General features: G+C 70.2%; 39 protein-coding genes and 1 pseudogene (2 of these 40 only partly in view). 23 read left to right on the forward strand and 17 right to left on the reverse strand.

Translation table 11 applies throughout. The features are described from left to right. The 4 genes from OHA88_RS38045 to OHA88_RS38060 all read right to left on the reverse strand — a co-directional run. Positions 1 to 1,712, reverse strand: the 5' portion of a protein-coding gene (locus OHA88_RS38045; protein WP_328628849.1) for an NHLP bacteriocin export ABC transporter permease/ATPase subunit. 1,159 nt of this gene lie to the left of the window's left edge; only the first 1,712 of its 2,871 coding nucleotides appear in the window; the start codon lies at positions 1,710 to 1,712; its stop codon lies off the left edge, out of view. A gap of 1 nt (position 1,713) precedes the next feature. After that, a complete protein-coding gene (locus tag OHA88_RS38050; RefSeq protein WP_328628850.1) occupies positions 1,714 to 3,993 on the reverse strand; it encodes an NHLP family bacteriocin export ABC transporter peptidase/permease/ATPase subunit in 2,280 nt (759 codons plus the stop codon). Beyond that, positions 3,990 to 4,796 (reverse strand): HlyD family efflux transporter periplasmic adaptor subunit, encoded by an 807-nt coding sequence (locus OHA88_RS38055; protein WP_267006545.1) that lies wholly within the window; start codon positions 4,794 to 4,796, stop codon positions 3,990 to 3,992. Before OHA88_RS38055 ends, OHA88_RS38050 begins: the two co-directional genes overlap by 4 nt. Positions 4,797 to 4,869: 73 nt before the next feature. Beyond that, a complete protein-coding gene (locus OHA88_RS38060) occupies positions 4,870 to 5,097 on the reverse strand; it encodes a type A2 lantipeptide (RefSeq protein WP_267006546.1) in 228 nt (75 codons plus the stop codon). Positions 5,098 to 5,635: 538 nt separating this feature from the next. Here OHA88_RS38060 and OHA88_RS38065 point away from each other — a divergent pair. Then, the gene (locus tag OHA88_RS38065; RefSeq protein ID WP_328628851.1) at positions 5,636 to 6,139 is read left to right on the forward strand and encodes a hypothetical protein; all 504 of its coding nucleotides are present in this window, start codon (positions 5,636 to 5,638) and stop codon (positions 6,137 to 6,139) included. Positions 6,140 to 6,303: 164 nt separating this feature from the next. Here the strand turns inward: OHA88_RS38065 and OHA88_RS38070 are convergent, their stop codons facing one another. Further along, positions 6,304 to 6,789 (reverse strand): Lrp/AsnC family transcriptional regulator, encoded by a 486-nt coding sequence (locus tag OHA88_RS38070; protein WP_326602137.1) that lies wholly within the window; start codon positions 6,787 to 6,789, stop codon positions 6,304 to 6,306. 87 nt (positions 6,790 to 6,876) lie between these two features. Further along, entirely contained in the window at positions 6,877 to 8,310 is a 1,434-nt protein-coding gene (locus OHA88_RS38075) for an APC family permease (RefSeq protein WP_328628852.1), read from the reverse strand. A gap of 760 nt (positions 8,311 to 9,070) precedes the next feature. On the opposite strand from OHA88_RS38075, the gene OHA88_RS38080 reads away from it, so the two are divergent. Then, positions 9,071 to 10,585 carry an FUSC family protein gene (locus tag OHA88_RS38080; RefSeq protein WP_328628853.1) on the forward strand — a complete coding sequence of 505 codons (1,515 nt, stop codon included), beginning with the start codon at positions 9,071 to 9,073 and terminating at the stop codon, positions 10,583 to 10,585. Positions 10,586 to 10,719: 134 nt separating this feature from the next. After that, a complete protein-coding gene (locus OHA88_RS38085) occupies positions 10,720 to 11,787 on the forward strand; it encodes a lactonase family protein (protein WP_328628854.1) in 1,068 nt (355 codons plus the stop codon). Positions 11,788 to 11,914: 127 nt separating this feature from the next. Here OHA88_RS38085 and OHA88_RS38090 read toward each other — a convergent pair whose 3' ends face one another. From OHA88_RS38090 to OHA88_RS38105, 4 genes are all read right to left on the reverse strand, one after another. Further along, entirely contained in the window at positions 11,915 to 12,838 is a 924-nt protein-coding gene (locus OHA88_RS38090) for a sirohydrochlorin chelatase (RefSeq protein WP_328628855.1), read from the reverse strand. A 119-nt stretch (positions 12,839 to 12,957) separates the two neighbouring features. Further along, complete coding sequence (locus OHA88_RS38095) at positions 12,958 to 13,989, reverse strand: N-acetylglucosamine kinase (protein ID WP_328628856.1); 1,032 nt, start codon at positions 13,987 to 13,989, stop codon at positions 12,958 to 12,960. After that, entirely contained in the window at positions 13,986 to 14,663 is a 678-nt protein-coding gene (locus OHA88_RS38100; protein ID WP_328628857.1) for a uracil-DNA glycosylase, read from the reverse strand. The genes OHA88_RS38095 and OHA88_RS38100 overlap by 4 nt, the downstream gene beginning before the upstream one ends. Before the next feature lie 34 nt (positions 14,664 to 14,697). Beyond that, positions 14,698 to 15,786, reverse strand: a complete 1,089-nt coding sequence (locus tag OHA88_RS38105; protein ID WP_328628858.1) for a WD40/YVTN/BNR-like repeat-containing protein — start codon at positions 15,784 to 15,786, stop codon at positions 14,698 to 14,700. Between the two features lie 240 nt (positions 15,787 to 16,026). Here OHA88_RS38105 and OHA88_RS38110 point away from each other — a divergent pair, with 240 nt between their 5' ends. After that, positions 16,027 to 16,743 carry a cupin domain-containing protein gene (locus OHA88_RS38110; RefSeq protein WP_328628859.1) on the forward strand — a complete coding sequence of 239 codons (717 nt, stop codon included), beginning with the start codon at positions 16,027 to 16,029 and terminating at the stop codon, positions 16,741 to 16,743. 102 nt (positions 16,744 to 16,845) lie between these two features. On the opposite strand, the gene OHA88_RS38115 is transcribed toward OHA88_RS38110, so the two are convergent. Continuing rightward, positions 16,846 to 19,500, reverse strand: coding sequence for a SpoIIE family protein phosphatase (locus OHA88_RS38115; protein WP_443044391.1), 2,655 nt, complete (start codon positions 19,498 to 19,500; stop codon positions 16,846 to 16,848). Positions 19,501 to 19,891: 391 nt separating this feature from the next. Continuing rightward, complete coding sequence (locus tag OHA88_RS38120) at positions 19,892 to 20,950, reverse strand: LacI family DNA-binding transcriptional regulator (protein WP_326602125.1); 1,059 nt, start codon at positions 20,948 to 20,950, stop codon at positions 19,892 to 19,894. A gap of 213 nt (positions 20,951 to 21,163) precedes the next feature. On the opposite strand from OHA88_RS38120, the gene OHA88_RS38125 reads away from it, so the two are divergent. The 10 genes from OHA88_RS38125 (at position 21,164) to OHA88_RS38170 (ending at position 35,723) form a co-directional block, all read left to right on the forward strand. Beyond that, on the forward strand, positions 21,164 to 22,411 hold the full coding sequence (locus OHA88_RS38125; RefSeq protein WP_328629892.1) for an extracellular solute-binding protein: 1,248 nt from the start codon (positions 21,164 to 21,166) through the stop codon (positions 22,409 to 22,411). A gap of 2 nt (positions 22,412 to 22,413) precedes the next feature. Then, positions 22,414 to 23,343, forward strand: a complete 930-nt coding sequence (locus OHA88_RS38130) for a carbohydrate ABC transporter permease (protein WP_326632403.1) — start codon at positions 22,414 to 22,416, stop codon at positions 23,341 to 23,343. A gap of 4 nt (positions 23,344 to 23,347) precedes the next feature. Next, on the forward strand, positions 23,348 to 24,241 hold the full coding sequence (locus OHA88_RS38135; RefSeq protein WP_328628861.1) for a carbohydrate ABC transporter permease: 894 nt from the start codon (positions 23,348 to 23,350) through the stop codon (positions 24,239 to 24,241). 52 nt (positions 24,242 to 24,293) lie between these two features. Further along, entirely contained in the window at positions 24,294 to 26,684 is a 2,391-nt protein-coding gene (locus OHA88_RS38140) for a glycoside hydrolase family 3 N-terminal domain-containing protein (protein ID WP_328628862.1), read from the forward strand. A gap of 95 nt (positions 26,685 to 26,779) precedes the next feature. Next, positions 26,780 to 27,880: an endo-1,4-beta-xylanase gene (locus OHA88_RS38145; protein ID WP_328628863.1), complete on the forward strand. Its 1,101-nt coding sequence runs from the start codon at positions 26,780 to 26,782 to the stop codon at positions 27,878 to 27,880. A gap of 37 nt (positions 27,881 to 27,917) precedes the next feature. Further along, complete coding sequence (locus OHA88_RS38150) at positions 27,918 to 29,186, forward strand: glucarate dehydratase family protein (RefSeq protein ID WP_328628864.1); 1,269 nt, start codon at positions 27,918 to 27,920, stop codon at positions 29,184 to 29,186. A gap of 61 nt (positions 29,187 to 29,247) precedes the next feature. Beyond that, positions 29,248 to 30,783 carry a sodium:solute symporter family protein gene (locus tag OHA88_RS38155; protein ID WP_328628865.1) on the forward strand — a complete coding sequence of 512 codons (1,536 nt, stop codon included), beginning with the start codon at positions 29,248 to 29,250 and terminating at the stop codon, positions 30,781 to 30,783. A gap of 94 nt (positions 30,784 to 30,877) precedes the next feature. Then, positions 30,878 to 34,060 (forward strand): glycosyl hydrolase 115 family protein, encoded by a 3,183-nt coding sequence (locus tag OHA88_RS38160; protein ID WP_328628866.1) that lies wholly within the window; start codon positions 30,878 to 30,880, stop codon positions 34,058 to 34,060. Between the two features lie 29 nt (positions 34,061 to 34,089). Next, positions 34,090 to 34,470 carry a hypothetical protein gene (locus OHA88_RS38165; protein WP_328628867.1) on the forward strand — a complete coding sequence of 127 codons (381 nt, stop codon included), beginning with the start codon at positions 34,090 to 34,092 and terminating at the stop codon, positions 34,468 to 34,470. A gap of 155 nt (positions 34,471 to 34,625) precedes the next feature. Then, positions 34,626 to 35,723, forward strand: a complete 1,098-nt coding sequence (locus OHA88_RS38170) for an NADH:flavin oxidoreductase/NADH oxidase (RefSeq protein ID WP_328628868.1) — start codon at positions 34,626 to 34,628, stop codon at positions 35,721 to 35,723. A gap of 95 nt (positions 35,724 to 35,818) precedes the next feature. On the opposite strand, the gene OHA88_RS38175 is transcribed toward OHA88_RS38170, so the two are convergent. Next, on the reverse strand, positions 35,819 to 36,439 hold the full coding sequence (locus OHA88_RS38175) for a DinB family protein (RefSeq protein ID WP_328628869.1): 621 nt from the start codon (positions 36,437 to 36,439) through the stop codon (positions 35,819 to 35,821). 482 nt (positions 36,440 to 36,921) lie between these two features. On the opposite strand from OHA88_RS38175, the gene OHA88_RS38180 reads away from it, so the two are divergent. Together OHA88_RS38180 and OHA88_RS38185 are read left to right on the forward strand one after the other, a co-directional pair. Then, entirely contained in the window at positions 36,922 to 39,363 is a 2,442-nt protein-coding gene (locus OHA88_RS38180) for a GH92 family glycosyl hydrolase (protein ID WP_328628870.1), read from the forward strand. Positions 39,364 to 39,558: 195 nt separating this feature from the next. Continuing rightward, positions 39,559 to 42,855 (forward strand): LamG-like jellyroll fold domain-containing protein, encoded by a 3,297-nt coding sequence (locus OHA88_RS38185; RefSeq protein ID WP_443044325.1) that lies wholly within the window; start codon positions 39,559 to 39,561, stop codon positions 42,853 to 42,855. A 73-nt stretch (positions 42,856 to 42,928) separates the two neighbouring features. Here the strand turns inward: OHA88_RS38185 and OHA88_RS38190 are convergent, their stop codons facing one another. Then, entirely contained in the window at positions 42,929 to 45,379 is a 2,451-nt protein-coding gene (locus OHA88_RS38190) for an RICIN domain-containing protein (protein ID WP_328628871.1), read from the reverse strand. A 522-nt stretch (positions 45,380 to 45,901) separates the two neighbouring features. Here OHA88_RS38190 and OHA88_RS38195 point away from each other — a divergent pair. The 6 genes from OHA88_RS38195 to OHA88_RS38220 all read left to right on the forward strand — a co-directional run bounded on the left by OHA88_RS38195 (position 45,902) and on the right by OHA88_RS38220 (position 53,103). Then, complete coding sequence (locus OHA88_RS38195; RefSeq protein WP_328628872.1) at positions 45,902 to 46,987, forward strand: ABC transporter substrate-binding protein; 1,086 nt, start codon at positions 45,902 to 45,904, stop codon at positions 46,985 to 46,987. A gap of 108 nt (positions 46,988 to 47,095) precedes the next feature. Then, a complete protein-coding gene (locus OHA88_RS38200) occupies positions 47,096 to 48,736 on the forward strand; it encodes a sugar ABC transporter ATP-binding protein (RefSeq protein ID WP_328628873.1) in 1,641 nt (546 codons plus the stop codon). After that, positions 48,733 to 49,707 (forward strand): ABC transporter permease, encoded by a 975-nt coding sequence (locus OHA88_RS38205; RefSeq protein WP_328628874.1) that lies wholly within the window; start codon positions 48,733 to 48,735, stop codon positions 49,705 to 49,707. The genes OHA88_RS38200 and OHA88_RS38205 overlap by 4 nt, the downstream gene beginning before the upstream one ends. Beyond that, a complete protein-coding gene (locus tag OHA88_RS38210; RefSeq protein ID WP_328628875.1) occupies positions 49,704 to 50,774 on the forward strand; it encodes an ABC transporter permease in 1,071 nt (356 codons plus the stop codon). The genes OHA88_RS38205 and OHA88_RS38210 overlap by 4 nt, the downstream gene beginning before the upstream one ends. Positions 50,775 to 50,861: 87 nt before the next feature. Continuing rightward, the gene (locus OHA88_RS38215) at positions 50,862 to 51,896 is read left to right on the forward strand and encodes a LacI family DNA-binding transcriptional regulator (RefSeq protein WP_267006677.1); all 1,035 of its coding nucleotides are present in this window, start codon (positions 50,862 to 50,864) and stop codon (positions 51,894 to 51,896) included. A gap of 124 nt (positions 51,897 to 52,020) precedes the next feature. Next, complete coding sequence (locus OHA88_RS38220) at positions 52,021 to 53,103, forward strand: aldose epimerase family protein (protein WP_328628876.1); 1,083 nt, start codon at positions 52,021 to 52,023, stop codon at positions 53,101 to 53,103. Between the two features lie 62 nt (positions 53,104 to 53,165). On the opposite strand, the pseudogene OHA88_RS38225 reads toward OHA88_RS38220, so the two are convergent. From OHA88_RS38225 to OHA88_RS38235, 3 genes and pseudogenes are all read right to left on the reverse strand, one after another. After that, a pseudogene (locus OHA88_RS38225) lies at positions 53,166 to 53,543 on the reverse strand (alpha-amylase); the annotation flags it as partial. 425 nt (positions 53,544 to 53,968) lie between these two features. Next, positions 53,969 to 55,501 carry a glycoside hydrolase family 3 protein gene (locus OHA88_RS38230; protein WP_328628877.1) on the reverse strand — a complete coding sequence of 511 codons (1,533 nt, stop codon included), beginning with the start codon at positions 55,499 to 55,501 and terminating at the stop codon, positions 53,969 to 53,971. A 67-nt stretch (positions 55,502 to 55,568) separates the two neighbouring features. After that, positions 55,569 to 56,489: a GNAT family N-acetyltransferase gene (locus OHA88_RS38235; RefSeq protein ID WP_328628878.1), complete on the reverse strand. Its 921-nt coding sequence runs from the start codon at positions 56,487 to 56,489 to the stop codon at positions 55,569 to 55,571. Positions 56,490 to 56,625: 136 nt separating this feature from the next. Here OHA88_RS38235 and OHA88_RS38240 point away from each other — a divergent pair, with 136 nt between their 5' ends. Next, a protein-coding gene (locus OHA88_RS38240; RefSeq protein WP_328628879.1) for a serine hydrolase domain-containing protein crosses the window boundary here: on the forward strand, positions 56,626 to 57,671 show its 5' portion. The gene runs 31 nt beyond the window's last position; only the first 1,046 of its 1,077 coding nucleotides appear in the window; the start codon lies at positions 56,626 to 56,628; its stop codon lies off the right edge, out of view.

Raw genomic sequence — 57,671 nt, forward strand, 5'->3', positions numbered from 1 at the left:
CGCAGCTCCCACAGCCCCATGGTGAGGAACACCGCGGCTATGACGATCAGCATCGCGATCGCCGTGAACGCCAGCGGGACGCTGAAACAGAACAGGAGGACGAGGTTCATCGCCCCGACCGTGCCCGCCTGCACAGCGACCGGACCGATGCCGGACAGCACCCGGCGGATGGCGCTGATGCCCATCGCCGCGCTCGCCAGCTCACCCGTGGAACGCTCGGTGAAGAACTTGGTCGGCAGACGCAACAACCGGTCCCACACCGCAGGTTGGAGAGTGCTCTCGATGCGCCCCTCCATGCGCAGGATGGTGAGGTTCTGCATCAGCATGAAGACGGCCGAGACGATGCTCGTGACGATGATGGCCAGCGAGACCTGCACGATGAGGCTGTTCTCGGCGTTGGGTACGTAGACGCCGAGGACCTGTCCCGTCGCGATCGGCACGAGCGCGCCGAGGGCGACCGTCACCACTCCCGCCAGCGCCAGGTTGCGCATGTCGGCCCGGGTACCGCGCAGACTGAACCGCAGCAGCTGCCACTTGCCCATCGGCCGCTCCGGCAGCGGACGGTAGAACATGACCGCACGCTGTTGGAACTCTTCCGCATTGGCTGCGTCGACGCGGGTGCGCCGGCCGGTCACCGGGTTCACCGCCTCGTACCCGCCGCGGCGCCACAGCAGGGCGACCGGCGCTCCGCTCGCGGCCCGGTGTCCCACCAGGGGCCCGGTGTCCTCCCGCCACCAGCGGCGGTCGAGCCGGACCGGGCGCGTACGGATCCGCGAGCCGACCGCGACACGCTCGACCGGATCGATCCGGTCGCTCACCACACCGCTCTTCGACGGCTCCGAAAGCGTGATCCCCGCCGCCTCGGCCACGAGCCGGCACGCGGCGTACGTCGCGTCGTCGCATGCGCCCGCCGCACGCGAAGAGGCTCTACGGGAGCGCCCGATGGAGGAGAGCAGCGTCCGGTCGGCCTCGTCGCGGACGTCTTCGCCCGCCTTGATGCCGGCTGCCGTGCGGTCCTCGTGCGCGAGCTCCAGCCGTTCGATCCAACGGTCCAGCGCGGACAGCAGCCGGTACTGCTGGCTCACCATGGCCTGCCACATCGCGCCGTCGATGAGCAGGTCGCCTGCCGCCTCCGCGCTGTACGCGGCGCCGTACTGCATGCTGCCGGGGGACACCGGCAGCCACAGGATGTCGTCGTCGGCCACCGTCTCGTCGACGGTGGTCCGGCCGTCCAGCGGTGCTTCGAACAGCACTCGCCGACTGCGGCCGACGCCGAGTGCCACAGCGTGCTCCAGCAGGCTCAGAGCCGTGTCCCCGGTGTCGTACCAGCTGCGGTACTGACCGTCGTACGCCGCGGCATCCGCGTACTCCGGCCGGTACAGCTCACGCAGAGGGATGCGGCGCAGCACGCACTCCTGCAGGGGCCTGCCGATCAGTGTGTGCCGCGGTCCGTCGACGGGACCCAGCAGCAGCGTCCCGGGTTCCAGCCGGCCGAGGAAGTGCCAGTGGCCCTGTTCCGCCGCGTCGACCGCGAACAGGTCCAGGGCGCCGCCCACGACGAGCCACAGCACCTGCGGCCCCTCCAGCGAAAGCCTTCGCAGACCGTGGCAGTCGACCTGTTCGCCGAGCCCTCCCAGGGCGCCGATGACCGCGTCGTGCTCTGCGGGGGACGGGTGCGAGCCCGCGCCCGCGAGATGGTGAACGGATGTCACCTCAGTGCTCCTTGACCAGCTCGGCGTACGGACCTCCGGCAGCGACCAGGTCCTCGTGCCGGCCCCGTTCCACGACGCAGCCGTGGTCGAGGACCACGATCTCGTCGCTGTCACGGACCGTGCTCAGCCGGTGCGCGATCACGACACAGGCGCAGCCGCGCCGCCGCAGATTGTCGATGATGATCTGCTCGGTCTCCGCGTCCAGGGCGCTGGTCACCTCGTCGAGAACGAGGATGCTCGGCCGGCGGACGAGCGCCCGGGCGATCTCCAGACGCTGCCGTTGCCCGCCGGAGAAGTTGCGGCCGTCCTGCTCCACCCGGCTGTGAATACCGCCGGGGCGCCGGGCGACGACCTCGTACAGGGCGGCGTCCTCCAGGGCGGCGACGACGGCGTCGTCCGGGACCGACGGGTCCCACAGCGCCACGTTGTCCCGCACGGTGCCCTCGAAGAGGAAGATGTCCTGGTCGACGAAGGAGACCGAGGCGGCCAGCGCACTGCGGGAAATGTCCTCCAGACGTTGCCCGTCCACCCGGATCGTGCCCTCCCACGGACTGTAGAGCCCCGAGATCAGCCGGGAGACCGTCGACTTGCCGCTGCCGGATCCACCGACCAGCGCCACCTGCTGTCCCGGACCGACGGACAGCGAGAAGCCGGTGAGCAGCGGTTTGTCCAGGGGGCTGTAGCCGAAGGTGATCTCTTCCAGGGTCACATGGCCCTTGAGCCTGCGCGTGCTCGCAGCCGGTTCGGGGCGCGAGTACAGCGAGTCCACCGGGAAGTTCTCGACGTCCTTGAGGCGGGCCACATCGGCGGCGAAGTCCTGCACCCGGCCCGCCACCGAGTTGAGCCGTGCGACCGGAGCCGTGAAACGGGTCACCAGCGCCTGGAACGCAACGAGCAGACCGATCGAAATGTGGCCGTCGACGGCCCGCAGCCCTCCGATCCAGAGAATCAGGGCGCTGTTGAGGGTCGCGAGCGCGGGGGCGACAACACCCAGCCAGGCGCTCGGCACACCGAGGCGCTGCTGCTCCTCCAGCGTGGTCGCGTGCTGCCCCGCCCAGCGGCGGAAGTACCCGTTCTCGCCGCCGGTGGCCTTCATCGTCTCGATCAGCTGCAGCCCGGTGTACGAGGTGTTGGTCAGCCTGGCGCTGTCGGCCCGCAACTTCTGGGCACGGGTGGCCCGCAGGCGCACGACGATGCGCATCGCCACCACATTGAGCAGCGCCAGCCCCACGCCGATGACCGTCAACTGCGGGTCGTAGATCCACAGCAGGGCCGCATAGAGCAGGACGACGACTCCGTCCACGCCGACGGCCGTGAGGTCGCGGGCCAGGGTCTCGGCCACGACATCGTTGGATTGCAGTCGCTGGACGAGATCGGCGGGGCTGCGCTGGGAGAAGAAGGTGACCGGCAACCTGAGCAGATGCCGGAAGAACCGGGCACTGCTCAGCGTGGAGGAGATGATGCGACCGCGCAGCAGGTTCGCCTGCTGCAGCCAGGTCAGCACGACGGTGAGCGCCACCATGGTGCCCATGGCCGCGAACAGGACACTCAGCAACGAGGTCTGATCGCCGATCAGGAACATGTCGATGTACGCGCGGCTCAGCGCAGGCAGCGTCGCGCCGACGGCCACCAGCAGAAGGCTCGCGAGCAGCGCGGCCAGCATCGTGCCCGAGGTGCCGCGCAGCCGCGCCGGCAGGGCGCCCATGATCCCGGGCTTCCTGCCTCCGCGGCGGAACCCCTCGCCGGGCTCGAGGACCAGGACGACGCCGGTGAAGCTGGTGTCGAAATCCTCGGCCGTCACGAAACGGCGACCCTTGTCCGGGTCGTTGATGTGCACGCCACGCCGTCCGAAGCGGCGGCCCATGCCGTCGTACACGACGTAGTGATTGAACTCCCAGAAGAGGATGGCCGGTGCCTGCACCTCGGCGAGGGCCGTCGGTTCCATCTGCATGCCCTTGGCCTGCAGCCCGTAACTGCGCGCCGCCTTCAGCACATTGCTGGCCCGCGATCCGTCGCGCGAGACGCCGCAGGCGATGCGCAGCTCCTCCAGCGGCACATGACGGCCGTAGTGACCGAGCACCATGGCCAGCGAGGCGGCACCGCACTCCAGTGCCTCCATCTGGAGAACGGTGGGACTGCGTACGGTTCTGGCCTTCTTCCCCTTCGGTGCCGGCCGCGGAGCCGAACGGCGCCTGCTGCCCGGTGTGTTGTCCGGTCGGTGCCGGCCGCGGCCGGGAGGCGGGAGCTGCGGAGCGGAGGGAGAGGTGTGCGGTGCGGTCACGGGAGCAGCCAATCGATCGGACGCTGGTCGGCCAGGTGGATTGCGCCGGTGGCCAGGGTCATGGAGTCGATCGTGTACGGAGGACCCTGGGCCGACGACCACCGGTAGCCGGACTCCGTGGCGGACGACCGGTCGAGCCGCACCAGGACCGCCACCGGCCTGCCGTGCTGCGAGAACTGCTCGCCCAGCTGGCCGTCGCCGAGAAAGCCGCTGATCTGCCGGGGTGTCTGTGAAGTCCTGCCGACCGCGGCCACACGACCGCGCAGCACACCGTACTTCTGGGCCGGCACCGACTGGGCGGTGAGATCCACGGAGGCGCCCACGGCAATGCCCGGCCCGCTCTCGCCGGGTACATAGAGCATCACCATCAGGGGATCGTCGGCGCCACGGGTCCGCTCCACACTCGCTACGTCCGCACCGGTGGTGACCACCGCTCCGATCGAGGCCGTCAGGGCGGTCACCCGTCCTGCGGCGATCGTGCGGACCAGCCGGTCGCCCTGTGCGGTACGCACCTTGAGCAGCGGTGCGTCGGCGGGCAGGGTCTCGCCTTCCTTGGCGAGTACGGCGGTGACTTGGCCGGCAACCGGGCTCTGCAGGATGTAACTGCCCTGTGCGTGCGTGAAGATGCCGGGCGCCCGGAGCGTGGAGGAGACGGATCCGGTCACCGCCCAGAAGCCCGCGGCGGCCATGACGAGCACGGTGATGCCGAGGGCGAGCCGGCCCTGCGGGCGCGCGAAACGTACCGGCAGGTCGAGTTCCTCCGGCGACTGCAGCTTGGAAAGGGCCTGTTGGCGGAACTGCACGGAACTCTTCCCTCGCTGTCAGGTGTGAGCAGTGAGCCCCGGAACCATGAGGTTCCGGGGCTCACGAGCCGTCTCAGAGACCGGCGATGAGACCGGTGGCCAGGCCGCTGACGGCACCGGTGTTCACGCCGGTGGTCGAGGTGGCGAGGCCGGTGACCGAGCCCACGACGCCGGAGACCGGGGCCACGGCGTCGACGGTGCCCGTGACGTTGCCGAGCAGGCCGCCGACGAGGCCGCCGGACACGTTGTCGAGGTCGTTGTCGGAAATCTCGAGGGTCTCGACCTGGGGGGTGTGGTTCATGATGGAGGCTGCCTTTCAGCTTGATAATTCATAGCGGTAACCCCTTGGTGTGGCTGCCGCATTGGGCAGGATCAAAGCACGTTGACGCCATGCGCAGCTAATCGGACCGGCGCTGATCAGGGCTTCTTCATGCAATGAATTAGCGCTGCGTGCAGATGTGTTCATGAGTCGGCGGCGGCTTCTTCACAAGCTTCACCGTCTGAATTCTCTTTACCTGAAAGTCCATTTACTTCAACTGGGACACTCCCGTTCAAACCCCCCTGCGGCCGGTCCGGACCAGGGAGTCCCGGTGGGCGGGGGTGACTGGTCTGGGCATGAGGTGTGCAGGTTTACGGAAGGTGAGCTGGGAGGCGAAACCAGCAGGTAGGAGCGCTGCTTCGGACACGCCCCGATCGATGCGGGGTGGTACGCCCGCATTCGGAGAGCCGTCGGCGGACTCGGGATCCGGGCTTGCCCTCGACGCGCGGGTGAGGGTTTGGGGTCACTGAGCCCTTCGGCCGTCCGGTCCGAGCGGGCCCCGATGGCGAGGAGTTCGCCCATGACTGCCGCGTCACCCACGGCGCCCTTGCCCCGCACGTCGCGAAAAGTCCAGTTGCTCGCCGTTCCGGGCGGTCTTCCGCGGCCGGAGCATTTCCGGGTCGTCCGGACACCTCTGCCGCAGCCGGCCGAGGGCGAAATGCTGGTCCGTAACCGGTATTTCCTGGTGTTTCCCGGACTCCGTACGGTCGTCGGCGGCAGGTTGGAAGGCGCCATCTTTCCCGGCGCCCAGCCCGGGGACCCGCTGTGCGGGACGGCCGTCGCCGAGGTGGTGGCGGCCGCTTCCGGCGCGGGAGGGGCCGCGGGTGGGCGAGCCGGTGTCGCACCGGCTCGGCCGACGGGAGTACGCCGTGGTGCCGGTGGGCGCGTGCACCCCGCTCGGCGATACGCCACCCGATCCGGTGGCCCCTCGTACGCGACCCGCGTCGTGAACTCGCTCTGCCCACCGAGCAAGAGCAGCTCCGCCGGCGTGAACGCAGGACCGGCGGCCGTCGACAACACGTAGGGAACCGCGATGCAGCGATACCTGCCGCATGCGCTGCCGCCGCTCCCGGCGGCACACCTTGTAGTAGTTCGGCCCGCTGTCCACAAGAGTGCCGTTGCGATCGAAGACGACCGAGGGCCGAGGTGCGCCGAGCGCTCATGGCACCCAGCCTGCGAAGCCGCCGATCAGCCCGTCGGGCCGGCCGCGGCCCGGCCCACCGATTCGACCAGTGGCAGCAGCCGGTGCGGCACCCGCTCGCGCAGGGCGACCTCGGTACGGGTCCTCACCACACCGGGCAGCTGGATCAACTGCTGGATCACATCCTCCAGGTGCCCGTTGTCACGGGCCACCACCCGGGTCAGCAGGTCCCCGCCGCCGGTGGTCGAGAAGGCCTCGACGATCTCCGGGACGGCGGCGAGGGCCTCGCCCACCTCGTCCAGATGCCCCTGGGTGACCTCCAGATGGACGAAGGCGAGCACCGGGTGGCCGAGCGCGGCGGGGGAGAGGACCGGACCCGTACCGGTGATCACGCCGTTGCGCTCCAGCCGGTCGATCCGGGCCTGGAGGGTGCCCCGGGCGATGGAGAGGATCCGCGCGTACTCACGCACGCTGGTCCGCGGTTGCTCGATGAGCAGCCGCAGGATACGGGTGTCCAGTGCGTCCACCGCCATGGTCCGATGGCCCCTTCCCGGTCGGTCGGTACGGGCTCCGACTGTACCCATGGCGCACCGTCGCACCATCCGGTCGTGCCACTCGCCTCAGAGGCGGTTGTTCTCGGGGAGTGCGTCCTCGGGGAGGGTGACCAGCCAGCGGGTGTCCTTGCGGGGGCGGAGGTAGAACGCCCAGTAGAGGGTGGCTGCCGCCGTGATGCCGCCGGTCCACAGCAGGTACTGGGCCTCCTGCTGGCTGAGGATGTAGACGAGTACGGCGATCAGCGCCACCGGCATCGCCGGCCAGAGCGGCATCCGCCACGCGGGCAGGTCCTTGTGGGACGCGCGGCGGGCTGCCAGCGCGGCGACCGCGACCAGCAGGTACATGCCGGTCACGGAGACGCCGGTCACGCCGTACAGGGTGTCGAGGTTGACGAAGCACAGCGCCGCGCCCGGGACCCCCACCACCAGAGTGGCGACCCACGGCGAACCGAAGCGGCCGAGGCGGGCGAGAGCGTTGTTGACCGGCTCGGGCCACGCCTTGTCGCGGGCCGACGCGAACAGCACCCGGGAGTTCTGGATGACCATGACGATGCCCGCGTTGATGATCGCGAGTGCGACGCACAGGCTGACGAACGTACCGACCGCCGAGTTGCTCCACGTGGTGACCATCCGGCCGATGTCGCCGGAGGTGAGCGCCGCGAGGTCGGGCGCACCCATGGTGATCGCCACCACCGGGACGAGGATGACGGCGGTCGAAATGGCGAGGGTGGCGAGGACGGTACGGGCGACGTTGCGCCGCGGGTCCTCCAGCTCCTCGGAGAGATAGACGGCGGTGGAGAAGCCCTGGGTGATGAAGAGCGCGATGGCGAGACCCGAGACCACCAGCATCGCGGTGACCGGGCGGGACGTCCCGCCGTCGCTCGCGACCACACCGTGCACCAGGCTGCCGGCGCCGCGCTCGGTGTGGGCGAAGCCGAGCACCGCCACCACGGCAGCCGCGATCACTTCGAGCACCAGGAAGACGCCGGTTATCCAGGCGTTGGCACGCAGGTCCAGCAGACCGGCCAGGGTGGCGAGCACCATCACCCCGGCGCCGGCGGCCTCCGCCGGTACATGGACCAGTGGAGCGAGGTAGTCCGCCGTACCCATGGCGATCACCGGCGGCACGATCATCACGACCAGCAGCGACAGCACGAACACCAGCCAGCCGGCGAGCCGGCCGGTCAGGGTGGTGACCATGGCGTACTCGCCGCCCGCGCTGGGAATCAGCGTGCCCAGCTCCGAGTAGCAGAACGCCACGGCGATGCAGAGCAGCGAGCCGATCGCGATGGTGAGGGCGGTGGCGGTCCCGAGGTCGCCGAACAGGTCGGGCACGACCACGAAGAGCGTGGAGGCGGGCGTCACGCAGGACAGGGTGAGCAGGGTTCCGCCGACGACGCCGATGGAACGCTTGAGGGCGCGCGGGCCGTCCTGGCCGCCGGGATCGATTGCCGCCGGTGCGGCGCCGGAGGTGACGGGCTGGCTGAGCATGTCGGTCATGGAGCGGTTCCGATCGACTGGGTGTGACGGGTGACGGCGGGAGCGCTATCGCCTCCGTGGCTTGCTGCGATGTTGGTTTCGTCTGCTCCCGGCGCGTTATCGAAACCTGTGGGATCCGTCACGTCAACCGTCATTTACCTTCGGAATTCGTTGTGTTCTGGCCAACGACTGGCGGTATTCGAAGATTGAGGTCTTCTTGACGCCGTATTGACGACTGCTGATATCGGTGCCGCTTCACGCGCATGACCTTCGAATGCGAGGTCATGTGGCGTAACTGCCTGTGATGCGTGAGCGGGGGGTGAGGTGTGGGGCCGAGATGATCAGCGGTTCGGCCGCGACGGGAATCGCAGAGTGTTACCGGTCACGTTGCGTGGTTTTTGCCTTGGGGGGCGCGCGGGTGTCAGGGCCCGGTTCGACGGCATCGCCCCGGACCGCGGGCGGCAGGTCTGCCGCCGTGACCGGTACGGCTGTCTTCGCGATCCGCTCGCCACGTCGGTCGCGGCAGGGGGCCCGGCCTGCCGGCGCCGCCCGGCTGCATCGGAGACCACGCCCGGGCGAGCCGTGAGAGACAGTCGGGTCCGGCATGGTCCATTGGTGTTCCCATGGCACAGCGAAAGGGCAGCAGACTGTGCCAATGGCCCAGAGAGCTCGGGCCGACTTGAGCCAGATGGTGTTCGGATGCTGTCATGAACCCAGTCGATGGCGCTGCGGATCCCGCGGCGCCTTTTTCATGCCAGGACATAGTGGGGAGAGCCAAGCGGTGCTGAAGCGGATGTTGGTGGCTCCGGACCCGGGACGGCTGCGGCTGCGCAACGCGTCCCGGGCCGTCGTCGGTATCGGCCTCGCCGTGACCTTCTCGGGCCTCGCCTCGCACTCGCTTCCCGCGGCCGTCGCCGGCGGCCTCGCCGCACTGCTCGCACTCTTCACCGTCACCGACGCCAGGGTCAGGGATCAGGCGCTCACCACCTCGCTGCTGCCCCTCGCCGGCTTTCCGGTGCTGGCGCTGGCGACGGGGCTGCACGACTACCCGCTCGCGCGCGATCTGGCGTTCCTCGCCGTCGTGTGCGCCGGGGTGTACGCGCGCCGCTGGGGGCCGCGCGGCCATGCCCTCGGGATCTTCGCGTTCATGGCGTTCTTCATGGCGCAGTTCCTGCACGCCGTTCCGGGCCAGCTGCCCGAGCTGTACGCCGCCGTCGCGCTCTCCCTCGTCACCTCATCGACCGTCCGCTTCGGTCTCTGGTGCTACGAACGGCGACTGCCGGTGCCTGTCGTGCCGGCGCTTCACGGCGGCAGCGGTCTGGCCCGCACGACCACGCGTCAGGCGATCCAGGCGACCGCTGCCGCTGCCTTCGCACTGGGCGTCGGACAGCTTCTCTCCGCGGACCGCTGGTACTGGGCCGTCGGCACCGTCTGGTGGATTTTCGTGAACACCGCCTCGCGGGGCGAGACGCTGGTCCGTGGCTTCCGCCGGGTCCTCGGCACGGTGGTCGGCATCGCCGTCGGGCTGCTCGTCGCCGTCCCGCTGCACGGAGACACGGCTCTCACCGCCGTCCTCGTCGCCCTCTGCGTCTTCGGGATCTTCTACACCGCCGCTGTCTCCTACAGCTGGATGGTCTTCTTCGTGACCGTGATGGCCGGACTGCTCTACGGGCTGCTCGGTGTACTGAACCCGGGACTCCTCGTCCTGCGGCTCACGGAGACCGGGGCCGGAGCTCTCGGGGCGGCGCTCGCCGTCGTCCTCGTGCTGCCCGTCAGCCTCCACGCGACCACCGATGCCTGGATCCAGCGGGCGCTGCGCTGTGTGCACGCGTGTACCGCCGAGGCCGCCGCGCGCCTCGCCGGCTCCCCGACCGCCGACCCCGCCCCGCGCGTGACCGAACTGGAGGCGCTGCTCGGCCGGGTCCGGCTCTCGCTCGCCCCGCTGGTGCACCCCCTCAACCCGCTACGGGCCCGCAAGACGCGCGCCCGGCAGGTGCTCGTACTGCTCGACCTCTGCGCACGCGAGGTGCGCGGCCTCGCCGCGGTGGCCGCCGACCCGGACGCCTCGCACGACGCCAGGCTCGACGCCGCCTGCCGTCGGGTCGAGGCCGCGGTGCTGGCTCTGGCGCAGCCCCGCCCGGTCCGTACGGAACCGCTTGCCGCGCCCGCGCAGGCACCGCACCACCACCCCGGCGCGGAGGCCGCGCTCACGCATCTGCACGCCCTGGAGGGGGCCCTCACAGAGCTGGCCGCACCCCTGCACACCTCGCCGCGGTCCCCGCTCGTCCCCGCCTGACCCGCGGCTCCGTGGAGGAGGTCGACGACGCCGCGGCCCTGGTCTAGACCGCAGAGGGTGCACTGCTACCGTCGCCCCGGAAGATCGCGACGGCCCGGACCGTGGCGATCAGTCGGCGGAGAGGGGCAGCAGCGGTGAGCAGCAACGGTGCCGGACGGGCATTCATCGGGTCGTTCACGTCGGCGGGCGGGCGGGGAGTCACCGTCGCCGCAGTGGACGGGGAGACCGGGGCGCTGACCGTCCTCGGTGCGACGGACGCCGTCCCCGATCCCTCGTATCTGGTCCTGGGGCCCGGCCCCGGATCCGGCTCCACCGCCCTCTACGCGGTCAGTGAGACCGAGAGCGGCGCGGCCGCCGCGCTCGACATCACCGGCGATGTGCCGCAGCCCCTCGGTGAGATACGGCCGGTGGAGGGCGACGGCCCCACACATCTGGCAATCGCCGGCGGCCATCTGATCACCGCCAACTACGGCTCCGGCAGCGTCACCGCCCTCCCGGTGCGCGCGGACGGATCGCTGGGCGCCGCCGCTTCCGTGCTCCAGCACGAGGGCAGCGGTCCGCGTACCGACCGCCAGCACGCCCCGCACGCCCACCAGGTGCAGCCCGACCCCTCGGGGAACTGGGTGCTGAGCGTGGACCTCGGGACCGACTCGATACGGATCTGCGCCCTCGACCCGAGCAGCGGGACGCTGCGTCTGCACGGCGAGACCGCGCTGCGGCCGGGCACCGGACCGCGGCATCTGGCCTTCCACCCCGCGGGCGCGCACGCCTATGTCCTGAACGAGCTCGAACCGACCGTCACCGTCTGCCGCTGGGACCCGGCCACCGGAGTCCTCGAGCCGGTCGCCGAGACAGCCGTCGTGCCCGAGGACGTGGTCGCCGACCCCGCGGCCGTCGTCTACCCGTCCGCGGTGGTCGTCTCGTACGACGGACGGTTCCTCTGGGCCGCCAACCGGGGGCACGACAGCATCGCCGTCCTCGCTCTCGACGCATCGGGCGAGAAGGCGTCCCTGGTCACGAACGTGGGCTGCGGTGGCCACTGGCCGCGCGACCTGGCCCTCGACCCCACCGGCCAGTGGCTCTACGCGGCCAATGAGCGGGCCGGGAACGTCAGCTGGTTCGCCGTCGACGCGACGACCGGCATCCCGTGCCACAGGGGCTCCCTGACGGCTCCAGCGGCCTCCTGCGTCGTCTTCGGCTGACGCGGACCGACCGCACGACCGAGCAGCGCGCAGTACACGGCACAGAGCACGCGTCCACACAGCACACAGCGGGGCCCGTACCGGTCGAATCCTCCGGTACGGGCCCCGCTGCCCTGTGCCTGCCAGGTCAGAAGGCCTGAGCCCCCTGCGGCGTTCCAGGGGCGATGCCCAGCGCCGTCATGTACATCGACAGCACGAGCTTGCCGATCGCCGGGTACGCACCGAGCGGCTCGGCCGTCGCGCAGCCCGCCTCCTTCGCGGCGGCGTCCAGCAGCCCCTCCGCGATCTCGGGACCCACCAGGTACGGCGCCAGGGCCAGCTGCACCGAACCGGAGCCCGTCAGCTGCTCGGCGATCGACGCGACCGAACCCTCGACATCGAGGGCCGCGGCCATCACCGGTACCGCGAGCCGGGCAGCCAGCAGCATGCCGGTGATCCCGGCGGCCTGCACGGCCTCCTCGCCACCCACGGTGGCCAGCACGATGCCATCGGCGGCCGTGGCCACGGTGAACAGCCTGGCGCGGTCGGCGCGGGCCAGACCGGCCTCGGAGAGGCGTACGTGCAGCGCCTCGGCGAGCAGCGGGTGCGGACCGAGCACATCGGTCAGCTCGACCTGCGCGCGGCTGTCCATGACGGCTTGGCGTATCCGCCGGAGCAGGGCGCTGTCCGGTCCCGCGAGCAGCGGCACCACGACGGCGGCCGGCCCCTCGGGCTCGGCGACCTCACGGCCTGCGGCCTTCGCCTGCTCGTAGCGCGCGATGCGCTCGGCGGCAGCGTGCGCGAGCACGGAGGCGAGCGTGGGGTATTCGGCGTCGTCGCCGTCGAGATAACCGATCCGTGCGTTGAGACCGGGCAGCTCGGACCGGGCAATGCTGATGACCTCTTCGGCCAGGCTGCGGGTGGCCGCCGAGGGGGTACCGGGAACGGCAAGAACGAGCGCGGCAGCGCCCTCAGGTGCGACCACGGGCTCCGGGCGGCGGTGCCGTCCGGACTGGCGAGGTCGCGGCATTCGTACAGGCAGGCCGGAAGCGGGCCCAGTGGGGGTGCTCATGGCGCCGCATGCTACTGGTTTTGGGTGCCCCGCTGTTCGGGGAGGGCCCAGTCGGGCGTTATCTGTCCGCTTTTATCCGATGAATGGCTTACCGGCCAACTGCCCTGCTCTGTCGGTCCTTACCGGCCCTCCTGTCCAGGCCCGTAGGCGGGTACGAACAGCATTGTCGGGTGCAGCGGCAACCGCAGATCACCGGTGGCCAGCGCCTCAGCGATGCGTAGCGAACCGGTCAGCGGATCACCCGAACCGGGGACCGTCCGCGCCTGCGGCAGTTGCCGGGCGAGCTCTTCGCGCAACGGTACGAGGAGCGGGTCGCCCATCCGGAACAAGCCACCGGTCAGGGCCACTTCGCACGCCTCGTTGTCCGCCCCGAGCTGCGGGCACACCGCCGCGGCCGCCTCCGCGATATGTCCGGCGGCGTCCCGCAGGATGCCTGCGGCGACCGGATCGTCCCCGGCGCACGCGGCGACCTCGGGGGCGAACGAGGCCAGCAGCGCGGGCCGGTCGGTGCGCGGATAGAGCACGCCGGGCATATCCGCCGCCGGACCGAACACCGCTTCCAGCCGGGCCAGCAACGCGGCCGATCCGCCGCGCCGCCCGTCATGTGCGCGCATGGCGGCATCGAGGCCGGCCCGGCCGATCCAGGCGCCGCCGCCGCTGTCGCCGAGCAGGTGACCCCAGCCGTCGGCCCGGCGCCAGCTCGTCAGATCCGTGCCCAGCGCGATCATGCCCGTGCCGCCGGCGACGACCGCCCCCGGCCGTTGTCCGACCGCTCCGGCGTACGCGGTCACCGCATCGGCGGCCAGCGCCAGCAGCCGTACCCCGAGCGCGCTCTCCAGGGCCCCTGGAAGCTCGGCGCGCAGCTGGTCCCCCAGCGTCGCCATGCCGGCGGCGCCGATCGCCACGGCGGCGATGGTGGAGCCTTCGGCGGCCCGGTCCTGCTCACCTGCCCGGGCACGCAGCTCCCGGGTGGCGGGAAGCAGCTGTTCCAGCAGGTGTCCGGCATCGATCCCGGCCGGTCCGGTACGCACCGGTGCGGCGCAGACCACGGTGGCCACCGGCTTCGCGGCCCCGACCACGCCGAGCGCCACCCGCAATCCCGAACCGCCCGAGTCCACCCCGAGGACGTACGGCCCCGCGGCGGCGGTCACGGCAGCCGCCAGTCGACCGGTTGCGCTCCCTGGCGCTCCAGCAGTTCATTGGCCCGGCTGAACGGCCGCGAGCCGAAGAACCCGCGGTCCGCGGACATGGGGGAGGGATGCGAGGACTCGATCGCCGGGAAGTCGCCCAGCAACGGCCTCAGATTCCGGGCGTCACGCCCCCACAGGATCGACACCAGCGGTGTGCCCCGCGCCACCAGCGCCCGGATCGCCTGCTCGGTCACTTCCTCCCAGCCCTTGCCACGGTGCGCCGCAGGCCGACGGGGCGCCGTGGTCAGTGCCCTGTTGAGCAGCAGCACCCCCTGCCGGGTCCAGGGCGTCAGGTCGCCGTTGGACGGTCGGGGCAGTCCCAGATCCGTGTGCAGCTCCCGGTAGATGTTCTCCAGGCTGCCCGGCAGCGGCCGCACATCGGGCGCCACCGAGAAGCTCAGTCCCACCGCATGTCCCGGCGTCGGGTACGGGTCCTGACCGACGATCAGGACTCGCACCTCGTCGAAGGGCTGCTGGAACGCCCGCAGCACATTCGGCCCCGCGGGCAGGTAGGTACGCCCTGCGGCGATCTCCGCGCGCAGGAAGTCGCCCATCGCGGCGATGCGTTCGGCCACGGGGTCCAGGGCCTGAGCCCAGCCCGGTTCGATGATCTCTTTCAACGGTCTTGCTGCCACGGGCCGCACTCTACTGCTCATACGACCGGACCGATCAACCGCCGATGGCCGTCGCCCGAACGCAGAGAACGTCCGGCAGATGTGAGGCGAGCTGCTCCCAGCTGTCCCCGTCGTCCCTGCTCGCGTACACCTCGCCGTTGCGATTGCCGAAGTAGACCCCGGCCGGGTCGGCGTTGTCCGTACAGAGCGCGTCACGCAGCACCGTGCCGTAATGCGTCTCCTCGGGCAGTCCGGCGGACAGCGGCTCCCAGCTGTTGCCGGCGTCGCTCGTGCGGAACACCCGGCAGCGGTGCTCGGCCGGGACGCGGTCGGCGTCGGCGTTGATCGGGAAGATGTACGCCGTCTGCGCCCGGTGCGGGTGGGCCGCAGCGGCGAAGCCGAAGTCGGACGGCAGCCCCTCGCCGATGTCCGTCCAGCTGTCCCCGGAGTCGTCGCTGCGGAACACACCCCAGTGGTTCTGCAGATAGAGCCGGTCCGGATCGACCGCGTCCCGGGCGACCTTGTGGACACACTGACCGAACTCCGGGTTCGGATCCGGCAGGAAGACCGCCGACACCCCCTTGTTCGACGGGGCCCAGCTCGCGCCGCCGTCCTTGGTGCGGAACACCCCGGCCGTGGAGACCGCGACGGTCACGTCCTGCGCATCCCTCGGATCGGTCAGGATCGTGTGGAGCCCCTCACCGCCCCCGCCCGGCACCCACTTCGAACGCGTCGGATGCTCCCACAGCGGGCGGACCAGCTCGAACGACTCCCCGCGGTCCTCCGAGCGGAAGAGCGCGGCCGGCTCCGTCCCCGCGTACACGACGTCGGGCGCCTCGTCCCCCGCCGGGTGCAGCTGCCAGACCCGCTCCAGCGAGGCGCCGGTGAACGACGGGAATTTCACCGCCGGTTGCTGCGGCTCGACCCATGTCGCGCCCAGGTCGTCGGAGTGGAACACCGACGGCCCCCAGTGCGCACTGTCCCCTCCGACCAGCAGCCGGGGCACCGGACCGCGGGTGTCGATGGCGATCGAGTAGATCGCCTGCGCATTGAAGTGCGGGGCGCCGAACTCCCAGGCGCCACCACGCCTTCGGCCGATGAAAAGTCCTTTACGGGTTCCCACAGTGAGCAGTACGTCGGTCATGACCGACCCCTTCCGAAACGCCTTTGTCGCGGACACGGGCCAGTCTGCACCCGGCCACTGACAGTGGTGTGCAGAGACGATGTCTCTGCAGGTCGGACGGGGGTGGCGGGCGAAGGGCGAGCCTCCGGCAGGGGAGCTGCGGCCGCATCCGCACGGGCCGTCTTGACCACCGTCCGTAGCGGGCCGTAGCGTGCGGGAGAAAGCGCTTGCCCCGTCGTCGATCCGGACCCAGGAGCACCCGTGGTGACCTTCGAAGGACTGCCCGGCGCCGTGGCCGTCTCCCACCTCAGGGTCTACGACTGGCCCACCGAGGACGGACTGCGCGGGGGTACGCCCCACCTCCACCTCACCTGTTCCGAGGGGTATGTGGTGGTCGGCGGAGCCGGCTCCGTGCAGACCCTCACCACGTCCGGCTTCCGGCAGACGCCCCTGACCGCCGGGTCCCTGGTGTGGTTCACCCCCGGCACGATCCACCGCCTCGTCAACGACGACGCCCTGTGCATCGTCGTCCTCATGCAGAACAGCGGACTGCCCGAAGCCGGGGACGCCGTTCTCACCCTGCCGCCCCGGTGCCTGACGGACACCGACACCTACCGCGCGGCGGCCGCACTCCCCGCCGACGCGGCAGAGCCGGAACAGGAACGCGCCGCCCGCGTCCGCCGCGATCTCGCCGTCGAGGGCTTTCTCGCGCTGCGCCGCGCCACCGAGGCCGGCGACCCCGAGCCGCTCGCCGCCTTCCACCGCGCGGCCGCCGCGCTCGTGAAGCACCGGACGGACGACTGGCGGGGGCGCTGGGAACAGGGCGCCGCCGCCGCGTCCCGGGCAACCGGTGAACAGCTGGACTCCCTGGCGCAGGGCGACAGTGGCCATCTCGCCCTTGCCTGTGTGCACGCCGAACAGCCTTCGGCGTACCGAAAGTTCGGGATGTGCGGCCGTCTCGATGTCTACGGCGGCTGATTCCACGGCGGGCGGCGGCTCAGGCCGTGCTCACCGGGTGCGACCGCAGCTGGTGGGCGCGTCCGTCGTGCTCCTTGGCCTCCGTTGCTCCTGGTGGCGCGCTCAGAGCCCCAAGGCGTCGTCGGACCACTCGAATGCCGGCGCTCCACCCGCGCCCGGCGTCTGTTCGGACCAGATGACCTTGCCCTTGGCGGTGTAGCGGGTGCCCCACCGGTCGGCGAACTGGGCGACGAGGTACAGACCGCGGCCGCCCTCGTCCGTCGTCGACGCATACCGCAGATGCGGTGCGGTGCTCCCGGAGTCGGACACTTCGCAGATCAGCGAGCGGTCGTGCAGCATCCGGACGCGGATCGGGGCGCCGCCGTAGCGGATGGCATTGGTGACCAGCTCACTGAGGATCAGCTCGGTGGCGAAGATCTCTTCCTCCAGCCCCCGGTCGGTGAGCCACTGGGACACTTCCTTGCGGACCCCGGCGACGGCCGACGGGTCGGGCTCGATGTCCCATTCGCCGATGCGGGAGGGGGCGAGGATGCGCGTAGCGGCGACCAGGACGGCGGCGTCGTCACCCGGAGGGGTGGGCAGGAGCGCTGTGATCAGGTCGTCGCAGGTCTCCTCCGGAGTGCGGTGCTGTCCGGCCAGGGTGTCGCGCAACGTGTCGAGGCCGGTATCGAAATCCTGCTCGCGCGACTGGACGAGACCGTCGGTGTAGAGCACCAGACGGGTCCCCTCCGGCAGCGGCAACTCCACTGCCTCGAAAGGCAGTCCGCCGATGCCCAGAGGCAGGCCTGCCGGGACGTCGGGGAACTGCACCGTGCCGTCGGGCAGCACCAGGACGGGACCGGGATGGCCGGCCCGGGCGACGGAGCAGGTGCCGGCCACCGGGTCGTAGACGGCGTACAGGCAGGTTGCTCCCGTGACCTCCGCGCGCCCGCCGTCGGCGTGCTCCTCCTGGTCGATGCGTGCCACCAGTTCGTCGACGCGCGCGAGGAGTTCGTCGGCCGGCAGGTCCAGCGTGGAGAAATTGTGGACCGCGGTGCGCAGGCGGCCCATCGTCGCGGCGGCGTGCAGACCGTGCCCGACGACGTCACCGACGACCAGTGCGACGCGGGTACCGGTCAGCGGGATGACATCGAACCAGTCGCCGCCCACCCCCTCCTGAGCCGGCATATAGCGGTATGCGACGTCGAGAGCGTCCTGCTCGGGCAGGCCGCGGGGCAGCAGGCTGCGCTGCAGCGTCACCGCCATCTCGTGCTCGCGGGTGTAGCGGCGGGCGTTGTCGACACAGACGGCTGCCCGGGCGACCAGTTCCTCGGCGAACGTCAGATCGTCCCGGTCGAAGGGTTCCGGATTCTCCGCCCGCCAGAAATTCGCCATGCCCAGGACCGCACCGCGGGCGTGCAGCGGAACGGAGAGCAGGGAGTGGACACCGTACGCGAGGATTTTCGCCGCCTGTTCGGGGTCGGGCCCCTGCCAGCGCGGCTCGGCGGACAGGTCCGGCACCAGCATCGTGTGCCCACTGATCAGGCCCAGGGCCGGCGGGCTGGTGGGAACGAACCCGATGATCCTTCCGATCGGATAGAAGGGGTGGTCGCCGCGCACGCCTGCCGCAGCCGTACGCCGCATGTCCAGCACGGTGCCGAGCGGCACCGACGGCTCCTCACCGTGCAGCACGGACTCGGCGAGGTCGACCGAGGCGAAGTCGGCGAAACGGGGGACCACCACTTCCGCCAGCTCCTCCGCGGTCCGGGTCACATCCAGGGTCGTCCCGATGCGCGCACCGGCCGCGTGCAACAGCAGGAGCCGCCCCCGTACCTCTGCGGCCCGGCCGGCAAGGGCGGCCAGTTCCGTCGTGTCCCGCAGGGTCGCGACGGTCCCGGCGGGTCCGCCGTGTTCGTCGGTGGGCCGCAGATTGACGGCCAGCAGCCGGTCGCCGGCCATGCTCACCTCGTCGGAGGCGACACGGCCGGAGGCGAGCAGTTCCGCGAGGGGAGGAGGCAGGCCGACATCTGTCATCGGGCGCCCCTCGGCGTCCGCAGGCAGGCGCAGCAGCCGCCGGGCCTCGTCGTTGGCCAACACCAGCCGTCCGTCGCCGTCGATGATGAGCACACCTTCGCGTACGGAGTGCAGCACCGCGGCGTGATGGTCGTACAGTCGCGTCATCTCGGCGGGGCCGAGCCCGCGCGTCTGCCGCCGCAGACGTCGGCTGACCAGCGCCGCTCCGCCGGAGGTGAGGGCAAGTGCGACCACCGCGGAGCCGGCCAGCACCGGCAGTTCGCGGTCGGCCATCTTGTTCACGTTCGTGACCTTGATGCCCACGGACACCAGACCGGCGGTCGAGCCGTCGGACCGCGGTACGGGCACCACCGAGGTCACGGCCGGCCCCCGGCTCCCCGTGAACGTTCGGGTGAAGCCGTGCCCGAGAGCCGCCTCCTTGTACGGGCCGAGGACGTGCTTGCCGATCAGCGCGCGATCGGGGTGGGTGTAGCGGATACCGCGTGTGCTGGACACGACGACGTACTCGACGTGTGTGCTTTTCCGGACCTCGTCGGTAAGCGGCTCCAGCACGGCGGTGGGATCCGGGCCGTCCAGCGCCGTCACGATGCCGGGGGAGTGAGCGAACGTGACGGCGACGGCGTTCGAACGGCTTCGGGCTTCCTGAACGGCGGCATGCCGGCCCTGCCACACGAGCGAGAACGCGGCCACGGCGACGATCAGCACCACCAGCGCCAGCTCCAGAAGCAGCACCTGCCCGGCCACGGAGCGCACGCCGAGCAAGGTATGGGAGCGCCCAGGGCGCGATGGTCGGAGCCTTGCCATACATCTGCCAAAGCTGCCCATAGCTCCTTTTTACCAGCTATGTCCATACAAGAATTCGAAGAGGATCGCTTGCATGGGCAACGGGTGCGGTACCCGGGGCGGGGCCGTCACAGCGCCCCTCCGGCAGATGGTGGCCTCGGCCGGCCCCTGCCCTCGTCGGAGGCGCCGGCCCGCTTGGCTGCCGCCCGCGTCCGCGCCCGAGGCCTGGTCGGCGGGTGCCCCGCCGCCACCGAGACCGTCGTCCGCACCGACCGCGACCTGCCCGCCCCCGGGCGAACGATCACCTCTGTCGTGAAACCGCTGGGGGCCCGGCCGCAGGTCGGACGAGACGTCAGAGGCGCGGGGCCGCTGTGCTGCTGCGCACCACCAGGTTGGTCGCGAGGTCGACCCGAGTGGTCGCGGGCTGCTGGCCCCGGCTGAGATCGAGGACCAGCCGGGCGGCGGTCTCGGCCATCTCGATGAGCGGCTGGCGCACCGTGGTGAGCGGCGGCCCGATCCACCGGGTGAGGGGCAGATCGTCGAAGCCGACGACGCTGAGGTCCTCCGGAATGCGCAGGCCCAGCTCGCGAGCGGCCTCGTAGACGCCGAGTGCCTGCAGGTCGTTTCCGGCGAAGATGGCGGTGGGCGGCTCGGGCAGCCGCAGGAGTTCCAGCCCCGCGGTGTAGCCGTCCTCGTGCGAGAACTCGCCCTCCCGGACCAGATCGGGATCGATGGGCAGCCCCGCGGTCTCCATGGCGGCCCGGTAGCCGTCGACCCGGGCTCGGCTGCACATCATCCGGGACGGGCCGCTGATGACACCGATCCGCCGGTGCCCGAGACCGGTCAGATGACGCGTGGCGGCCAGCCCGCCCTGCCAGTTCGTCGTTCCGACCGACGGCACGTCGTCACCCGGGTCACCCGCCGGATCGACCACCGCGAAGGGGATGTTGCGGCTGGTCAGCTGGGCGCGCTGGGCCGCGGTCAGATCCGAAAGCACCAGGATCACACCCACCGGCCGACGGGCCAGCACGCCGTCCACCCAGGTCTGGCCCGGTGTCAGCCGGCCCGCGCTCTCGGAGAGCACCAGGCTCAGCCCCTCCTCCCGGGCGACGTTCTCGACGCCTCGGACGACCTCCATGGCCCAGCCGCTGTCGAGCTCGTGGAAAACCAGATCGATCAGCTGCGACTGCGCCGTGGAACCCCGCCTGCGGCGGTAGCCGTGGAGCAGCAGCAACTCCTCCACCCTGGTGCGCGTACCGGGGGCGACGTCGGCTCGGCCGTTCAGCACTTTCGAAACTGTCGGTGCCGAGACTCCGGCCGCGCGAGCGATCTCCGCCAGCGTGGCGGTGCTCTGCGACGGCACGTCGGCAGACGCCTTCTCCTGTGGTGACTGGACCTTTGCAGGGCTCATGCAGGAATCGTAGCTTCATGTCCCTCGGATCGGGGAAGGGGTCAGGGTTCGGAAAATCCTTCCGCGAACCTCTTGACGTGCCCGAAACACGACCGTACGGTTCCGGCAACATTCGAAAGACATCCCGAAACATTCGACAGAGGTGCGGTCATGCGGTCGGGCATTTTCACTCAGGGCACGCGTACGGCGAGATGGACCGCAGCGGGTGCGGCCATGGTAATGGCCGGTCTGCTGGCGGGTTGCGGTACGAGCGGGGGCAGCGGTAGCGACGGTGGAACCATCACCGCATACGTCTACGGCGATGACGCGGTCAAGGTTCAGCAGGCCGCGGTCACGAAGTTCAACAAGACCTCCAAGGTCAAGGTCAAGCTGGTGTCGGTCCCCGGCACCGACTACGTCAACAAGCTCCGCAGCGCAATGGGCTCGCCCAGCGCGCCCGACGTGTTCTTCAACTGGGGTGGCGGCTCGATCAAGCCGTACGTCGACGCGAAGCAGCTTGTCGACCTCACCTCCACCGTGAAGAACGACGCCACGCTCAAGGACGGATTCCTTCCGTCGATCATGACGGCGGGCAGTCTCGACGGGAAGATCTACGGCGTGCCGATGCGCGGCATGCAGCCCGTGATGCTCTTCTACAACAAGACGCTCTTCGCCGAGAACAAGCTTGAGGCCCCCAAGACCTGGGAGGACCTGCAGAACGCCATCACCACCTTCAAGGCCAAGGGCATCACGCCCTTCGCTCTCGGCGGCGCCGACAAGTGGCCCGAGCTGATGTGGATGGAGTACCTGCTCGACCGGATCGGCGGACCCGAGGTCTTCCAGAAGATCCAGAACGGCGACACCTCCGGCTGGGGCGACCCGGCAGTGCTGAAGGCGGCCCAGACCGTCAAGGAGCTCGTCGACCAGGGTGCCTTCGGCAAGAACTTCAACTCCGTCGACTACGGCAACGGTGGCGCGCCCACGCTCCTCAACAAGGGCAAGGCCGCCATGCACCTCATGGGCTCGTGGGAGTACTCGACCCAGCTGGGCAAGGCGCCGGAGTTCGCCAAGAAGGACCTGGGCTGGACCGCCTTCCCGACCGTGGCCGGCGGCGTCGGCGACGCGGCGGACGTGGTGGGCAACCCGACCAACTACTGGTCGATCAACGCGCGCACCAAGCACAAGGACGCCGCGATCGCCTTCCTGAAGACGATGGCCTCGCAGGAGTACGCCAAGGCCCTGGTCGACAACGGGGACATCCCCACCACGTCCAACGCGGCCTCGATGCTCAGCACGTCGCCCAACCCGCAGTTCGCCAACGACCAGTACAGCCTGGTCCAGAAGGCGCCCAGCTTCACGCTCTCGTGGGACCAGGCACTGGAGTCCCAGTACGCCACCCCGCTGCTCACCGAGCTCAGCAAGCTGTTCGCCGGCAAGTCCACCCCTGAGCAGTTCGTCGCAGCGATGAAGGCCGTCAAGTAAGCATGTCCCACCACACTCCGCACGTGAAGACGCGTGGGGGCAGGAAGACGGCCGTCGGCAACGTCGGCCGTCCTCCGGTCAGCTGGGCTCTGCCCGGCATCCTCTTCTTCGCCGTCTTCGCGATCGTCCCGCTGGCGATCGCCGTCTATCTCTCCTTCTGCCAGTGGGACGGGCTGAACTCCCCGACCCCGACGGGCCTGGACAACTGGACCCGGCTGTTCAAGGACCCGGAATTCCGCCAGGCCGCCTGGCTGAGCCTTCTGCTGACCACCATCAGCTGGGCCTTCCAGACCCCTGTGGCACTGCTCCTCGGTGTCTGGGCAGCGGGCCGGCAGCGCAGCAGGGCCGTGCTCTCCGCGGTCTTCTTCATCCCGCTGCTGCTCTCGACCACCGCCATCGCCATGCTCTTCCACGCCCTGCTGGACCCCAACTTCGGCGTGATCACGGAGATAGGGCCCTGGTTCGGGATCGACCCGAACATCATGGGATCCTCCACCGGCGCCCTGCTCACCGTGGCGTTCGTCGGCGGCTGGCAGTTCATGCCGTTCCACACCCTGATCTACCAGGGCGGCGCCCGGCAGATACCCGAGGTGCTGTACCAGGCGGCCGAAATGGATGGCGCCGGCATGTTCCGGCAGTTCTTCCACATCACTCTGCCGCAGCTGCGCCACACCATCACGACCTCCTCGGTTCTGATGATCGTCGGCTCGCTGACGTACTTCGACACCGTGCTGATCATGACCAAGGGCGGTCCCGGCACGGACACCACGGTCCTGCCGTATCTGATGTACCGGACCGGCTTCCAGACCTACGACCTCGGCTATGCCGCGGCGATCGCCACGGCCCTGGTCGTGGTGGCCACCGCCCTGTCGCTGATCCTGGTCCGCTTCAGCGGCTTCGGGAACATGCGGTCCACCCGGGAAGGTATGTGACGAGATGTCAATCGACACCCGCCCCGAGGCGCCGGCGATGTCGCCCGCGATCCGACGTCATGGGGCCGCCGCCCGCCGCAGCAAGCGCTGGGGCAACCCACTGGCCGGTCTGGGCTCGCTGGTCTGGCTCGTCATCGTGGTCGTACCGATCTACACGCTGATCTCCTCGTCGCTGATGCACCAGGACGAGGCGCTCAACGGGGACCCGCTGGCCTTCCCCACCCACCCGACGCTCGACAACTACAACACCGTGCTGCACAGCGGCTTCTCCACGATGCTCGTCAACACGGCGATCGTCGCGGCGTCCACGGTGGCCATCGTGCTGCTCCTCGCGGTGCCCGTCGCCTACGTGGCGGTGCGCACCCGCAGCCGGCTCTCCTCGCTCGCCTTCCGGACCTTCCTGCTCGGCGTGGCGATCCCGGCGCAGGCGGTGATCGTGCCGCTGTATCTGCTCATCGGCAAGATGGGGCTCTACGACACCCTGCCCGCAATCATCCTGCCGACCGCCGCTTTCGCGATGCCGGTGGCGGTACTGGTGCTCAGCGGCACCATGCGCGATGTCTCCGAGGAGATGTACGAGGCGATGGCGCTCGACGGCGCCTCGCCCCTGCGGATGCTGTGGCAGCTGGCCATCCCGATGTCCAAGGCCGGCATCAGCACGGTGGCGATCTACACGGCGCTCCAGGCGTGGAACGGCTTCCTCTTCCCGCTGATCCTGACGCAGTCGGAGGAGAACCGGGTACTGACCCTCGGTCTCTTCAACTTCATGACCCAGTTCGGAGTCAACATCCCCGCCGTTCTGGCCGCGATCGTCCTCTCCGTCGTACCCATCTTCGCCGTCTACCTCGTGGCTCGGAAGGCGCTGATCAACGGACTGATGGGGGTGGGCGGCAAGTAACGCACCCACGCCGCCCCGCACTACCGCACTCATGAGAGGAACCCCTGCCGCCATGGCAATCCCCCCTGCCCCGCATGCCCACCAGGCCTCCCGGCCCACCGCCGTCGACGGCCCGTGGCGCGACCCTTCACTCACCCCCGAGACACGGGTGGCCGACCTCGTCGCCCGGATGACGCTGGAGGAGAAGGCCGCGCAGCTGTACGGAGTCTGGGTGGGCGCCGACGCGGACGGTGACGGGGTCGCACCGCACCAGAACGACATGGTCGACCCGGTCGACTGGGACGAGCTCACCACCCGCGGCCTCGGCCAGCTGACCAGGCCGTTCGGTACCGCCCCGGTGGACCCCGGCGTCGGCGCCGTCTCCCTGGCCCGCGCCCAGGAGCGGATCGTGGAGGCCGGACGGTTCGGTATCCCGGCGCTCGCCCACGAGGAGTGCCTCGCGGGCTTCACCGCCTGGGGCGCCACCGCGTACCCCGTCCCGCTGTCCTGGGGAGCCGCCTGGAACCCGGAGCTGGTCACCGAGATGGCCCACCGCATCGGCCGCGACATGCGGTCGGTGGGCATCCACCAGGGGCTGGCACCCGTCCTCGACGTGGTGCGCGACCTGCGCTGGGGCCGAGTGGAGGAGACCATCGGCGAGGACCCGTACCTGGTCGCCACCATCGGCACCGCGTACGTCCGCGGCCTGGAATCCGCCGGGATCGTCGCCACTCTCAAGCACTTCGCCGGATACGCCGCCTCGGCGGGCGCCCGCAACCTGGCTCCGGTCCGGGCCGGTGTGCGCGAGATGGCCGACGTCGTCCTCCCGCCCTTCGAGATGGCGCTGCGGGAAGGGGGCGCCCGCTCGGTGATGCACTCGTACGCCGAGATCGACGGCGTGCCCGCGGCGGCCGACCCGGCGCTGCTCACCGAGCTGCTCAGGGACACCTGGGGGTTCGACGGCACCGTCGTCGCCGACTACTTCGGCATCGGCTTCCTGGAGACACTGCACAAGGTCGCCGCGGACCGCGGCGACGCCGCCCGCCTCGCGCTGAACGCCGGGGTCGACGTGGAACTTCCCACCGTCCGCAGTTACGGCGATGCGCTCGTCGCCGCCGTGCGCGACGGCTCCGTGGCCGAGGAGCTGGTCGACCGGGCGCTGAACCGGGTCCTGCTGCAGAAGTGCGAACTCGGACTGCTCGACCCGGAATGGTCGCCGCTGCCGGCCGTGCTGATCGGGGCGGACCCCGAGCAGGCACGTGCCACGGTGGACCTCGACCCGCCGGAGAACCGGGCACTCGCCCGGCAGCTGGCCGAGCAGGCCGTCGTGCTGCTCGCCAACCCCGGCGATGCGCTGCCGTTGCGCGGCGACGGCCGGATCGCGGTCGTCGGCCCACGCGCCGACGACGCCCTGGCCATGCTCGGCTGCTACTCCTTCCCCAGCCACGTGGGGGTCTCGCACCCCGAGGTGCCGATGGGAATCGACATTCCGACCGTCCTCGAAGCGCTGCGGGGGGAGTTCCCCGGCGCGGACATCGGCTCGGCGGCCGGCTGCGACGTGGACGGCACGGACACCTCCGGCATCGAGGCGGCGGCCGAACTCGCCCGCCACAGCGATGTGTGCGTCGCCGTGCTCGGCGACCGGGCCGGGCTGTTCGGCCGCGGCACCTCCGGTGAGGGCTGCGACGCCGCCGACCTCGCCCTGCCCGGTGTCCAGGGTGAGCTGCTCGACGCACTGCTGGCCACCGGAACCCCGGTGATCCTCGTGCTGCTGACGGGCCGTCCGTATGCGCTGGGCCGCTGGGCGGACCGGACGGCTGCCACCGTGCAGGCGTTCTTCCCCGGCGAGGAGGGCGGTCCGGCACTGGCCGGTGTGCTCTCCGGCCGGGTGAACCCCTCCGGCCGGCTGCCGGTCGGCGTCCCGCACGGCCCGGGCGGCCAGCCGTGGACGTATCTGCAACCGCCGCTGGGGCTGGCGAGCGGGGTCAGCAATCTGGACCCGACGCCGCTCTACCCCTTCGGACACGGCCTGTCGTACACCTCGTTCGAGTGGGAGGCCGGCGCCGCTGCCCCGGCCGAGCTCCCCACCGACGGCTCCACCGACATCGAACTCACCGTCCGCAACAGCGGGGACCGCGAAGGCGCCGAGGTGGTGCAGCTCTACGTGCACGACCCGGTCGCCCAGACCACCCGCCCGGAGTCGCGGCTGATCGGGTACGCCCGGGTGCAGCTCGCCGCCGGGCAGACCCGACGCGTGCGGTTCCACTTCCATGCCGATCTGGTGTCCTTCACCGGTATCGGCGGCCGACGGATCGTCGAACCCGGCGATCTCGAACTGCGGCTCGCGACATCCAGCGCGGCCGACGACGTCGAGCAGACCGTGAAGCTACGGCTCACCGGTCCCGAGCGCACGGTCGATCACCGGCGCCGCCTCGTCTGCGACACGTCGATCGAACTGATCTGAATCCGCCCTTACTTGAGGGCCCGGGCCTCCCCGCTCCAGCTGCGGGGAGGATCCCGAAACTTTCGACTCGGTACATTCCATCGAAGGGACATGTCATGCGCAAGGCAACTCAGGCTGCCGTCGTCGGCACCGCCGCCGCAGCCCTGCTGGTCTCCACGTTCACTGTCGCCGCCAGCGCCACCCCCGAGAACGCCGCCCACCACACCAAGCCGAAGAGCGACACCGCGGCCAAGACTCTCGGCGCCCTCGGCAAGCGCGCCGACCTGCGGATCGGCACGGCGGTCGACATGTCGGCGCTCGCCTCCGACGCGCCCTACCGGGCCAAGGCCGCGGGGGAGTTCTCCTCGGTCACCCCGGAGAACGTCATGAAGTGGGAGGCCGTCGAGCCGCAGCGCGGCACGTACAACTGGGCTCCCGCCGACGAGCTGGTGGACTTCGCCAAGGAGAACGGCCAGCTGGTCCGGGGGCACACCCTGGTCTGGCACAGCCAGCTGCCCGCCTGGCTGAACAACGGTGACTTCACGGCCGACGAGCTGCGGGAGATCCTGCACAAGCACATCACCGACGAGGTGACCCACTTCAAGGGCAAGATCTGGCAGTGGGACGTCGTCAACGAGGCCTTCAACGACGACGGCACCATGCGCAACAGCATCTGGCTGCAGAAGCTCGGCCCCGGCTACATCGCCGACGCCTTCCGCTGGGCGCACCAGGCCGACCCCAAGGCCACGCTCTTCATCAACGACTACAACATCGAGGGCGTCAACGCGAAGAGCACCGCCCTCTACAACCTCGTCGTACAGCTCCGTAAGGAGCACGTGCCGGTTCACGGCGTCGGCATCCAGGGCCACCTGGACGTTCAGTACAGCGCCCCGCACGACATTGCCACCAACATGAAGCGCTTCGACGACCTCGGTCTGGAGACCGCGATCACCGAGGCCGACGTCCGCATCCCGATGCCCGCCGACAACACCGAGCTGGAGGCGCAGGCGGAGGCCTACGACGTACTGCTGCGGGGCTGCCTGCTGACCGAGCACTGCACCGACTTCACGGTGTGGGGCTTCACCGACAAGTACTCCTGGGTTCCCGGCGTCTTCACGGGCGAGGGCGCGGCGAACATCCTCGACGAGAACTACAAGGCCAAGGCCGCGTACAACGCGATGAGCCAGGACCTGACGCTGGCCGCAGGCAGGGACTGAAAGCGCACATGATCAACAGCACGGTGGAGGCAGTGCGGTGACGGACGGCCTCCGGATCCATGCAGTGAAGATCACCCCGGTCGCCTTCCGTGACCCGGCGCTGCTGAACGCGGTCGGCGTGCACGAACCGTACGCCCTGCGTGCGATCGTCGAGGTGGACACCGGCGAAGGCCTCGTCGGCCTCGGCGAGACCTATGCCGACGAAGGTCATCTGCGCCGGCTGCGGGCGGCTGCGGACGCCCTCATCGGAATGGACGCGTACGCGCTCGGTGCCATGCACCGCAAGGTCGCCGAAGTCCTCTCCTCGGACAACGGAGTCGGCGGCTCCGGACTGACCGGGATGATCACCACCAGCAGTGCCGTGGACCGGGTGTTCTCCCCGTTCGAAGTGGCCTGCCTGGACCTCCAGGGCAAGGCTGCCGGTCGCCCGGTCAGCGACCTGCTCGGCGGAGCGGTGCGCGAGTCCGTGCCGTTCAGCGCGTACCTCTTCTACAAGTGGGCCGCGCACCCGGGACAGGAGCCGGACGGCTGGGGTGCGGCACTGGATCCGGAGGCCGTCGTCGCCCAGGCGCGCCGGATGATCTCCGAGTACGGCTTCACCGCGATCAAGCTCAAGGGCGGTGTCCGGCCGCCCGCGGAGGAGGTCGAGGCGGTCCTCGCACTGCGCGAGGCCTTCCCCGACGTGCCGCTGCGGCTCGATCCCAACGCGGCATGGAGCGTGGAGACCTCGGTCGAGGTGGCCCGCCGCCTGGAAGGTGTCCTCGAGTACCTGGAGGACCCGACGCCCGAGCTGGACGGCATGGCGCAGGTGGCCAGGCAGACGCCGATCCCGCTGGCCACCAACATGTGCGTCGTCGCGTTCGAGCATCTGGCGCCCGCGGTCGCGCAGGGGTCGGTCCAGGTGGTGCTCTCCGACCACCACTACTGGGGCGGCCTGCACCGCTCCAAGCTGCTCTCCGGCATCTGCGACAACTTCGCCATGGGGTTGTCCATGCACTCCAACTCGCATCTGGGGATCAGCCTGGCCGCGATGACCCATCTGGCGGCCGCCACGCCGAACCTCACCTACGCCTGTGACACCCACTGGCCGTGGAAGACCGAGGAAGTCGTGGAGCCGGGCGCGCTGACGTTCACCGACGGGGCCGTGCGGGTTCCGAAGGGGCCGGGGCTCGGCGTCGAACTCGACCGCGACGCACTCGCCCGCCTGCACGAGCAGTACCTCGACTGCGGTCTGCGCAACCGGGACGACACCGGTTACATGCAGCGGATCGACCCCCACTACGAGGAGAAGACTCCGCGCTGGTGAGCGGCGGCGGCCCACGGCTGCCGCAGTACCTCCGCGCATCACAGCATTCCAAGGAGCATTCATGGCTTGGCTCGACTGGGCCGCCCTCGGCGGCTATTTCCTGGTGATGCTGCTCATCGGCCTCTGGTCGCACCGCCGCGTCGGTGATGTGAGCGACTACTTCACCGGTGGCGGCCGGATGCCCTGGTGGCTGTCCGGCATCTCCCACCACATGTCCGGATACAGCGCCGCCGTGTTCGTCGCCTACGCGGCCATCGCGTACAGCTACGGCATCACCGTCTACGTCTGGGCGTTCCTGCCGCTCGCGCTGGGCACCGGTGTGGGTGCCTGGCTGTTCGCGCCGCGCTGGAACCGGCTGAGGCAGCGTTACGCGGTCGCCTCGCCGCTCGAATATCTCGCCAAGCGCTACAACGTGCCCACCCAGCAGGCGCTCGCCTGGAGCGGCGCCCTGCTCAAGGTGTTCGACGTGGCCGCCAAGTGGGCGTCCGTCGCCGTGCTGCTCAATGTGTTCACCGGCATGTCGATGACGGCCGGCATCCTGATCACCGGCGTCGTCACCCTGCTCTACTGCACCGTGGGCGGGCTCTGGGCCGACGCGCTCACCGACTTCGGGCAGTTCGTCATCCAGGGCATCGCGGCGCTCGCCATGGTCTGGGTGGTGCTGGACCGTCTGGGCGACGGCATCTCCGGTCTGGGCACGATCTGGCACAAGCTGCCCGAGGGACACGGTCACCCGCTGGTCGGCTCCTACACCGCCACCTTCCTCGGCGCATACGTCGTCGTGAAGTTCTTCGAGTACAACGGCGGCATGTGGAACCTGGCCCAGCGCTACATGGCCACGGACACCCCGCAGGCCGCCCGCCGTTCGGCCGGGCTCTCCGCGCTGCTGTACGTGATCTGGCCCGCGGTCCTGCTCTTCCCGCCCGTCGCCGCGGCCGTCCTGCTGCCGGACATCGCCGAACCGCAGAAGGTCTACGCGCTGATGGCGGAGTCGTACCTGCCGGCCGGACTGGTGGGGCTGACGCTCGCCGGGATGTTCTCGCACACCATGGCCATGGCCTCGTCGGACGCCAACGCCGTCTCCGCGGTCGTCACCCGGGACATCATCCCGGCGGTCGTGCGCCGCGCCAAGGAACTGCCGCCGGCGACCGGACTGCTCATCGCCCGCGTGTGCACGGTCGTCTTCATCACCGTGAGCATGCTCGTCGCCATCGAGGCGGATCACTTCGGCGGGGTGCTGGGCATCATCGTCGGTCTGGTCGCGGCCGTGATGGGGCCGATCTCCATCCCCATGCTGCTGGGGCTGCTGCCTCTCTTCCGCAAGTGCGGGCCGCGCGCCGCCCTGTCCTCCTGGGCGCTGGGGCTGCTGGGCTACGTCCTGGTGAAGTTCGTGCTGGAGAGCACGGACCAGACCGTCATCATCGTGACTCCGCTGGTGACCTCGCTGGTGGTGTACGTGGTGGTGGGCCTGCTCAGCCCGGAGCCCGACGCGACGGCCGACGCGATCGTGGCCGCGGTGTCGCCCGCCCCCGACGGTGACAGCGAGCCGGTGGCTGCCGCGGTGCCGCAGGCCGCCGTGCCCGGCGCCTCCGACTGACGAGGTTCCGAACCCCGTACCCCCTACCCGACAACTCGTCAAGGTGCACACCCGTCCAATTTGTCATGGGTGTGAACAAAACTGGGAGAGCAGTATGGACAAGCACTTCCCGCAACATGCGAGCCGCAGATCGATTCTGGGGCTCGGACTGGGGCTCACCGCCCTGACAGCAACGCCTCTCGGCTCGCTGCTCGGTCTCTCGTCGGAGGCCCTGGCCGCCGCACCGGGCCCGGCCGGACTGCCGACCGATCCCGGCGCGTACATCTCCTTCACGCCCCGCTCCGGCAGCTTCCCGCTCTTCAGGGCGGGTGCAGCGGCCCCGATCCTGGTCAGCGACCGGGACCACGCGGGCGTCGTCCGGGTGGCCGGTGATCTCCAGGCCGACATCGAGCGCGTCAGCGGTGTCCGCCCCGTTCTCTCACGGGGTGCGACACCGAAGGGCCGCGAGATCGTCATCGTCGGAACCATCGGCCGCAGCCCGCTGATCGACGGACTGATCGCCGCGGGCAAGATCGACGTCTCCGGCATCAAGGGCAAGTGGGAGACCAGCCTCCAGACCGTCGTCGAGAAGCCGCTGCCGGGTGTGGACCGGGCCTTCGTGATCGCGGGCAGCGACCAGCGCGGCACGATCTACGGTACGTACGACGTCTCCCGGGGGATCGGTGTGTCGCCCTGGTACTGGTGGGACGACGTCACCCCCGTACACCGGGACGGTCTGTACGTCCTGCCCGGCCGCCACACCCAGGGCACCCCGGCCGTGAAGTACCGCGGGTTCTTCATCAACGACGAGAACCCGGCGCTCGGCACGTGGGCACCGGCGTTCTTCGGCCCCGGCAAGGCCCCCGGTTTCGAGGGCGGCTTCAACGCCGACTTCTACGCCAAGATCTTCGAAGTGATGCTGCGCCTCAAGGCCAACTACCTCTGGCCGGCTGTCTGGGGCCGCGCGTTCGCCGAGGACGACCCGAAGAACCACGCCACCGCGAAGGCGTACGGCGTCGTCATGGGCACCTCGCACGAGGCGCCCATGATGCGCGGCATCGAGGAGTGGAACCGGCACGCCGTAGCCGCCGTCCGGGACAGCGCGGGCAACATCACCACCCCCGGTCACGACCCCTACGGCGGTACCGGCGAGTGGTCCTTCCGCCGCAACGCCGAGGCGATCAAGGCGTACTGGGCCGACGGCATCCGCCGGATGAAGGACGAGGACTTCGAGGGCGTCGTCACCCTCGGCATGCGCGGAAACGGCGATGTCAGCCTGCCGGACGGCGACGGCATCGAGCTGATGACCGAGATCATCGCCACCCAGCGGCAGATCCTGGCCGAGGTCTCCGGCAAGGACGTCACCACGATTCCGCAGGTGTGGACCCTCTACAAGGAGGTCCAGCGTTACTGGGACCGCGGCTTGCGGGTGCCCGACGACGTCACCGTCGTCCTCACCGACGACAACTGGGCCAACATCCGTAAGCTCCCCGACCTCAAGAACGATGCGCGCGACGGCGGTTACGGCCTCTACTACCACTTCGACTACGTCGGGGTGGGCCGCAACTACAAGTGGGTGGACACCACTTCGCTGCCGAACATGTGGGACCAGCTCCACCAGTCCACCGCCTACGGAAACCACGGCCTCTGGGTCACCAACGTCGGCGACCTCAAGGGCAACGAACTGCCCACGCAGTTCTTCCTGGAGTACGCCTGGAACCCCGACCGCTGGACCCTCGACCGGCTGCCGGAGTGGGAGGAGCAGTACGCCCGGCAGAACTTCGGCGAGCAGCAGGCCGAGGACATCGCCGCGGTGCTCCGCAGGTATGCGCAGCTGCAGTCCCGGCGCAAGCCCGAGCTGCTCAACCGCAAGATCACCCTCGACCCGGCCAAGGACCCCGCCAAGGACGCGTCGGCGATCGTCTACGACGACCAGGCCACCCCGTTCAGTCTCACCGACTACCGCGAGCTGGAGCGTGTCACCGAGGAGTGGCAGCAGCTCGGAGCCGACGCCGAACGGATCGGCCGCAAGCTCCCCGCCTCCGTCCAGGACGCCTGGTACGAGCTGGTCGGCTACGAGGTGCAGGCCACCGCCAACCTCTACGCCCTGCGTGAGGCCGAGTTCAAGAACCTGCACTACGCGGCGCAGGGCCGGGCCCTCACCAACGATTTGGCGGCCGCCGCCGAGGCCCGACTCGCCGACGACCTGGCGCTGGCGGACCGCTTCAACACGAAGGTCGCCGACGGGAAGTGGCAGGGGTTCCAGACCCAGCCGCACATCGACTACGGCGATGTGGCCCGTTACGGGCCGAACGCCCCCTGGCAGCAGCCCGAGCTCAACAACGTCGCCATCAAGGACGTACTGTTCCCCGCGGTCAAGCGCATCGACCTCCCGGCCGGCGCCGAGATGGGCGTGGCCGTCGACGGCTCGGACAAGTGGTGGCCCGAGGAGAGCTCCCCGGCCGTGCTGCCGGCCTTCAGTCCGTACCAGAGCCAGGCCGCGCAGTACATCGAGGTGTTCAACCGGGGCGCCGCCCCGTTCGACTACCGGATCCGGACAGGGGCCTCCTGGCTCGTCGCCGACCGCGTCAGGGGCCGGGTCGACAAGCAGGACCGGATCACCTTCCGCGTCGACTGGTCGCGGGCGCCCAAGGGCGTCACGGAGGTGCCGATCACGGTCAGCGGTCCGGACGGCCGCGAGGTCGTCGTCCAGGCTGTGATCGACCGCCCCAAGGAGCGGCGCTCGCAGCTCGAAGGGTTCGTCGAGGCCAACGGATACGTCTCCATCGAGGCGGACCACTACTCCCGTTCCGTCGGCGGCAGCGGGATCACCTGGCAGCGCATCCCCGGTATCGGACGGACCGGCGCCGGTATGGAGCCCTTCCCGGTCACCGCCGCCCGCCGGACTCCGGGCGGCGGCAGCCCGCGGCTGGAGTACCGGGTCAGCCTGTTCACCACCGGGCCGGTCACGGTGCACGCGTACCTGTCGCCCCGGAACAACGCGCTGGCGTCCGACGGCCTCACGTACGCCGTGTCCTTCGACGACGACGCGCCGCAGAGGGTGAACGTCACGGCGGTGACGGGATCCGACGACGGCACCATGAACGTCCAGTGGGCGCGCAACACCTCCGACAACGTCAACCGCACCAGTACGGTGCACCACATCGGCCGGGCCGGTGTGCATGTGCTGAAATTCTGGATGGTCGACCCGACGGTGGTGCTGCAGAACCTGGTGGTCGACACCGGCGGCCTCAAGCCCAGCTACCTGGGCCCGCAGGAGAGTCTCCGGCTGAAGTGAGCCATGGGACGGGCAAGGGGAACAGAGCGATGAAGAGTGAGATCGAGGACGCCGACGGACACGGTGCGATCCTGGGCGTGACCCCCGTTGGGGCGGGGGTCGAGGTCCGGGTATCGGGTCCGGCGGGGGAGCTCTCACTGATCTGCACCCCTGCCCGGTCCCGGGAACTGGCTGCGGCTCTCGCCCGTGCGGCGGACGAGGTGGAGAGCGCGCAGTCGGCTGAGCCCGTCACCGTCACGGCGCAGGAGCTGCGCCGCGGTGACGTACGGCACGGCGACCGGGCCATGACGGTGGAAGCCGTCAGGGTCGACGGGGCCACCGCCTACGTCACCTGGAAGTCGGGCGCCGGGCGCAGCTGGACCCAGGGCTACGACGCGGACGTGGAGATCACGCTGCGGCGCCGCGCCTGAGTCGTGAACGGCTCGCGGGCGAGGCCCTTCCCGGATTCGGGGAGGGCCTCGCCTGCGTTGTCGCGTTGTACGAGAACCTTCGTAATTTGACGGACGTCGTAGTACGGGAGGTATCGTACTAGCGGTCCTGTCGTCCCGGCGAAACGGAGTCCGCCGTGAGTGTCCTTTTCGAGCCCTGCACCTTGAGGTCGCTTGTCATACCCAACCGGGTGTGGATGGCGCCCATGTGTCAGTACAGCGCGGAAGCGGTGGGGCCGAATGCAGGCGTCGCGACCGACTGGCACTTCGCCCACCTTGCGGCACGCGCCGCCGGCGGGACCGGTCTCATCCTCACCGAGGCGACGGCCGTCAGCCCCGAAGGCCGGATCAGCCCCGCCGACCTCGGTATCTGGAACGACACCCAGGTGGCCGCCCTCCGGCGGATCACCTCCTTCATCAAGGGCCAGGGCTCCATCGCCGGCATCCAGCTCGCCCACGCCGGCCGCAAGGCGTCGACCGCTGCCCCCTGGCAGGGTGGAGGGCCCGTGGGACCGGACGAGCACGGCTGGCAGCCCGTCGCCCCAAGCCCGCTCCCGTTCGACGAGGGCCATCCCGTACCGCACGAGCTGACCGTGGACGAGATCCACGGCGTCGTCGACCAGTTCCGCGAAGCCGCTCGCCGGGCTCTCGACGCGGGCTTCGAGGTCGCCGAGGTGCACGGAGCCCACGGGTACCTCGTAGGACAGTTCCTCTCCCCGCACAGCAACCGGCGCACGGACGAGTACGGCGGCAGCTTCGACAACCGCGTCCGGTTCGCCCTGCAGGTCGTCGACGCCGTGCGCGAGGTATGGCCCGAGGACCTGCCCGTCTTCTTCCGGATCTCGGCCACGGACTGGCTCACCGAGAACAACGAGGACGACCGTGAGGGCTGGACCGTCGACGAGACGGTACGGCTGGCCAAGGAGTTGCAGGCCCACGGCATCGACCTGCTGGACGTCTCCAGCGGCGGCAACGCTCCGAACGCCCGCATCACGACGGGCCCCGGATACCAGGTCCCCTTCGCCGCCCGGGTGCGCGAGGAGACCTCGCTGCCCGTCGCGGCCGTGGGACTGATCACCGAGCCGCAGCAGGCGGAGAAGATCGTGGCCGACGGGCAGGCGGACGCCGTGCTCCTCGGGCGGGAGCTGCTGCGGAGCCCGTCATGGGCGCAGCACGCGGCGCGCGAACTGGGCGGCGAGGTCCACAGGCCCGCCCAGTACCTTCGAGCCGTCTGACACGACACCTTCGTGCCGTCCGACACGACGAGCCCCTGCCGGACATCCGGCCGGGGCTCGGTGCGTTGCGGGCGGCCGCAACGCAGGGCTCCGCGTCAGCCCCGCCGCGCGCGGAACAGGTCGCGGATCAGAGCGATCTCGGCACCGTGGTGCAGCAGTTCCTGATTGACCCACCAGACCGTTTCGATGAATGGATCCTCCGGGTCGCTGCCGTGCGGGTACGTGCTGTGTCCCACGGTGTCGAGCGCCGCGTCGTCGGCGCCGAGCAGTGCCTCCCGCCAAGCGGTGGCGGCGGCTTCGAAGGCCGCGACCGCCCCGGCGGCGTCCCCGGCGACCACGTAGTCGTCCCGCGTCAGGGTGTGGCTGCCGATCGTGTGGTCGGCGCGGAGGGCGAGCAACTCGCTCAGGTGACTCAGCCGCCACGCCAGGGTGGTGAACGGCGGCGGCGTGGGGTGCGGCGGAGGTGTCGCGTCGCGGCCCCAGTCACCCGCGCCGACGAGAACGGTCGCTCCGGGCCCCGGCCCCGCCGTGCGCCGCCGGACCGACCAGCAGCCCGCCACCGGCTCCCAGAGGTACTCCTCGTCGGTCATCGACGCGACCTCGACGTCCGTGCCGTTGCCGCTGTCCATGACGGGGCCGGTCAAACGGTCGGCGAGGCGCCCCCGTGCGAAGTCGAACTGCTGCAGCAGAGGGATCAGGCGTGGTGGTGTCGCCATCGGACGCTCCTGGAGTGGCTGGTCGGACTGTGTGGAACCCTCTCGGGGGCACACCCCTCGTCCGGACCCTGTCACAGCCGGTTCGACACCGCGCTCCATTTTTTGACGATCGGGGGTTCTCCTTGGCTGTAGGGGTCAGCTGCCGCCCCTTGGTGCGGGGAGCGGTCGCGGGGTTGTGGCTCGGTGCCGAGAGCGGGAGCATCGTCGTGGTCGCCCGCGGCACGGCGTTCCCCCATGCCGCCGTAGATGTCCGCCCCCACCGACCGGACAGTACAACTCCGGCTGCTGGGGGCGTAGATGGGCATCGGTCGGGATACGACCGCCCACGGTCGTCGTTCATCGCTCGTTCACCGGGCACACCGTTCGGCGCATCCCCTGACACGCCGTCGGCATCTACGCTCGGCCGCGCACCGATCAACGTCGTCCCGGCCGGACCCCCGGCTTTCGACAACGTTGTCCAACTTGGCGGAAGGTAAAGCGACATGGCCCTCAGACGGTTGCCCGTGGCGAGGCGTTTCGGCGCGCGAACGGCCGCCGTGATCCTCACCGGCGCGCTCGCTGCGGCGTTCATGCCTCCGGCCGCCGAGGCGGCCACCGGCCTGGTCCCGCACCCCGCCGCCTACGTCGATCCGCTGATCGGCACCGCGAACGGCGGCAACACCTACCCGGGCGCCACGCTCCCGTACGGCATGATCGGCTGGTCGCCGACAAGCACCAGAGGGGATCAGACCAGCACCGGCGCTGCCAATGGATACGACTACGGCACCACCCGGCTGCGCGGACTGAGCCTGACCCATGTGAACGGCGCCGGGTGCAACCCGGGCGCCGCCGGTGACGTACCGATCATGCCGTTCGTCGGGGACGTCACCTCCTCGCCGTCCGCCGACACCAAGGACGCTGTCTACGCCGCGAACTTCTCGCACGACAACGAGCGTGCCGTGCCGGGCCGTTACACCCTCGGGCTGGACAACGGCGCCACCGCCGACCTGGCGGTCAGCCGCCGCTCAGGCGTGGCCGACTTCACCTTCCCGGCCGGCAAGCCCGCCAACCTGCTCTTCCGGGTCTCCAACTCGCTCAACGGCAGCGAGGACGCGGAGGTCGCCATCGATCCCGTACACCACAAGGTGACCGGCTCGGTGCTCACCGGCGCGTTCTGCGGGCGGCGCGCCAACGGTGGTACCAACAACCGCAAGAGCTACTACCGGCTCTACTTCAGCGCCTCCTTCGACCGTGGCTTCTCCTCGACCGGTACCTGGAGGGACGGCACGCTCACCCCGGGCGCGACCACGGGCAGCGGCGGCGAGGGCTACGCCACCGGCGCCGACCGGGCCGGCCGGGGCTCCGGCGGCTGGGTCGGGTTCGACACCGGTGCCGACGACGACGTCCACATGCGGATCGGCATCTCGTACGTCAGCCTGGCGGGGGCTGAGGCCAACCTCAAGGAGGAAGTGGCCCCGCACGCCGGAGTCGACGACGTGGCGGCCGACGCGCGCCGCACCTGGGACCGGGAGCTGCGCTCCGTACGCATCGGCGGCGGCAGCACCGCGCAGCGCACGACCTTCTACACCGCGCTGTATCACTCCCTCATGCAGCCCAACCTGATCAGCGACACGGACGGCCGCTACCCGGGTATGGACGGCGCGCCGCACCGGGTGAAGCGCGGACAGGGAGCGCAGTACAGCAACTTCTCCGGGTGGGACCAGTACCGCGCCCAGATCCAGCTGCTGGCACTGCTCAAGCCCGAGATCGCCGGCGACTTCGCCCAGTCGCTGTACAACTTCGCGCAGCAGAACGGCGGGGTGTGGGACCGCTGGGTGCACATCAACGGTGCCACGCATGTGATGACCGGAGACCCGACGGCGGCCACCCTGGCCACCTTCTACGCGATGGGCGTACGGAACTTCGACTACGAAGGCGCCTTCGAGTCCCTCGCACGCCAGGCGACCGTCCCCGTCGACGACGGTCTCTCCGATGCGGGATGCCCCGGCCAGTGCACCGGGCAGCGGCCCAATCTGGCGCAGTACCTGACGTCGCACTACGCACCCCAGGACGTGTGCCACTGCTGGGGCGGCGCGGCGGAGACGCTGGAGGACTCGGTGGCCGACGCGGCTCTCGGCCGCTGGGCCGAACTGCTCGGACGTGATGAGCAGGCCGCGTACTTCAAGGAGCGCGGCGGCTGGTGGCGCAACGTGTTCAACTCCACGGCCACCGACGGCGCCGGGACCACCGGTTACATCCAGGCGCGCAACGTCGACGGTTCGTGGGTGACCCCGTTCAACCCCGGGAGCGACCTCGGTTTCGCGCAGGGCACCAGCGCCACGTACACCTGGATGGTTCCGCAGGACGTGCAGGGGCTGGCCGAGGCCATGGGCGGCCGGGACCGGGCCGCTCAGCGGCTCGACGCCTTCTTCCACAAGGCCGACGGATCCTGGTCGGTGAAGGGCGGCGACGCGCTGCGCTACGACCCGACCAACGAGCCCGGCATCCACGCCCCTTGGCTCTACAACGCCCTGGGACAGCCGTGGAAGACGCAGGCGACGGTGCGTCAGATCCTCGACACCGTCTACGGTACGGGCCCTGCCGGCCTGCCCGGCAATGACGATCTGGGGACCATGTCCGCGTGGTATGTCTTCTCGGCGCTCGGGCTGTACCCGCAGACGCCGGGCAGCGCCACGATGCTGCTGGGCACCCCGCTCTTCCCGGACGCGTTGATCGACCGCGCACACGGCAGGGACATCACGATCGTTGCCCCGGACGCCGACGCCGGCCATCCGTACGTCGACGCGGTTCGGGTCAACGGGCGTACAAGCGACCGGTCCTGGACGGACGCGAGCCTGGTCACCCGTGGCGGCACCCTCGCCTTCCGGTTGGCTGGAGCACCCGACTCCAGCTGGGGCACGGCAACGTCCGGACTGCCGCGGTAGGGGACATACCGATCGGTTCCGGATCCCGGCGAGCGGGTCGCATGGCCTGCTCGCCGGGTGCCGGTCACCATTTTCTATCGTTGAAAATTCTCTGTGCACGACCGTTGTTATGCGTTTGGTGTTGTGGCTCAATGTTCGATTGTGTGCGTGCCTCGTTGTGTGCGAGGCACTTCAGCTCTCGACGAGGACGACGCCTTGAGACGACAACTGCCCCGCCCCCGAGTCCTGTTCAGATCGATGGCCTGTACGGCCGCGCTGCTGATTCCCCTCGGGGCCACTCTGGTTCCTGCCGCTGCCGCCGCCCCTGCTGCCGCCGTCCCCGCGAGCGCCGCATCGACCGCCACCGCGAAGGCCTTCGCCGACGACGACCCGACCGCCGATGTGCACGGGCTGAAGGGCGAGTACTTCCGCATGTCCGCGCCGGGCGCCCGCGACTTCGCCGAGCTCGGCGGAGTCGCACTCGACCCGGAGATCAATTTTCCCGGTCTGACCGGGGCGTTCGAGTCCACTACGGGCAGGACGGAGAACACCACAGCCCGCTGGACCGGCAGCATCACAGCCCCCGAGACGGGTGACTACACCTTCGCCGCCAGCGGCGACAACGGCTTCAGGCTCTCCATCGACGGAAACGTCGTCATCGACCACTGGCTGCCGGACTGGGACAACGAGCAGACCAGCAGGCCGGTTGCCCTCACCGCGGGCGAGCCGCACCAGTTCCGCCTGGAGATGTTCCAGGACACCGGCGGCGCCAACATGTTCCTGCGCTGGTCCAGTGCGAAGCTCAAGAAGCAGATCGTTCCCGAGTCCGCCTTCACGCCGCCGGCCGACTTCGAGGTCTACCCGGTCGCACTGAGCGTTGCGGAGGACGGACGGCGCCTGCAGGCGACCTTCGAGGACGAGGTCAAGAACCTCGGCTCCGTGCAGGACCACCTTGCCATCGAGGCCGACACCTCGCCCATGCCGGTGAAGTCCGTGGTCAAGGCGTCCAACAACTCCCACGCCGTGATCGTCGACCTGACCGCGCCCGTCCAGAAGGGTCAGCAGGTCCGGGTGGCGTACGACGGGAAGGGCGGGCTCCAGGCCGGCGGCGAGACGGTTCCCCAGATCAGCCGTACGGCGAAGAACCTCTCCACGCACCGGCTGACCACGACCTGGGGCGACAAGCTCGACCGCAACCACCCGCTGCCCGAGTACCCCCGCCCGCAGCAGGTGCGTGACCGGTGGAAGAACCTCAACGGCCCGTGGGAGTTCGCCGGCGCCACCGCCGACGAGCAGCCGGTCTTCGGCAAGAAGCTCGGCGAGCGCATCACCGTACCGTTCCCGGTCGAGTCGCAGCTCTCCGGACTCGAACGCCATGAAGACCACATGTTCTACCGCAAGCTCGTGACCGTTCCCAAGAGCTGGTCCGTCGGCAAGGGCAAGGACGGCAGGCGGCTGAAGCTCAACTTCGGCGCCGTCGACTACCGGTCGGTGGTCTGGGTCAACGGCACGAAGGTCGCCGAACACACCGGTGGCTACACCTCCTTCAGCGCCGACATCACCGACGCGATCAAGGGCAGCGGCCCGCAGGAGATCGTCGTCGCCGTCACCGACACCACCGGCCCCGACCAGCCGAAGGGGAAGCAGTCCAGCAACCCGGGTGGCATCGTCTACACCGCGTCCTCCGGAATCTGGCAGACGGTGTGGATGGAGCCGGTCGCCGCGGCCTCCGTGGACTCGCTGACCACGACGCCGGACATCGACAAGAGCACCCTCGCCGTGACCGTCAACTCCGCCGCCGCTTCGTCCGGCGCCCGCGTCACGGCGGTCGCCCGCGACACCAAGGGACGGGTCGTCGGCACGGTCAGCGGCCGGGCCAACACCCCGCTGAGCCTGCCCGTCAGCAAGCAGCACCTCTGGACCCCCGACGACCCGTACCTCTACGACCTCGACGTCACCCTGACGGACGGCCGTTCCAAGGACACCGTCGACAGCTATTTCGGGATGCGCTCCATCGGGATCGCGAAGGTGGGCGGCTACCAGAAGCTTGTTCTCAACGGGAAGCCGTTCTACTCGCTCGCCATGCTGGACCAGGGATTCTGGCCCGACGGTCTCTACACGCAGCCCAGCGACGCCGCGCTCACCTTCGACCTCAAGGCACAGAAGGACCTCGGCTTCAACGCCGTGCGCAAGCACATCAAGGTGGAGTCCGCCCGCTGGTACTACCACGCCGACCAGCTCGGCCTGCTGGTCTGGCAGGACTTCGTCTCCAGCGACATCACCGGTGAGAAGGGCCGGCAGGCCTTCCTCTCCCAGGGCGAGCAGATGATGCAGCAGCTCCACAACTCGCCGTCGATCGGTGGCTGGATCGTCTTCAACGAGGGCTGGGGCGAGTGGGACCGCACCGAGACCGGGAAGATCGCCGAGTCGGTCAAGGCGGCCGACCCGTCCCGTGTCGTCAACGCCCACAGCGGTGTCAACTGCTGCTCCTCGAAGGGTGACTCGGGCAAGGGCGACATCATCGACCACCACGACTACCTCAACCGCGAGGCGCCGTTCCCGGACGACCGTGCCGCGATGGACGGTGAGCACGGCGGCTTCACGCTCCGTACCCCTGGACACATGTGGCCGGGGGCGCCGGCCGCGATCTACAGCGGTGTGGCGGACAAGGACGCCCTGACGGCCAAGTACGTCGACAACACCCGCACGTACTACCTGGCGGCGGCCGACGCCGAGCTGTCCGGCTCGGTCTACACCCAGGTCAGCGACCTGGAGAACGAGCTGAACGGACTCTGGACCTACGACCGGCGCGAGATCAAGGTCGACCCCGGGAAGGTGCGGGAGATCAACCAGCAGGTCATCGCCGCCGGTGCGACCGCCGGACACCGCGACGAGGTGAAGGGCGGCGCCGGCTGGCCGCTCGATGAGGGCAAGGGTACGACCTCCGCCGACCTCGGCCCCAACCACAGCAGCCTCACGCTGAGCGAGGGCACCTCCTGGACACCTGGTGTGCACGGTTCCGCGCTGAAGTTCAACGGTCAGGGACAGTACGCCCAGACCGGTGGTCCAGCCGTCGACACCACCGGGAACTACACGGTCTCGGCATGGGTGTCGCTGGACTCGCTCCCGGGCAACTACGCGACCGCCGTGAGCCAGGACGGCAGGCGGACCGAGAATCCGTTCTACCTCCAGTACGGGCAGGGCGCCTTCGCGTTCAGCACGCCGGGCGGCAACCGGGCGCGGCTAGAGATGAAGCCGGAACTCGGCACCTGGTACCACCTCGTGGGTGTGCGCGACGGTGACGAGGTGAAGCTCTACCTCGACGGGAAGCTCGTGTCGACCACCGCGGCCGGTCCCGCCGACGTCAGCACCGGACCGCTCTCCGTGGGCCGCGCCCAGTACGCCGGCCAGAAGGGCGACTTCTGGAACGGTTCCATCGACCAGGTGAGCGTGTTCGACAGGGCTCTCACCGCCGACGAGGTGAGCGCACTCCACGACAGCGAGCAGCCGTAGCACGACAGAGGCCGGCCCGGCAGCGACGGAACACCGTCGGTGCCGGGCCGGCCGTTGTCAGCGGTCCGTCAGGTCACGGAGCCAGCAGTTGCCAGAGGTGGTCGTCGGTGCCGTTGTCGCCGAATTGGACGACGTGGGCGCTGTCGGCGGTGGACATGTTGTCGACGCCCAGGACCTTGTCGGAGTGGCGGTTGCGGATGCGGTACCAGCCGTCGCCGTTGGGGACGAGTTGCCAGAGGTGGTCGTCGGTGCCGTTGTCGCTGAACTGGACGACGTGGGCGCTGTCGGCGGTGGACATGTTGTCGACGCCCAGGACCTTGTCGGAGTGGCGGTTGCGGATGCGGTACCAGCCGTCGCCGTTGGGGACGAGTTGCCAGAGGTGGTCGTCGGTGCCGTTGTCGCTGAACTGGACGACGTGGGCGCTGTCGGCGGTGGACATGTTGTCGACGCCCAGGACCTTGCCCGAGTGCAGATTGCGGATCCGGTACCAGCCGTCGGACAGCCACCGGGGGGCGTCGGGTTCAGCCGTCGGGAACGCCGTGATGCGCAGCCGCGCCGCCCCCATGGGGACGAGCGTGACCTCTTCCAACGGTTCGGTGCTCAGCGCGGGGCTGTCCTGGAGCGGTGCCACGACATGCTCGCTGTCCGCCGTCCATTCGGGGATGCGGCGCGCGCGTGCGGTCATGGTCAGCGGCGTGCCTTCGAGGGTGAAGGGGTTGTCTCCGGGCGGCCGGCCGGTGGAGCGGTGCCGCAATGATGCGGTCGGCTGCTGCTCGTCCAGTACGAGGCCGTAGTTCCAGGCGCCGGTGGCGTGCACCTCGTACTCCGGGAACTGTTCGGTGCCGCCGATGCGCCGGTACTCCTCCCCGATCCGGAGCGAGTACGTGAGCGGTCCGCGGTCGACGCTCACCGCGCCGTGGTTGTCCGCCCAGGTGCGCACGGTGGTGCGCTGGGGGAATCGCAGGGTGACCTTGTCCCCGTCGGACCAGTTCCGCTCGATACGGGTGAAGGCCGGGCCCGCCGGTGCGCCGACGCGACGCCCGTTGACCCTGATCTCGGGCTCGGAGCACCAGGCGGGAACTCTCAGCACCAGCGGGAACCGCAGGTGCTTCGGCGTCCTCACGGTCAGCGAGACCGAGTCCGTGAACGGATAGCCGGTCTCCTCGGTGACGGTGACCTCCGTACCGTCGGCGACCTTCGCCGTGACCTCGCACGCGGCGTACATGGCGGCGGCCAGGCCCCCGTCCGGGGTGGCGAGCCAGAGCTCCTCGACAAAGTAGGGCCAGCCCATGCCGTAGTTGTGCGGGCAGCAGCGGTACTGGTCGACGCCCGGAAGATACGCCTGCATGGCGAAGCCGTTCTGGAACTGCCGCCCGCTCTTGGGGACGTTGTCCAGATCGACGCTGTTCGCGCTGGTGATGTAGTGGATCGCCCGGCCCGACGGATCCAGTGACGCGGGAAGCGAGTTGAAGGCCAGCTCCTCGCAGCGGTCTGCCCAGAGCGGGTCGCCCGTGATCCGGGTCAGCAGCTGATGGCTGGCCATGAACTCGACGATGCCGCACGTCTCGAAGCCCTGCCGTGGATCGCGGTGGCCCGGGCGCGCGTTCTCGTCACCGGCGAAGCCGCCGCCGGGGAACTGCCCGTACTGGTCCATGACCTTGCCGTACGTCCCGTACGTGGCCCGGGTGTCGTCGGCCGAGCCGCTGCGCAGCGCGTACTGTGCGGGCTCGCGGAAGCCCTGCGCGATGTTGACGTTGTGCAGATTGACCAGATTGTCGGCCCAGTTCGCCCCGTTGGCGTGGATCTTGTCGGCCAGGTCGAGCAGGAACGAGTCCCCGGTGCGGTTGAAGAGCCAGAACACACTGTCCAGGCCGTCGCCCCAACGTAGCGCGATCCAGCTCGTGTTGAAGGCACCCGGCCCCTGGGCGTTCATATAGCGGAAGAACCTGCTGAGGAACGGGATGATGCGGCTGTCGCCGCTGTACTCCTGCCACGAGCGGAGCGCCTGGACGAGCGGGAGGAACGGCCAGAAGTCCGGGCCGCCGTTCAGCGAGGTACGCAGCGCCTTGGGGCCGAAGAAGCCGTCGGGCCGCTGCGTGGTGAGGATCCCGTCGAACCAGCGGCGTACCGACGCAAGGGCCTTGGCGTCCCCGGTGACGATCGCGAGATCGGTGTACCCGCGCAGCCAGTACGGGACCTCCTCCCAGCCACCCAGCTCGGGGCGGACCCAGCCGGTGGCGGTGAAGTCGAGGAAGTGCGAGAACTCCTCGTAGTGACCGCACAAACCGTCGAGCTGGAGGCGGAGTTGTCCGGCCAGCCAGCCGCGTGCGGTGATCCGGCCCGGCGGGAGCTTCAGGAATGCGGTCGGGTGCAGAGGTGCGGCGTTGGGGGAGTAGTGGCCGCCGTGGGCGGCTGCCACCCGGTTCCCGGCGGCGGTCGCGGTCGTGGCCCAGCGGCCGGTCGCGGTCGTGGCGGCCGCGGTGGCCAGTGCGCTGGTCATGAGCTGTCTGCGGTTCAGGGGCATAGGGGGGAGCTCCTGTTCTGCCGGCTTGAGCGGGCAAGGGGAACGCGTGGTGCGGCCGTGACGGGCCGGTCCGGGACCGGCCGCCGTTTTCGCGCATGGCAAGAACTGCCGTCGCGCCGGGCGTTGCCCGGACGTCAACTGCATTGCAACGTTGGAAACTTGGCGTTCGGCCGTATGACAGCACGCCGTTCGGATGCTGTCCAGAGGTGTCGCGGCATCGATTCGCCCTCCATGGGCCGGTCTTGGGGAGTCGTCGGCGTGCTGCGCCGACACATTTTGGAAACGCATCGACAACGCTCTTGCCGCCTGTGCCGCACCGCCTATATAACGTTGTAAACCGAGCCGCCGACAGGCCGCGCAGGCTCTCACGACCGCAGCTGGAAGCAGCAGTCCGTGCAGCTCGAAGCGGGGCCGTGAGGAATGCAGTGACATCAGCCGCCGAGTGGCTGATGCATCGTCCAGCCATGCCCCGACCGCACGCCCGCCGGTGTGCCGTCATCCCGCCAAGGAGCGTCCCCGCGCATGATGATCCAGCGTCGAACCCGTACCCTCGCCGCGGCCTGCCTGCTCGCCGCCACCGCCACGCTGGCCGCTTCCGGCTGCTCCAAGTCGGAGACCTCGAACAACGCCGGCGGCGACAGCAGCCAGGAGGCCCAGGCCGCCAAGACCCCCGAGGCCACTTCGGGTTCCGGCTGCTCGCTGCAGACCTATGGCGCGCCGAAGCTGGACCTGAAGAACACGGTGGTCGGCTTCTCCCAGTCGGAGAAGGAGGCCAACCCGTTCCGTATCGCCGAGACCCAGTCCATCAAGGACGAGGCCGCCAAGATCGGCGTGAAGAAGCTGCTCACCACCAACGCGCAGTCGCAGCTCTCCAAGCAGATCAGCGACATCCAGGACATGCTTTCCCAGGGCGCTCAGTTCCTCATCGTCGCGCCGCTGAACTCCGACGGCCTGGAACCGGCCCTCAAGGCGGCCGCGGCGAAGAAGGTCCCCGTCCTCACCATCGACCGCAAGGTCAACTCCACCGCCTGCAAGGACTACGTGGCCTTCCTCGGCTCCGACTTCGTGGAGCAGGGCAAGCGCGCCGCGGACGCGATGATCAAGACGACCGGCGGCAAGGGCAAGATCGCCATCCTCCTCGGAGCGTCGGGCAACAACGTCACCACCGACCGCACCAAGGGCTTCGTCGACCAGATCAAGGCGAAGGCACCCGGCATGGAGATCGTCGCCCAGCAGACCGGTGAGTTCGCCCGCGACAAGGGGCAGCAGGTCATGGAGCAGCTCATCCAGTCCAAGCCCGACATCACCGCCGTCTATGCGGAGAACGACGAGATGGGACTCGGCGCCGTCACGGCGCTGAAGGCCGCCGGGAAGAAGCCCGGCAAGGACGTCAAGATCGTCTCCGTCGACGGCACCCGCAACGCCGTTCAGGCACTGGTCAACGGCGAGTACAACGCCGTCATCGAGTCGAACCCGCGCTTCGGGCCGCTGGCCTTCGCCACCGCCCAGAAGTTCTACGGCGGCGAGGAGATCCCGGAGAACGTGATCATCTCCGACCGCGCGTACGACGAGAGCAACGCCAAGGCCTCGCTCGGCGGAGCGTACTGAGCCGCACCCACTCCCGTACCGACTCCTCAGGTTCACCGCCGCCGTGGCGCTCCCACCCGCCACGGCGGCTTCGGGCCCACACCTTGGAACAGCGGAAGGCCAAGACCCATGGCACCACCCGAAGCAGTACCTCGGGCACCGGAGGCGACTGCCCCGCCCGCGGCCGACACCGTCCTCGAAGCCCGCTCGGTGAGCAAGAGGTTCCCGGGCGTCGTCGCTCTCGACGACGTGACTTTCTCCCTGCGGGCGGGGGAGACCCACGCGCTGGTGGGTGAGAACGGCGCCGGCAAGTCCACCCTGATCAAGGTACTGACCGGCGTGTACCGGCCCGACGAGGGCGAACTGCGGATGTCCGGCCAACAGGTCAGGTTCGCCCGGCCGTTCGAGGCCCAGCAGGCCGGTATCTCCACGATCTACCAGGAGGTGAACCTCGTCCCGCTGATGAGCGTGGCGCGCAACATCTTCCTGGGCCGCGAGCCCAAGAGCCGCCTCGGCCTCATCGACTTCGGCCGTATGCACCGCGAAGCGGCCGACCTGCTGGACGGCTTCGGCGTACGTGTCGATCCCCGACGGCCCCTGCACACCCTGGGCATCGGCACCCAGCAGATGGTCGCGCTGGCCCGCGCCGTCTCCGTCAACGCCCGGGTCGTCGTCATGGACGAACCCACTTCCTCGCTCGAACCGCGCGAGGTCGAGACGCTCTTCCGGGTCATCGAGAACCTGCGTGGCCAGGGCATCGCCGTCCTCTACGTCAGCCACCGCATGGACGAGCTCTACCGGATCTGCGACCGCGTCACCGTGCTCCGCGACGGCCGCCACATCCACACCGGCGACCTCGCCGGCCTCGACCGCATGCAGCTCGTCTCGATGATGCTCGGCCGCGACCTGGCCGAGGTCCGCCGCAACGGCACGACCGGCTTCGCCGCCGAGGGACACGACGCGGCACGCACCCCCGTACTCACAGCGAACGGGCTCTCCCGCGACCGCCAGCTCCACGACATATCGCTGTCGCTGTACGCCGGTGAAGTACTCGGACTCGGCGGCCTCCTCGGCTCGGGCCGCAGCGAGACGGCGAAGGCCCTGGCCGGCGCCCTGAGCCTGGACGCGGGCGAACTCACCGTCGGCGGCCGCAGGCTGCGCCGGCTCACCTCGGCGGGCGCCATCCGCGCGGGCATCAGTCTGCTGCCCGAGGACCGCAAGGCCGAGGGGATCGTTCCCGGTCTCTCAGTGCGCGAGAACATCGTGCTGGCCGCCATGCCCCGACTGTCCCGCGCCGGCGTGGTCTCCCGCGCCAAGCAGGACCGCATCGTCGACATCTTCATGAAGCGACTGCGGATCAAGGCGGCGAGCCCCGAGCAGAAGGTCGGTGAACTCTCCGGCGGCAACCAGCAGAAGGTCCTCCTCGCCCGCTGGCTCTGCCTGGAGCCCAAGGTCCTCCTGCTCGACGAGCCGACACGCGGCATCGACGTCGGCGCCAAGGCCGAGGTCCAGAGCCTCATCGACGACCTCGCGGGCGAGGGGCTGGCCGTCCTGCTCATCTCCTCCGACATCGAGGAACTCATCGAGGGCGCCGACCGCATCGTCGTCCTGCGCGGCGGATCCGTCGCGGGCGAACTGACGGGCGACGACGTAGGCGAGAGCCAACTGCTCGAAGTGCTCGCCGACCACTCACCGGTGCCCCGCCCCGACGTGGAGCCGGCACCGGCGCCCACCGGGAAGGCCCCGGCAGCTCAGGAGGACCCGCGATGACCACCCAGGCGACACTCGCCTCACCCGCCCGTCCGTTCGCGTGGCTGCGGAACCCCGCCTGGTACCAGGAGTACGGCGTGTACGCGGCTGTGGCCGTGCTGCTGGTCTTCAACGCCGTGTTCACCGAGCACTTCATGACCGCCGACAATCTCCGCACCCAGCTGGTCCAGGTCGCCCCCATCGTCATCGTCGCCCTGGGCATGGCCCTGGTCATCGGCACCGAGGGCGTCGACCTGTCCGTCGGCTCGACCATGGCGCTGGCCGCCGCCCTCCTCCCGCTCTACCTCGGATACGGGCTCGTGCCGGCGCTCGCCGTCGCGCTGCTCGCCGGAGCGGTCGTCGGAGCGGTCAACGGCGCCCTGGTCTCGCTGATCGGGCTGCAGCCGATCGTCGCCACGCTCGCCCTGTTCGTCGGCGGACGGGGACTGGCCCTGGTCATGGCCGACGGTCAGCTCAAGCAGATCGTCAACCCCGACCTGCTCTCGCTCGGCACCGGGTCCTTCCTCGGCATCCCGCTGGTCGTGGTGATCGCCGCAGTGCTCGCCGTCGCCGTTGCGTTCCTCGTGCAGCGCACCACCTTCGGCCGTCAGATCGTCGCCGTCGGAGGCAACCGGCCCGCTGCCGCCCTTGCCGGGCTGCCCGTCCGTCGCGTCCTGATCGGTGTGTACGTGCTCTGCGGGGTGCTCGCCGCCCTGGCCGGCATCCTCGCCACCGCCAGGCTCACCGCCAGCGACCCCTCCTCGCTCGGCACTCTGATGGAACTCTCCGCCATCACGGCCGTAGTCGTCGGCGGCACCCCGCTGAACGGCGGCTCCATCCGAGTGCTCGGCACCGTCGCCGGAGCCCTGCTGATGCAGCTGCTCCGGGCCACCCTCGTCAAGCACGACCTGCCCGACTCCACCGCACAGATCGCCCAGGCGGCGATCATCATCGCCGCCGTCTACGTCGCCCGGGAGCGTCGGTCCCGATGAACGAAACCACACCCGCCCCCGCCCCCGCGGCCCAGGCGCTCGCGCCGCAGAAGACGCCCGCCTCCGCCGGCCGCAGCGTGCCGCGCCCGCCGTCCAGCGGCACCGAGCCGACCCTCGCACAGCGGCTGGCCGAACTCGTGCAGCGCCAGGGCGTGCTCGCCGTACTGCTCACGGTCGTGATCGTCGCCTCGTTCGTGTATCCGACGTTCGCCACCCTGGACAACGCCCGCGGCGTGACCGTGCAGGCGTCCTTCCTCGCCGTCGTCGCCCTCGGCATGACGATGGTCATCATCACGGGCGGCATCGACCTGTCCGTCGGATCCGTCTTCGCCCTGGGCGGAGTGCTCGCCGCCTGGGCCTCGCAGTGGGGTCTCCTGCCCGCCCTGCTCGTACCGCTCCTGGTGTGCGCGGCGATCGGTCTGCTCAACGGGTTCCTGATCGCCCGCGCCGGGATGGCACCGTTCATCGTCACGCTCGCCACCCTGCTCGCCGCCCGCGGCATCCTCCTCGCCTTCACCGACGAGGGCGCGACGACGTACCTGGTACCGAAGGGATCCGCCTTCGCCGAGCTCGGGCAGGGCAGCATCTGGGGCTTCGGCTATCCGATCCTGATCGCCCTGGTGCTGTTCGGCGGCGGCGGGCTGCTCCTGCAGCGCACCTCGTTCGGACAGACGCTCTTCGCCGTCGGCGGCAGCAGCGACGCGGCCACCCTGATGGGCCTTCCCGTCGCCCGTACGAAGATCCTCGTCTACACGCTCAGCGGTCTGCTGGCGGGACTCGCCGGAGCGCTCAACGCGGCCAGACTGTCCTCCGGCGTCACCATCATCGGCGTGGGCATGGAACTGGACGCGATCTCCGCGGTCGTCATCGGCGGCACCCTCCTCATCGGTGGCGCCGGATCGATCAGCGGCACGCTCTGGGGTGTCCTGCTGCTCGCCGTCATCCAGAATCTGATCAACCAGATCGGCTCGCTGAACTCCTCCTACCAGTCGGTGGTCAGCGGTGGGTTCCTTATCGTTGTCGTCGTGGCCCAGCGCTATCTGGCGCGCAGCCGCAGAACCACCTGAACCGTACCGGGCCCGGGTCCGCCGGTCCCGGGCCGGAGCAAGCGATCCAAGCGCGACACCGCGCGCCGAGTCGAGTCAGGGAGTGCCGTGGGCGTCAGCCTCAAGGACGTTGCGCAACGGGCGGGCGTGTCGATCAAGACCGTGTCGAACGTGGTGAACAACTATCAGCACGTCACACCCAAGATGCGCGCCAAGGTGCAGCAGGCCATCGACGAACTCGGCTACCGTCCGAACCTCACCGCACGCCATCTGCGCAAGGGCCGCACCGGCATCATCGCCCTTGCCGTGCCCGAATTCGGCAACCCGTACTTCGCGGAGCTGGCCGGCGCGGTCGTCGACGCGGCGGCCCGGCACGACTACACCGTGCTGGTCGACCACACCGGCGGCCTCCGGGAGAAGGAACTCCTGGTCAGCCAGGGCTTCCGGTCCCATGTCATCGACGGCCTCATCCTCAGCCCCATCCACCTGGAGACCGAGGACCTGATGGCGCGCACCGAGACCGCGCCACTGGTGCTGCTCGGCGAGCGTGAGTACGAGGCCCCCTACGACCACATCGCGATCGACAATGTGGCGGCCTCCCGCGACGCCGTACGGCACCTCATCGACCTGGGGCACCGCCGGATCGCGTTCCTCGGCTCACGCACCGGACGCGAGCGCCAGCCCGCGCACCTGCGGCTGCGGGGCTGGCGCGAGGAGCTCGCCGCCGCGGGCATCGAGGCCGACGAGTCCCTGGTCGTCGTCACCGACGGATACGGACGCGAGGACGGGGCCGTCGCCATGGCGGCCCTCCTCGACCGCGGCGAACGGCCCGACGCCGTCTTCGCGTACAACGACCTCATCGCCATCGGCGCCATGCGCACCCTCTCCGAGCGCGGGCTGAGGATTCCCGACGACGTCGCCGTCGTCGGCTTCGACAACATCGAGGAGAGCCTGTACGGAGCCACCACGCTCACCACCATCGCACCGGACAAGGAAGCCATCGCCCGGCTCGCCGTCGACAGTCTCGTCGAACGGCTCTCCGGCAGTCCGGTACCCGAACCTCGAAGGCCCCGCCCCGGTTACCGGCTCATCGTCCGCGAATCGACCGTGATGCGGCCGCCCGCCGAGCAGTCCGGACCCTGAGGGGGTCCTGTCCGGCCGGTCAAGCCGGGCCCGCCGGCCGGACACCCCGCGGGCCGTCCGGGGCCTGTCCCTGAAATCGCCTGGTCCGCCGCCCGTCACCAGGTTCTCCGAAGAAGGATCTCCGATGCCTCGCCCCACCGTGCACCACCAACCGTTCGGCGCTGCCCACGGCCGCTCCGACGTCGATGTCTGGACACTCGACTCCGGTACGGGAGTCCAGGCCGAGATCCTCACCTACGGCGGCATCCTGCACAGCCTCACCGTGCCCGACACCGACGGAGCCGCCGCTTCGGTCGTCCGGTCCCTGGCCACGCTCGACGACTACATGGGGAAGAACCCCTTCTTCGGCGCTCTCATCGGCCGCTTCGCCAACCGCATCGCCCACGGCCGCTTCACCCTCGACGGGACCACCCACGAGATCCCCGCCAACGACCGCGGCCACGCACTGCACGGCGGTCCCGAGGGCTTCCACACCAGAATGTGGCAGGCCACCGGTCACACCGGCGACGACACCGCGGTCGTGCGGCTGACGCTGCACAGCCCCGACGGCGACATGGGGTTCCCCGGAGCGCTCGACGTCACCGTGACGTACACCCTCGACACCGCGGGCACACTCGCCCTCGACTACACGGCGACCACCGACCGCCCCACTGTCGTCAACTTCACCAACCATGCCTACTTCGCCCTGACCGCGGAGGGTGACATCCTCGACCACGCGCTGCAGGTGGACGCCGACACCTATCTGCCCGTCGACGCGGACGGCATCCCGCAGGGCCCCCCAGCCGACGTGCGCGGCACGCCGTTCGACCTCACCACCCCGCAGACCATCGGGGAGCGGATCGCGCTGCCGGACGAACAACTGCGCATGGCGGGCGGCTTCGACCACTGCTGGATCGTCCGCGCGCCCGGGGCCCCGGAAACCCTTCGGCGTGCCGCCCGGCTCACCGCCCCCGCGACGGACCGGATCCTGGAAGTCTGGACCACCGAACCCGGCATCCAGGTCTACACCGCCAACCAGCTCGACGGTTCGCTCGCCGGCACCGCAGGCCGGCGCCACGAGCGGCACGGTGCGCTCTGCCTGGAGACCCAGCACCTGCCCGACTCACCCAACCGCTCCGCGTACCCCAGCACCGTGCTGCGCCCCGGCGACGTCGCGCGCAGCCGCACCGAGTTCCGGTTCCCGCACCTCGACGCGTCGGCGCGCTGAGCCACCGCCGCAGGTGACGGGCGTGCCCGGAGCACGCCCGTCACCCCCGTCGGTGTCCGCGTCTACTTCGGACAGGGGCCGTCGGCCCCGATCCTGCCCGGCGCCGCGTTCCTGCCGCCGAGGTCGAGTACGTACACCCGCAGATTGCCCTTGCCCGGTGCCGGGACGGCGAGGGTGCCGCCCGTCACCACCTGGGTGTCCCCGGTGACCGCGTCCTTGTAGGTGCCGTTGGGGATTCCGGCGTACGTGTGCGCTCCGGTGACGGTCACCAGGGCGAAGCTGTCGACGCCGCTCGCCGTGTCGGTGCAGCGGCGTTTGTAGGCCATCGAGCCGGTGATGCCGTCGGTGGAGTACTGGCCCATCTGCAGGGCCGGCACCGACCGCCGTATCTCGTTGAGCCGTTGCAGATGCTTGACCAGCGGCTTGCCGAGCATGTTGGCCGTCGCCGCGTTCTCCGAGGCAGCGGCCGGGACGGAGGGGGCGGGACCGTCCGGGTGCGGTACCGCTGCGAGCAGCCCCAGAAGCCCGGCGGCCACCACGGCTGCCGCCAGGGGGCGTCTCGGCAGGCGGTGGGGGGAGCGTCTCATGCGTATCTCCAGGGGGAGGGCAGCGGCCGGCCGGCCGCTGCAGCCAAGAGTGCGGCTGCTCATCGGGCAACCGCGGTCCCGCCGGAGAACCCTGACGCGCCCCGGGGTTCGGGCGAGCAGTGCATCCCGTCAGCAAGAGCTGTCAGAATTTGCTGCAATCTTTTGCGGTCAGGAAGTTACCCGTGCATGACAGGTACGTAAAGAGTCGCAGCACGGCCGGTCGCGACCGACCGTGCCGCGCTCGGTCGCGACCGGCCGGCATCACGGCACAGCGGCGGTCACTGTCCGGGAAGCGTCCGCCCTGCGAGGGCCTCCGCGGCCGCCTGCCCGCAGACGCGCGCCGCGCCGTGGGTGTCGATGCGGACGGCGCCGCCCGGACCGGAGTGCGGGACGCCGAGTTCCACCGTGATCGCGTCGGGGCGGCGGCCGAGCAGCACACGCAGCCAGTCCTGCACGGCGGGCCGACGGTGGGCGTCGCGGACAGCGAGGACAAGCGGCCGGCCGGCGGCCTCGGCGAGGATCCGGTCGGCATGCGCCGGGTCGAACGGGGCGAGGGCGGGCAATGTGGTGCGGACGGTCCCGGGCATCAGCGCGGTGAGGGCGGCACCCAGACCCCACGGCACTGCGTCGCCCTGGACCACGGTGCCGGGGACGCCGAACTCGACCAGGACGGCCGCGGTTTGCAGCGGCAGTGCGGTGGGGTCCTCGGCGCTGATGCGCAGCGCGCGGCGGGCGGCGGTCAGGCCGAGAGCCCGATCGGGTGACGGCGCGGGAACGGACCCGGCCAGGGCCCGCTGCCAGGCGGCGAACTCGGCGGTACGGGCCGCGGCCTCGGCGAGCCGTTCCTCGCGGAGTTCGCCGCGGACCACCGCGTCCGCGACGGCGGCACGCAGGTCGGCGAACTCGGTGTCGCCGGACCGGTCACCGAGGCAGATGAGGTCCACCCCGGCGGACAGCGCACGGACGGCCGCGCCGGCCAGTCCGTAGCGGGCGCGGACCGCCTGCATCTCGATGGCATCGCTGACGACGAGTCCGTCGAACCCGAGCTCCTCGCGGAGCAGTTGGGTGACCACGCGAGGGCTGACGGTGGCCGGGCGGTCCGCGTCGTAGGCGGGGATGAGCAGGTGGGCGGTCATCACCGCGCGGGCCCCGGCGGCGAGGGCGGCGCGGAACGGCGGCAGGGCCAGCTCCGCGATGCGGTCGGCGTCCATGGTGACGGTGGGCAGGTCGAGGTGGGAGTCCGTGTCGGTGTCGCCGTGGCCGGGGAAATGCTTGGCGCAGGCGGCGACCCCCGCGTCGTGCAGCCCGCGCACCCAGGCGGCGGTGTGCCGGGCGACCAGCGCGGGGTCGGCGCCGAAGGAGCGGACGCCGATGACAGGGTTGTCGGGATTGGAGTTGACGTCGGCGTCGGGGGCGTAGTCGAGGCCGATGCCGACGGCGCGCAGTTCGCCGCCGATGGAGGCGGCGACAGCGGCGGTGAGCTCGGGATCGTCGACCGTACCGAGGGCGAGGTTGCCCGGATAGGAGGATCCGGTCGCGGTCTCCAGCCGGGTGATGTCGCCGCCCTCCTCGTCGACGGCGATCAGTACATCGGGGTTCTCGGCGCGCAGGGCGGCGGTGAGCGCGGCGGTCTGCGCGCGGTCTCGGATGTTGGGGCCGAAGAGGAGGACCGAGCCGAGTCCGCCGGCCAGCCGGCGGCGGATCCACTCGGGGGCGGTGGTGCCACGGAAGCCGGGCTGCAGCACCCGGTCGGCGAGGGCGAGGAGTTCACCGTCGGCCCGGGTGGGACGGGGGGAGTCGGTGGGTGGCATGGCGGTTCCTCTCGGGCTGGGCGGTCGGTTGCTCGGGACGGCCCGGGCGGTCGGGGCCACCGAGAGGTCAGACGTCCTTGCTGTACGTCCAGAAGACCCGGCCGAGCTGTGCGTCGACGGCGCGGGCATAGAAGTGGATGGGGGCGGTCCAGCCGATCTCCGCCTCGTCGAGTCCGGAGGCGCGCTGGTCTGCGAGGCAGCGGCGGAGCAGTACGGTGCCGACGCCGAGGCCGCGTTCCGAGGATTCGGTGCCCATCGGGCCGAACCAGGATCGGCGGTTGACGCCGTGGCAGGCGAAGCCGACGTAGATGGGGCCCTCGGCACCTTCGCGGACGGCGACATGGCCGCGCGGAGGTGAGTAGGTCAGGGCGCGAGCCGCTTCGCCGTCCCAGGAGCCGCCCCACTGGTTCATCCAGGCGAGGAACGGCTTCTCGTCCGCGGGCGTGAGGCGGCGGATCTGCACCCCGGCAGCGGCCAGTCGCGCCTCGTCCTCGGCGGTGCCGAGCGGGGCGGTGCGCAGGTCGACGCTCAGGTTGAGGCCCTCGGGACCCCGGGTGTAGCCACTGGATTCGGCCAGGCAGACGGCGCGGGTGTAGCGGATGTCGATGCCGGGCCAGGCGTAGTAGGGAGGCCTGCCGCGGATCATCAGCCGGCCGGCCCCGGCGGCGACGAGGAGTTCCTCCGCGCGGGTGAGCAGAGCGCGGCCGATTCCGCGGCTCTGTGCCCCGGGGAGTACGGCGAGGAGGTCGATGTGCCCCGTGGCGGGGGCACTCGCGGTGGCGGGGCGGAGTGCGGCGAGGGCGACGCCTACCGGCTCGCCCTCGTCCTCGGCGAGGATCCGCAGCTGCGGGAGGTCCGCAGTCTGCCCCCACAGCAGATCGAACACGTCCTCGGCGTCGCTGTCGTGAACAAGGGCTGCGCGGGTGAGGGTTCGCAGGGCGGGCAGGTCGTGCTCGGTCGCGGTGCGTGCCGCCGGAAGGTTCGTCATGCCTGCTCCACCTCTAGGTAGTTCCGGGGACACCGGATTGTAAGTGAATGACATCGGGGCTCGGTATTGCGGTGGAAATTTACCAGCGGGATGATCGGGATGTCAGCCCCCGTACCCCATCGGAAAGCAGGCCGTGATGAACGTCCGCGAAGATCCCGCAAGTCCCCCCGATCCAGCAGACCTCGTCAGGAACGCGGTGGAGCAGGGTGTCGTGCCCGGAGCCGTCCTGATCAGCGGTCGCGGTGCGCACGGCCCCGTCCGTACCGCCGCGTTCGGCACCACCGCCGACGGTCCGTCGGGGCGCCCGGTCACTGCGGACACGGTCTTCGACCTGGCATCCCTCACCAAGGTGGTGGCCACCACGCCCGCCGTGCTGCGGCTCGCCGACACCGGGGCGCTGCGACTGGACGACCCGGTGCGCCACCACCTGCCGGGCTTCGCGGGGGCCGGCAAGAGTGAGGTGACGATCCGTCACCTCCTGTCGCACTCCTCCGGGCTGCCTCCGCACCGGGACTACTGGCAGCTTCCCGGCGGCCCCGCCGACCGGCTCGCCGCCGTCCTCGCAGAGCCTCTCGACCACCTTCCCGGCACCGTCGTCAACTACTCCGACCTGGGGTTCATCCTGCTCGGCGAGATCGTCGCCAAGGTGGCCGGAGAGCCGCTCGACACCGCCGTACGGGAGCTGGTGCTCGACCCGCTGGGCCTGACCACCACCCGCTACCTGCCGCCCGCGGACTGGCGGGCGGTCACCGCCGCGACCGAGGCACCGCCCGGCGGAGAGCCCAAGCGGGGCGTGGTGCACGACGAGAACGCCGAGAGCCTGGGCGGTGTGGCCGGCCATGCCGGGCTGTTCGGGACTGCGCCGGACCTCGCGCACTACCTTCGCGCCTGCTGGCTGGCCGACGAGTCGCCGCTGTCGGCCCGCACCCGCTCCGAGGCGCTCAGCCTGCAGACCGTGGGGCTGGACGGCGCGCGGGGGCTGGGCTGGACGTTGCCCGGCGACACCTGGGACCACATGTCCCCGCACTGGCCCACGACCGGCGCCGGGCACACCGGCTTCACCGGTACCAGCCTGGCGCTCGACCCGGTCACCGGGATCTGGGTGGTGCTGCTGACCAACGCCGTGCACTACGGACGCGGGGCGCGGGCGAAGGAGTTGCGACGTGCTGTGCACGCTGCCGT

The organism is Streptomyces sp. NBC_00353, from assembly GCF_036108815.1.
Classification (GTDB): Bacteria; Actinomycetota; Actinomycetes; order Streptomycetales; family Streptomycetaceae; genus Streptomyces.

Excerpts from the sequence above, each read along its gene's own strand:
- OHA88_RS38125 (WP_328629892.1), top strand. The coding sequence starts at position 21,164 with ATGGTAATGGCCGGTCTGCTGGCGGGTTGCGGTACGAGCGGGGGCAGC.
- OHA88_RS38210 (WP_328628875.1), top strand. The coding sequence starts at position 49,704 with ATGAACGAAACCACACCCGCCCCCGCCCCCGCGGCCCAGGCGCTCGCG.
- OHA88_RS38220 (WP_328628876.1), top strand. The coding sequence starts at position 52,021 with ATGCCTCGCCCCACCGTGCACCACCAACCGTTCGGCGCTGCCCACGGC.
- OHA88_RS38205 (WP_328628874.1), top strand. The coding sequence starts at position 48,733 with ATGACCACCCAGGCGACACTCGCCTCACCCGCCCGTCCGTTCGCGTGG.
- OHA88_RS38195 (WP_328628872.1), top strand. The coding sequence starts at position 45,902 with ATGATGATCCAGCGTCGAACCCGTACCCTCGCCGCGGCCTGCCTGCTC.
- OHA88_RS38155 (WP_328628865.1), top strand. The coding sequence starts at position 29,248 with ATGGCTTGGCTCGACTGGGCCGCCCTCGGCGGCTATTTCCTGGTGATG.
- OHA88_RS38175 (WP_328628869.1), bottom strand. The coding sequence starts at position 36,439 with ATGGCGACACCACCACGCCTGATCCCTCTGCTGCAGCAGTTCGACTTC.
- OHA88_RS38190 (WP_328628871.1), bottom strand. The coding sequence starts at position 45,379 with ATGCCCCTGAACCGCAGACAGCTCATGACCAGCGCACTGGCCACCGCG.
- OHA88_RS38140 (WP_328628862.1), top strand. The coding sequence starts at position 24,294 with ATGGCAATCCCCCCTGCCCCGCATGCCCACCAGGCCTCCCGGCCCACC.
- OHA88_RS38160 (WP_328628866.1), top strand. The coding sequence starts at position 30,878 with ATGGACAAGCACTTCCCGCAACATGCGAGCCGCAGATCGATTCTGGGG.
- OHA88_RS38070 (WP_326602137.1), bottom strand. The coding sequence starts at position 6,789 with ATGGCGGTGGACGCACTGGACACCCGTATCCTGCGGCTGCTCATCGAG.
- OHA88_RS38090 (WP_328628855.1), bottom strand. The coding sequence starts at position 12,838 with ATGAGCACCCCCACTGGGCCCGCTTCCGGCCTGCCTGTACGAATGCCG.
- OHA88_RS38230 (WP_328628877.1), bottom strand. The coding sequence starts at position 55,501 with ATGCCACCCACCGACTCCCCCCGTCCCACCCGGGCCGACGGTGAACTC.
- OHA88_RS38165 (WP_328628867.1), top strand. The coding sequence starts at position 34,090 with ATGAAGAGTGAGATCGAGGACGCCGACGGACACGGTGCGATCCTGGGC.
- OHA88_RS38200 (WP_328628873.1), top strand. The coding sequence starts at position 47,096 with ATGGCACCACCCGAAGCAGTACCTCGGGCACCGGAGGCGACTGCCCCG.
- OHA88_RS38235 (WP_328628878.1), bottom strand. The coding sequence starts at position 56,489 with ATGACGAACCTTCCGGCGGCACGCACCGCGACCGAGCACGACCTGCCC.
- OHA88_RS38075 (WP_328628852.1), bottom strand. The coding sequence starts at position 8,310 with ATGACCGACATGCTCAGCCAGCCCGTCACCTCCGGCGCCGCACCGGCG.
- OHA88_RS38180 (WP_328628870.1), top strand. The coding sequence starts at position 36,922 with ATGGCCCTCAGACGGTTGCCCGTGGCGAGGCGTTTCGGCGCGCGAACG.
- OHA88_RS38120 (WP_326602125.1), bottom strand. The coding sequence starts at position 20,950 with ATGAGCCCTGCAAAGGTCCAGTCACCACAGGAGAAGGCGTCTGCCGAC.
- OHA88_RS38065 (WP_328628851.1), top strand. The coding sequence starts at position 5,636 with ATGACTGCCGCGTCACCCACGGCGCCCTTGCCCCGCACGTCGCGAAAA.
- OHA88_RS38145 (WP_328628863.1), top strand. The coding sequence starts at position 26,780 with ATGCGCAAGGCAACTCAGGCTGCCGTCGTCGGCACCGCCGCCGCAGCC.
- OHA88_RS38135 (WP_328628861.1), top strand. The coding sequence starts at position 23,348 with ATGTCAATCGACACCCGCCCCGAGGCGCCGGCGATGTCGCCCGCGATC.
- OHA88_RS38105 (WP_328628858.1), bottom strand. The coding sequence starts at position 15,786 with ATGACCGACGTACTGCTCACTGTGGGAACCCGTAAAGGACTTTTCATC.
- OHA88_RS38130 (WP_326632403.1), top strand. The coding sequence starts at position 22,414 with ATGTCCCACCACACTCCGCACGTGAAGACGCGTGGGGGCAGGAAGACG.
- OHA88_RS38060 (WP_267006546.1), bottom strand. The coding sequence starts at position 5,097 with ATGAACCACACCCCCCAGGTCGAGACCCTCGAGATTTCCGACAACGAC.